63 protein-coding genes are annotated in these 53243 nt (G+C 67.3%); 27 read left to right on the top strand and 36 right to left on the bottom strand.

The features are described 5' to 3' along the window. The coding region (locus NBV68_RS01115; RefSeq protein ID WP_296306529.1) for a flotillin domain-containing protein at positions 1-341 on the top strand (341 nt) is incomplete at its 5' end. Positions 342-378: 37 nt separating this feature from the next. Here NBV68_RS01115 and NBV68_RS01120 read toward each other — a convergent pair. Then, on the bottom strand, positions 379-1257 hold the full coding sequence (locus NBV68_RS01120; protein WP_296306530.1) for a UTP--glucose-1-phosphate uridylyltransferase: 879 nt from the start codon (positions 1255-1257) through the stop codon (positions 379-381). Between the two features lie 155 nt (positions 1258-1412). Between NBV68_RS01120 and murA the strand changes: the two genes are divergently transcribed. Further along, positions 1413-2693: a UDP-N-acetylglucosamine 1-carboxyvinyltransferase gene (gene murA, locus NBV68_RS01125; protein WP_296306532.1), complete on the top strand. Its 1281-nt coding sequence runs from the start codon at positions 1413-1415 to the stop codon at positions 2691-2693. Between the two features lie 106 nt (positions 2694-2799). Here the strand turns inward: murA and NBV68_RS01130 are convergent, their stop codons facing one another. From NBV68_RS01130 to NBV68_RS01145, 4 genes are all read right to left on the bottom strand, one after another. After that, entirely contained in the window at positions 2800-3033 is a 234-nt protein-coding gene (locus NBV68_RS01130; RefSeq protein WP_296306533.1) for a ribbon-helix-helix domain-containing protein, read from the bottom strand. Between the two features lie 79 nt (positions 3034-3112). After that, entirely contained in the window at positions 3113-3625 is a 513-nt protein-coding gene (locus tag NBV68_RS01135; RefSeq protein ID WP_296306534.1) for a hypothetical protein, read from the bottom strand. A 67-nt stretch (positions 3626-3692) separates the two neighbouring features. Further along, complete coding sequence (thiS, locus tag NBV68_RS01140; protein ID WP_296306537.1) at positions 3693-4670, bottom strand: sulfur carrier protein ThiS; 978 nt, start codon at positions 4668-4670, stop codon at positions 3693-3695. Positions 4671-4719: 49 nt separating this feature from the next. Next, complete coding sequence (locus NBV68_RS01145) at positions 4720-5109, bottom strand: MerC domain-containing protein (protein ID WP_296306538.1); 390 nt, start codon at positions 5107-5109, stop codon at positions 4720-4722. A gap of 121 nt (positions 5110-5230) precedes the next feature. Here NBV68_RS01145 and NBV68_RS01150 point away from each other — a divergent pair, with 121 nt between their 5' ends. The 4 genes from NBV68_RS01150 (at position 5231) to rpsI (ending at position 7788) form a co-directional block, all read left to right on the top strand. Continuing rightward, positions 5231-6301 (top strand): COX15/CtaA family protein, encoded by a 1071-nt coding sequence (locus NBV68_RS01150; RefSeq protein ID WP_296306539.1) that lies wholly within the window; start codon positions 5231-5233, stop codon positions 6299-6301. Then, positions 6301-6660: a divalent-cation tolerance protein CutA gene (cutA, locus tag NBV68_RS01155; protein WP_296306540.1), complete on the top strand. Its 360-nt coding sequence runs from the start codon at positions 6301-6303 to the stop codon at positions 6658-6660. The genes NBV68_RS01150 and cutA overlap by 1 nt, the downstream gene beginning before the upstream one ends. A 133-nt stretch (positions 6661-6793) precedes the next feature. Beyond that, the gene (gene rplM / locus NBV68_RS01160) at positions 6794-7273 is read left to right on the top strand and encodes a 50S ribosomal protein L13 (RefSeq protein ID WP_296306541.1); all 480 of its coding nucleotides are present in this window, start codon (positions 6794-6796) and stop codon (positions 7271-7273) included. Further along, positions 7273-7788, top strand: a complete 516-nt coding sequence (gene rpsI / locus NBV68_RS01165) for a 30S ribosomal protein S9 (protein ID WP_296306542.1) — start codon at positions 7273-7275, stop codon at positions 7786-7788. The genes rplM and rpsI overlap by 1 nt, the downstream gene beginning before the upstream one ends. 75 nt (positions 7789-7863) lie before the next feature. Here rpsI and NBV68_RS01170 read toward each other — a convergent pair whose 3' ends face one another. The 4 genes from NBV68_RS01170 to NBV68_RS01185 all read right to left on the bottom strand — a co-directional run bounded on the left by NBV68_RS01170 (position 7864) and on the right by NBV68_RS01185 (position 10281). Then, entirely contained in the window at positions 7864-8061 is a 198-nt protein-coding gene (locus NBV68_RS01170; RefSeq protein WP_296306543.1) for a hypothetical protein, read from the bottom strand. A gap of 207 nt (positions 8062-8268) precedes the next feature. Beyond that, positions 8269-9129 (bottom strand): metallophosphoesterase, encoded by an 861-nt coding sequence (locus NBV68_RS01175; protein ID WP_296306545.1) that lies wholly within the window; start codon positions 9127-9129, stop codon positions 8269-8271. Beyond that, positions 9119-9979: a diacylglycerol kinase family protein gene (locus NBV68_RS01180; protein ID WP_296306546.1), complete on the bottom strand. Its 861-nt coding sequence runs from the start codon at positions 9977-9979 to the stop codon at positions 9119-9121. The genes NBV68_RS01175 and NBV68_RS01180 overlap by 11 nt, the downstream gene beginning before the upstream one ends. A 29-nt stretch (positions 9980-10008) precedes the next feature. Continuing rightward, entirely contained in the window at positions 10009-10281 is a 273-nt protein-coding gene (locus NBV68_RS01185; RefSeq protein ID WP_296306547.1) for a hypothetical protein, read from the bottom strand. Between the two features lie 392 nt (positions 10282-10673). Here NBV68_RS01185 and NBV68_RS01190 point away from each other — a divergent pair, with 392 nt between their 5' ends. Further along, the gene (locus tag NBV68_RS01190; protein WP_296306549.1) at positions 10674-11027 is read left to right on the top strand and encodes a UrcA family protein; all 354 of its coding nucleotides are present in this window, start codon (positions 10674-10676) and stop codon (positions 11025-11027) included. A gap of 156 nt (positions 11028-11183) precedes the next feature. Here the strand turns inward: NBV68_RS01190 and NBV68_RS01195 are convergent, their stop codons facing one another. The 3 genes from NBV68_RS01195 to fumC all read right to left on the bottom strand — a co-directional run bounded on the left by NBV68_RS01195 (position 11184) and on the right by fumC (position 14750). Next, complete coding sequence (locus tag NBV68_RS01195) at positions 11184-11939, bottom strand: LytTR family DNA-binding domain-containing protein (protein ID WP_296306551.1); 756 nt, start codon at positions 11937-11939, stop codon at positions 11184-11186. After that, entirely contained in the window at positions 11932-13209 is a 1278-nt protein-coding gene (locus tag NBV68_RS01200; RefSeq protein WP_296306553.1) for a histidine kinase, read from the bottom strand. The genes NBV68_RS01195 and NBV68_RS01200 overlap by 8 nt, the downstream gene beginning before the upstream one ends. Positions 13210-13343: 134 nt before the next feature. Continuing rightward, positions 13344-14750, bottom strand: a complete 1407-nt coding sequence (gene fumC / locus NBV68_RS01205; protein WP_296306600.1) for a class II fumarate hydratase — start codon at positions 14748-14750, stop codon at positions 13344-13346. A gap of 223 nt (positions 14751-14973) precedes the next feature. Between fumC and NBV68_RS01210 the strand changes: the two genes are divergently transcribed. The 5 genes from NBV68_RS01210 to NBV68_RS01230 are packed head-to-tail and all read left to right on the top strand — an operon-like array spanning position 14974 to position 20291. Continuing rightward, positions 14974-15582, top strand: a complete 609-nt coding sequence (locus NBV68_RS01210) for a protein-L-isoaspartate O-methyltransferase (protein ID WP_296306554.1) — start codon at positions 14974-14976, stop codon at positions 15580-15582. After that, on the top strand, positions 15579-17054 hold the full coding sequence (locus NBV68_RS01215) for a TolC family outer membrane protein (protein ID WP_296306555.1): 1476 nt from the start codon (positions 15579-15581) through the stop codon (positions 17052-17054). The genes NBV68_RS01210 and NBV68_RS01215 overlap by 4 nt, the downstream gene beginning before the upstream one ends. A 48-nt stretch (positions 17055-17102) precedes the next feature. Continuing rightward, entirely contained in the window at positions 17103-17627 is a 525-nt protein-coding gene (locus NBV68_RS01220) for a DUF2497 domain-containing protein (protein ID WP_296306556.1), read from the top strand. Positions 17628-17679: 52 nt separating this feature from the next. Continuing rightward, positions 17680-19884, top strand: coding sequence for a S9 family peptidase (locus NBV68_RS01225; protein WP_296306557.1), 2205 nt, complete (start codon positions 17680-17682; stop codon positions 19882-19884). Continuing rightward, on the top strand, positions 19881-20291 hold the full coding sequence (locus NBV68_RS01230) for a (2Fe-2S) ferredoxin domain-containing protein (protein ID WP_296306559.1): 411 nt from the start codon (positions 19881-19883) through the stop codon (positions 20289-20291). The genes NBV68_RS01225 and NBV68_RS01230 overlap by 4 nt, the downstream gene beginning before the upstream one ends. Here the strand turns inward: NBV68_RS01230 and NBV68_RS01235 are convergent. Next, positions 20288-20599, bottom strand: coding sequence for a hypothetical protein (locus tag NBV68_RS01235; protein ID WP_296306560.1), 312 nt, complete (start codon positions 20597-20599; stop codon positions 20288-20290). The two genes, NBV68_RS01230 and NBV68_RS01235, sit on opposite strands and share 4 nt — an antisense overlap. Before the next feature lie 145 nt (positions 20600-20744). Here NBV68_RS01235 and NBV68_RS01240 point away from each other — a divergent pair, with 145 nt between their 5' ends. Genes NBV68_RS01240 through xth form a run of 3 tightly spaced genes read left to right on the top strand, consistent with a single transcriptional unit; the run spans position 20745 to position 22378 of the window. After that, positions 20745-21176 (top strand): CBS domain-containing protein, encoded by a 432-nt coding sequence (locus NBV68_RS01240; protein ID WP_296306561.1) that lies wholly within the window; start codon positions 20745-20747, stop codon positions 21174-21176. A gap of 39 nt (positions 21177-21215) precedes the next feature. Continuing rightward, the gene (locus NBV68_RS01245; RefSeq protein ID WP_296306562.1) at positions 21216-21548 is read left to right on the top strand and encodes an iron-sulfur cluster assembly accessory protein; all 333 of its coding nucleotides are present in this window, start codon (positions 21216-21218) and stop codon (positions 21546-21548) included. A 35-nt stretch (positions 21549-21583) separates the two neighbouring features. Further along, the gene (gene xth / locus NBV68_RS01250; protein WP_296306563.1) at positions 21584-22378 is read left to right on the top strand and encodes an exodeoxyribonuclease III; all 795 of its coding nucleotides are present in this window, start codon (positions 21584-21586) and stop codon (positions 22376-22378) included. Positions 22379-22545: 167 nt separating this feature from the next. Here the strand turns inward: xth and NBV68_RS01255 are convergent, their stop codons facing one another. From NBV68_RS01255 to NBV68_RS01300, 10 genes are all read right to left on the bottom strand, one after another. Next, positions 22546-23196: a cell wall hydrolase gene (locus NBV68_RS01255; protein ID WP_296306564.1), complete on the bottom strand. Its 651-nt coding sequence runs from the start codon at positions 23194-23196 to the stop codon at positions 22546-22548. A gap of 192 nt (positions 23197-23388) precedes the next feature. Beyond that, positions 23389-23730 (bottom strand): DUF1491 family protein, encoded by a 342-nt coding sequence (locus NBV68_RS01260; RefSeq protein WP_296306566.1) that lies wholly within the window; start codon positions 23728-23730, stop codon positions 23389-23391. Positions 23731-23732: 2 nt separating this feature from the next. After that, entirely contained in the window at positions 23733-24221 is a 489-nt protein-coding gene (locus NBV68_RS01265) for a PaaI family thioesterase (RefSeq protein ID WP_296306568.1), read from the bottom strand. Positions 24222-24237: 16 nt separating this feature from the next. Continuing rightward, positions 24238-24699, bottom strand: coding sequence for a PTS sugar transporter subunit IIA (locus NBV68_RS01270; protein ID WP_296306569.1), 462 nt, complete (start codon positions 24697-24699; stop codon positions 24238-24240). 158 nt (positions 24700-24857) lie between these two features. After that, on the bottom strand, positions 24858-25424 hold the full coding sequence (gene raiA, locus NBV68_RS01275; RefSeq protein WP_296306570.1) for a ribosome-associated translation inhibitor RaiA: 567 nt from the start codon (positions 25422-25424) through the stop codon (positions 24858-24860). A gap of 76 nt (positions 25425-25500) precedes the next feature. Next, positions 25501-26217 (bottom strand): DNA polymerase III subunit epsilon, encoded by a 717-nt coding sequence (dnaQ, locus tag NBV68_RS01280; protein WP_296306601.1) that lies wholly within the window; start codon positions 26215-26217, stop codon positions 25501-25503. A gap of 61 nt (positions 26218-26278) precedes the next feature. Further along, a complete protein-coding gene (gene coaE / locus NBV68_RS01285) occupies positions 26279-26863 on the bottom strand; it encodes a dephospho-CoA kinase (protein ID WP_296306572.1) in 585 nt (194 codons plus the stop codon). After that, positions 26860-27717, bottom strand: coding sequence for a shikimate dehydrogenase (locus NBV68_RS01290; RefSeq protein WP_296306573.1), 858 nt, complete (start codon positions 27715-27717; stop codon positions 26860-26862). Before NBV68_RS01290 ends, coaE begins: the two co-directional genes overlap by 4 nt. Then, the gene (locus NBV68_RS01295) at positions 27714-28301 is read right to left on the bottom strand and encodes a Maf family protein (protein WP_296306574.1); all 588 of its coding nucleotides are present in this window, start codon (positions 28299-28301) and stop codon (positions 27714-27716) included. Before NBV68_RS01295 ends, NBV68_RS01290 begins: the two co-directional genes overlap by 4 nt. Next, complete coding sequence (locus NBV68_RS01300; protein WP_296306575.1) at positions 28298-29143, bottom strand: pyruvate, water dikinase regulatory protein; 846 nt, start codon at positions 29141-29143, stop codon at positions 28298-28300. Before NBV68_RS01300 ends, NBV68_RS01295 begins: the two co-directional genes overlap by 4 nt. A 316-nt stretch (positions 29144-29459) precedes the next feature. Between NBV68_RS01300 and hemE the strand changes: the two genes are divergently transcribed. From hemE to NBV68_RS01320, 4 genes are all read left to right on the top strand, one after another. Further along, entirely contained in the window at positions 29460-30476 is a 1017-nt protein-coding gene (gene hemE / locus NBV68_RS01305; protein WP_296306576.1) for a uroporphyrinogen decarboxylase, read from the top strand. Positions 30477-30480: 4 nt separating this feature from the next. After that, positions 30481-30924 carry a CopD family protein gene (locus tag NBV68_RS01310; protein ID WP_296306577.1) on the top strand — a complete coding sequence of 148 codons (444 nt, stop codon included), beginning with the start codon at positions 30481-30483 and terminating at the stop codon, positions 30922-30924. 203 nt (positions 30925-31127) lie between these two features. Next, positions 31128-32393, top strand: coding sequence for a transcription termination factor Rho (gene rho, locus NBV68_RS01315; protein WP_296306578.1), 1266 nt, complete (start codon positions 31128-31130; stop codon positions 32391-32393). A gap of 45 nt (positions 32394-32438) precedes the next feature. Beyond that, positions 32439-32831 carry a BLUF domain-containing protein gene (locus NBV68_RS01320; protein WP_296306579.1) on the top strand — a complete coding sequence of 131 codons (393 nt, stop codon included), beginning with the start codon at positions 32439-32441 and terminating at the stop codon, positions 32829-32831. Between the two features lie 10 nt (positions 32832-32841). Here the strand turns inward: NBV68_RS01320 and NBV68_RS01325 are convergent, their stop codons facing one another. From NBV68_RS01325 to NBV68_RS01335, 3 genes are read right to left on the bottom strand one after another with little or no spacing between them, the layout of a single operon-like run. Next, on the bottom strand, positions 32842-33246 hold the full coding sequence (locus NBV68_RS01325; protein ID WP_296306580.1) for a nuclear transport factor 2 family protein: 405 nt from the start codon (positions 33244-33246) through the stop codon (positions 32842-32844). 8 nt (positions 33247-33254) lie between these two features. Then, positions 33255-33866 carry a hypothetical protein gene (locus tag NBV68_RS01330; protein WP_296306581.1) on the bottom strand — a complete coding sequence of 204 codons (612 nt, stop codon included), beginning with the start codon at positions 33864-33866 and terminating at the stop codon, positions 33255-33257. Beyond that, entirely contained in the window at positions 33863-34561 is a 699-nt protein-coding gene (locus NBV68_RS01335; RefSeq protein WP_296306582.1) for a dienelactone hydrolase family protein, read from the bottom strand. The genes NBV68_RS01330 and NBV68_RS01335 overlap by 4 nt, the downstream gene beginning before the upstream one ends. A gap of 98 nt (positions 34562-34659) precedes the next feature. Between NBV68_RS01335 and NBV68_RS01340 the strand changes: the two genes are divergently transcribed. From NBV68_RS01340 to NBV68_RS01365, 6 genes are all read left to right on the top strand, one after another. Beyond that, on the top strand, positions 34660-34929 hold the full coding sequence (locus NBV68_RS01340; protein WP_296306583.1) for a DUF6489 family protein: 270 nt from the start codon (positions 34660-34662) through the stop codon (positions 34927-34929). 4 nt (positions 34930-34933) lie between these two features. Next, positions 34934-36220, top strand: a complete 1287-nt coding sequence (gene mnmE / locus NBV68_RS01345; RefSeq protein ID WP_296306584.1) for a tRNA uridine-5-carboxymethylaminomethyl(34) synthesis GTPase MnmE — start codon at positions 34934-34936, stop codon at positions 36218-36220. Positions 36221-36370: 150 nt separating this feature from the next. Then, complete coding sequence (mnmG, locus tag NBV68_RS01350; RefSeq protein WP_296306585.1) at positions 36371-38236, top strand: tRNA uridine-5-carboxymethylaminomethyl(34) synthesis enzyme MnmG; 1866 nt, start codon at positions 36371-36373, stop codon at positions 38234-38236. Beyond that, positions 38233-38859 carry a 16S rRNA (guanine(527)-N(7))-methyltransferase RsmG gene (gene rsmG / locus NBV68_RS01355; RefSeq protein ID WP_296306586.1) on the top strand — a complete coding sequence of 209 codons (627 nt, stop codon included), beginning with the start codon at positions 38233-38235 and terminating at the stop codon, positions 38857-38859. Before mnmG ends, rsmG begins: the two co-directional genes overlap by 4 nt. A 57-nt stretch (positions 38860-38916) precedes the next feature. Further along, positions 38917-39693, top strand: a complete 777-nt coding sequence (locus tag NBV68_RS01360) for an AAA family ATPase (RefSeq protein ID WP_296306587.1) — start codon at positions 38917-38919, stop codon at positions 39691-39693. Further along, complete coding sequence (locus NBV68_RS01365; protein WP_296306588.1) at positions 39690-40664, top strand: ParB/RepB/Spo0J family partition protein; 975 nt, start codon at positions 39690-39692, stop codon at positions 40662-40664. Before NBV68_RS01360 ends, NBV68_RS01365 begins: the two co-directional genes overlap by 4 nt. 122 nt (positions 40665-40786) lie before the next feature. On the opposite strand, the gene NBV68_RS01370 is transcribed toward NBV68_RS01365, so the two are convergent. Further along, positions 40787-41674: a hypothetical protein gene (locus NBV68_RS01370; RefSeq protein ID WP_296306589.1), complete on the bottom strand. Its 888-nt coding sequence runs from the start codon at positions 41672-41674 to the stop codon at positions 40787-40789. 122 nt (positions 41675-41796) lie between these two features. Further along, entirely contained in the window at positions 41797-42297 is a 501-nt protein-coding gene (locus tag NBV68_RS01375; RefSeq protein ID WP_296306590.1) for a GAF domain-containing protein, read from the bottom strand. Between the two features lie 65 nt (positions 42298-42362). Between NBV68_RS01375 and NBV68_RS01380 the strand changes: the two genes are divergently transcribed. After that, positions 42363-43841, top strand: coding sequence for a PQQ-dependent sugar dehydrogenase (locus NBV68_RS01380; protein WP_296306591.1), 1479 nt, complete (start codon positions 42363-42365; stop codon positions 43839-43841). On the opposite strand, the gene NBV68_RS01385 is transcribed toward NBV68_RS01380, so the two are convergent. Next, positions 43838-44650 carry a DUF815 domain-containing protein gene (locus NBV68_RS01385; RefSeq protein WP_296306592.1) on the bottom strand — a complete coding sequence of 271 codons (813 nt, stop codon included), beginning with the start codon at positions 44648-44650 and terminating at the stop codon, positions 43838-43840. The genes NBV68_RS01380 and NBV68_RS01385 overlap by 4 nt on opposite strands. A 1-nt stretch (position 44651) precedes the next feature. Further along, positions 44652-46394 (bottom strand): acyl-CoA dehydrogenase family protein, encoded by a 1743-nt coding sequence (locus tag NBV68_RS01390; RefSeq protein ID WP_296306593.1) that lies wholly within the window; start codon positions 46392-46394, stop codon positions 44652-44654. A gap of 73 nt (positions 46395-46467) precedes the next feature. Here NBV68_RS01390 and NBV68_RS01395 point away from each other — a divergent pair, with 73 nt between their 5' ends. Then, positions 46468-47430 (top strand): L-threonylcarbamoyladenylate synthase, encoded by a 963-nt coding sequence (locus NBV68_RS01395; protein ID WP_296306594.1) that lies wholly within the window; start codon positions 46468-46470, stop codon positions 47428-47430. On the opposite strand, the gene NBV68_RS01400 is transcribed toward NBV68_RS01395, so the two are convergent. The 6 genes from NBV68_RS01400 to NBV68_RS01425 all read right to left on the bottom strand — a co-directional run bounded on the left by NBV68_RS01400 (position 47427) and on the right by NBV68_RS01425 (position 53007). Beyond that, positions 47427-47759 carry a hypothetical protein gene (locus NBV68_RS01400; protein ID WP_296306595.1) on the bottom strand — a complete coding sequence of 111 codons (333 nt, stop codon included), beginning with the start codon at positions 47757-47759 and terminating at the stop codon, positions 47427-47429. The two genes, NBV68_RS01395 and NBV68_RS01400, sit on opposite strands and share 4 nt — an antisense overlap. A 41-nt stretch (positions 47760-47800) precedes the next feature. Further along, on the bottom strand, positions 47801-48613 hold the full coding sequence (locus NBV68_RS01405; RefSeq protein ID WP_296306596.1) for a DUF2807 domain-containing protein: 813 nt from the start codon (positions 48611-48613) through the stop codon (positions 47801-47803). Positions 48614-48754: 141 nt separating this feature from the next. Then, entirely contained in the window at positions 48755-49288 is a 534-nt protein-coding gene (locus NBV68_RS01410; RefSeq protein WP_296306597.1) for a CarD family transcriptional regulator, read from the bottom strand. A gap of 278 nt (positions 49289-49566) precedes the next feature. Continuing rightward, on the bottom strand, positions 49567-49905 hold the full coding sequence (fdxA, locus tag NBV68_RS01415) for a ferredoxin FdxA (RefSeq protein WP_296306598.1): 339 nt from the start codon (positions 49903-49905) through the stop codon (positions 49567-49569). Between the two features lie 10 nt (positions 49906-49915). Beyond that, the gene (locus NBV68_RS01420) at positions 49916-50281 is read right to left on the bottom strand and encodes an RNA-binding S4 domain-containing protein (RefSeq protein WP_296306599.1); all 366 of its coding nucleotides are present in this window, start codon (positions 50279-50281) and stop codon (positions 49916-49918) included. Then, entirely contained in the window at positions 50278-53007 is a 2730-nt protein-coding gene (locus tag NBV68_RS01425) for a helicase-related protein (protein WP_296306602.1), read from the bottom strand. The genes NBV68_RS01420 and NBV68_RS01425 overlap by 4 nt, the downstream gene beginning before the upstream one ends. Positions 53008-53243: the final 236 nt, after the last annotated feature.

Below are 53243 nucleotides of genomic sequence, written 5' to 3' on the forward strand. Positions count from 1 at the left end.
CGATGGAGGCGATCGATTCGATCAAGATCGTGCAGGTCGACGGGCTGACCGGCGGCGGGCGCGCGGCCAATGACGGCGGGAATGGCAGCGGCGGCGGCTCGGGTTCGGGCAATCTCGCCAGCGATGCGGTCGCAGCCGCGCTCGCCTACCGCGCGCAGGCGCCGGTGCTCGACGGGTTGATGAAGGAGCTGGGGCTGGACGGCTCCTCGCTTTCGGGCCTGATCAAGGGCGCGGCGGAGGCGGAAGCGGAAACGCCTGCCCCGGCCAAGCCTGCCCCACGAAAGGCCATCGCCCGCGACAATGACGCAGGGGACGCACCGACCGGCGAGGCGGCGGAATAGCGAAGGTGCGAGGGGCGGCGCTGCTGCCCCTCGCCCGCTACTTCAGTAGATCGAGCGCAATCGCGCGAACCTCGGCGCCCATATCGGGCCGCGACAGGGCGACCGCGAGGGTCGCCTGCACGAACCCGACCTTGCTCCCGCAGTCATAGCGCGCACCGTCGAAGGTCACCGCGTGGAACGGCTGGGTGCCGATCATCTTGGCCATCGCGTCGGTCAACTGGATCTCGCCGCCGGCACCCTTGCCCTGGTTCTCGAGCACCCGCATGACCTCGGGCTGCAAAATATAGCGGCCCGAGACGATCTTATTCGAGGGAGCTTCGGCCACCGGGGGCTTTTCCACCAACCCGCGCACTTCGGTCAGGTTGCCGCGCGCTTCGCCCGGTTCGATCACGCCGTAGCTGGAAACCTGTTCCATCGGCACTTCGAGCACCGAGATGAGGTTGCCGCCGACTTCATTATAGGCCTCGACCATCTGCTTCATGCAGCCGGTGCCGCCCTCGCGCGCGACCATCAGCTCGTCGGGCAGGAAGATCGCGAAGGGCTCGTCGCCGACGATCGCGCGCGCGCACCAGATCGCGTGGCCGAGGCCCAAGGGCACCTGCTGGCGCACCGCGATCACATCGCCCGGCGTCGCGCGGGTGCAATCGAGCACGCTGAGGTCCTTGCCCCGCTCGGTCATGGTCTGCTCAAGCTCGAAGGCGATGTCGAAATGCTCGACGATCCCGGTCTTGCCGCGTCCGGTGACGAAGATCATCTGCTCGATCCCCGCCTCCCGCGCCTCGTCGACCGCGTACTGGATCAGCGGGCGGTCGACCACCGGAAGCAGTTCCTTGGGGACGACCTTGGTCGCGGGCAGGAAGCGGGTGCCGAGACCAGCGACGGGGAAGACGGCTTTACGGATCGGCTTGGGAGACATTTGACACCTTCAGCTATTCAATTCGTGAAACGTCTGCGCCCGTCGCTTGGCTTCGTGCCTTCAGCCACAACGCAGGTCAATGATTGTTAGAATTCGTCACACCCCCCCTCGTGCGGCGAGTTGCACGAAACGCCCTTTTCGCTAAGGCGGAATCCATGGACAAGCTGATTATCAAGGGCGGCAACCGCCTCAAGGGCACGATCCCGATTTCCGGCGCGAAGAATGCGGCGTTGACGCTGATTCCCTGCGCGCTCCTGACCGAGGAGCCGCTGACGCTGCGCAACCTGCCGCGGCTCGCGGATATCGACGGGTTCCAGCACCTGATGAACCAGTTCGGGGTCACCACCGTGATCCAGGGCACGCGGCCCGAGGATTTCGGCCGCGTGATGAGCATGGAGGCGACCCGCATCACCTCCACGGTTGCCCCCTATGATCTGGTGCGCAAGATGCGCGCTTCGATCCTGGTGCTCGGCCCGATGCTGGCGCGCAGCGGCGAGGCGACGGTGTCGATGCCGGGCGGCTGCGCCATCGGCAACCGGCCGATAGACCTGCACCTGAAGGCTTTGGAGGCCTTCGGCGCCAGAATCGAGCTTGCCGCGGGCTATGTGAAGGCGATGCAGCCCGATGGCGGGATGCCGGGCGGGGACTTCGATTTCCCCGTGGTCTCGGTCGGCGCGACCGAGAACGCGCTGATGGCGGCAGTGCTCGCCAACGGCACCAGCCGCCTGTTCAACGCCGCGCGCGAGCCCGAGATCGTCGACCTGTGCAACATGCTCGTCGCCATGGGCGCGGAGATCGAGGGGGTGGGCACCTCCAACCTCACTATCCACGGGGTCAAGCGGCTGCACGGCGCGACTTACCGCGTCATGCCCGACCGGATCGAGGCCGGCTCCTACGCCTGCGCCGCCGCGATCACCGGGGGCGAGGTGCGCTTGGAAGGCGCCAAGGCCGACGACATGATGGCGACGATCCATGCATTGCAGGCGATCGGCATCCACATCGATTGGGACGCCAAGGGGATCAACGTCGCCGCCAACGGCGCGCTGAAGCCGGTCGATCTCACCACCGCACCCTATCCGGGGCTCGCCACCGACATGCAGGCGCAGCTGATGGCGCTGCTCGCCAAGGCAGACGGGACGAGCGTGCTCAAGGAGACGATCTTCGAGAACCGCTTCATGCACGTGCCCGAACTCGCACGCATGGGCGCGAGCATCACCACCGAGGGCCGCACCGCCGTGGTCAAGGGCGTGGACCGCCTGACCGGCGCCGAGGTCATGGCGACCGACCTGCGCGCCTCGATGAGCCTCGTGATCGCGGGCCTTGCGGCCGAGGGCGAGACGACGGTGCGCCGCCTCTACCACCTCGACCGCGGCTACGAGCGGCTCGAGGAAAAGCTTCAGCTCGTCGGCGCGGATATCGAGCGGGTGGACGACTGACGTCAAACCTCGTCATTGCGAGCGAAGCGAAGCAATCCAGAGCCTGAGCGTGCCAAGGGGGGCAGTCCATGGATTGCCGCGGCCTTCGCCCTCGCAATGACGAAATTCAGGTGTTGGTGACCAGCCACACGCGGATCGCGCTCGCCAGCCCGGGCGGGGTCGGCGACTTGATCCTTTCGGCATCGATGCGGGCGACGAGGGCGGCCACGGCCAGCCCCTCGCGCGCGGCGGCGGCCTTGAGCATGTCCCAGAACAGCGGCTCGAGGCTGATCGAGGTCTGGTGGCCCGCGATTGCAAGCGAGCGCTTGACCGGGGGGTGATAGGGGGAGGGAGTCTCCATCCCCCGGCCTTAGCAGTCTTTGTTGTCGCATCGCTATTTGCAGAAAACCGGTTCCCACTTTTCTGCGCGATGCTCCGGATCAGGCCGCTTCGAAGTCGTCCACATATTCGGGGAGGAACACCGGCTCGCGCTCGGACCAGCCCGGCGCGGTGGCGGCGGCTTCGCTCAGGCTCTGGAGCAGCAGCTTGCGGCGCTCCGGCCGGATCGAGGGCAGGGCGCTGGCGGCGCAGAAGGCGGCCGGAAGGTAGGGGCGCACGCTCGCGCCGAGCAGGCGTTCGTAGAGGAAGCGGAATGCCGAGAAACTCGCCAGCCGCTCCTGTTCCAGATCGAAGGAGGCAAGGCGCACCAGCTTGCCGAGGAAGCGCTCGACTTCAAAGGGCGTGCCGTCCTGCGGGATCAGGCCGCGCAGGGACTTCAAATCCTGATAGGCGACATATTGGCGGCGGATCGCGGTGTTCTCCGCCTCGGAGCGGCCCCAGCGCCGGAAGGCGTCGGTGCGGGCAAGGCCGATATCAAGGCTGCGCTTGATGTAGCGCTGCTCTGCGGGTGCGAACCCGGCGAATTCCCGCATCTCGGCAATCGGCATCATCATCGCGCGTCTCCTTCGGACTGGGAGAACGTCGCAGAGCATGGTTAATTTAAGGTTAGGTAGATTTAACCTAAATGAGCCCCGCCAGCGGGCTCGAGGGATCGGCGTACATCCGCCGCGCCATGCGGCCGGCGAGGTAGGCCTCGCGCCCAGCCTCCACGGCGAGCTTCATCGCGCGGGCCATGCGGATCGGGTCTTTCGCCTCGGCGATGGCGGTGTTCATCAGGATGCCGTCGCAGCCCAATTCCATGCCGACCGCCGCGTCGGACGCCGTGCCGACGCCCGCATCGACCAGCACCGGCACCTTGGCGCCCTCAACGATGAGGCGGATCATCACCCGGTTCTGGATACCGAGCCCCGAGCCGATCGGCGCGCCCAGCGGCATGATCGCGACCGCGCCGGCGTCTTCCAATTGCTTCGCAGCAATCGGATCGTCGGCGCAGTAGACCATCGGGAGAAAACCTTCCTTCGCGAGGACCTCGGTCGCCTTCAGCGTCTCGCGCATGTCGGGATAGAGCGTGCGCGCCTCGCCCAGCACCTCGAGCTTGACGAGATCCCACCCCCCCGCCTCGCGCGCCAGCCGCAGCGTGCGCACCGCGTCCTCGCCGGTGAAGCAGCCTGCGGTGTTGGGCAGATAGGTGATCTTCTTGGGGTCGATGAAATCGGTGAGCATCGGCGCCTTGGGATCGGAGACGTTCACGCGCCGCACCGCGACGGTGACGATCTCCGCCCCGGACGCGGCGACAGCCGCGGCGTTCTGCTCGAAGCTCTTGTACTTGCCCGTGCCGACGATCAGGCGGCTGCGGAAGGTGCGGCCCGCGACCGTCCAGCTATCCTCGGCATGATCGCCCCCGCCCACAAAGTGCACGATCTCGAGCACATCGTCCGCATTCAGCGGCGCCTCGGCCAGCGTCGAGCGGGGGACGATGGCGCCATTGCGCTCGACCGCGACCTTTTCGGGCGCAAGGTCAAGCTCGCGCACCAGATCGGCAATTGTCGCGGCGGCGCTGCGGTGCGGAGCGCCGTTGAGGGTAATGCTCTTGGTCATGGCCGGAGACATAGTCCCTCGCAGCCCCCGCGCAACCCGCGCGTTTTGATCAGTCCGGGCTGCGCAGGTTCATCCAATGCGCGGCCGCGACGATGGCGACGCCCGTGAGCGTCAGCAGGAATTCGTTGGTCCCGTGCGGCACCAGCAGCGCGATGCCCATCAGCGCAAGGCCCCCGAGCGCCACGTAGAACGGCCCGCGCCGCCCGTAGCGCAGCATCCCCCGACCGATCGCCAGCGCGGCGACGATCAGCGCCAGCAGCAGACCGATGCGGTGGATGTTCTCGTCGAGCAGGAAGTGCCCGCCAAGGCCCAGCGCCGAAACCACCAGCAGCGTCGCCAGACAGTGCAATACGCAAAGACCCGCAAGCCCGATCCCGAGCTGGTCGAGTCGGCGGCGGAGCGAGGTGCGACTCGCGGAAGAATGGGCATCGGGGGTCATGCTGGGATGGCACATATGTAATGTTGTTACATTGTGCAAGGCGGACTTGCGCTTATCGCACAGCACTTTGCGGCGAACGGGCTTGCGCGCAGGGCCGCGCGGGGACAAAGAACGCGGCGTCATGGCCACCTCTGCCTCCGTGTCCAATCTCTTCCCGGCCGCCGCCGCAACGCGCGCCCGCCCGCTGGCGATTGCCCGCTGGCTGGAGATCGTCGCGCTGCTGGTGGTGACGATCGTCGTCGTCGGCGGGATCACCCGGCTGACCGAGAGCGGGCTGTCGATCACCGAATGGAACGTGGTGAGCGGCATCCTCCCGCCGCTGAGCGAGGCGGCGTGGCAGGCCGAATTCGCCAAATATCGCCTCACCGCGGAATTCCGGATGGAAAGCGGCCCGGCGGGGATGGACCTGGCCGCGTTCAAGTTCATCTTCTTCTGGGAATGGTTCCACCGCCTCCTCGGCCGGGTGATCGGGCTCGCCTTCCTGCTGCCGCTGATCGTGTTTGCGCTGCGCCGCGCGATTCCCGCTGGCTATGGCTGGCGGCTGATGGCGATGTTCGCGCTGATCTGCGGGCAAGGGGCGCTGGGGTGGTACATGGTGTCCTCGGGCGTGGGCGCCACGAACCTGACCGATGTGAGCCACTTCCGCCTCGCCGCGCACCTGCTGACCGCGCTGTTCCTGCTGGCGGGGCTGGTGTGGACCGCGCGCGACCTGCGCCTGCTCGCCCGCGATCCCGCCGCGCGCCCTGCCCCGCTGACCGCCGGGGCGGCGCTGGTGGCAGGCGTGCTGTTCGTGCAGTTGCTGCTCGGCGCCTTCGTGGCCGGACTCAACGCCGGGCACGCGGCGAGCGACTGGCCGCTGATGAACGGGCGGCTGGTGCCCGAGACCGACTGGTCGAACGGGGTGCTGTTCACCCTCGCCAATGATCCCTTCCTCCTGCACTTCATGCACCGCTGGTGGGCGTGGATCGCGGTCGCCGCGCTGGTGTGGCTGGCGCGCGGCGTGAGGAAGACCGACCGCTTTGCCAGCATCGCGGTCAACGCCGCCTTCGGGACGATGGTGCTGCTCGGCATCGCGACGGTGATGAGCGGCGTCTCGCTCTGGATCGCCGCCGCGCACCAGCTGGTCGGGGCGCTGACCGTGGCGGCGACGGTGCGCGCGATGCATTCGCACGGTCTCGCCCGGAGCGCCTGATGGCCGCCGCGCTCGTCTGGTGCCCCTTCCCCGACGCCGACAGCGCCCGCGCCGCCGCCGACGCGCTGCTCGATGACGCGCTGATCGCCTGCGCCAACATCCTCGGGCCCATCGAGAGCCGCTTCGTGTGGGAGGGCGCGCGCGCTACCGGCAGCGAGGTCGCGGTGCTGTTCAAGACCACCGGCGAGCGGCTCGATGACGTGGTTGAACGCCTCAGCGAGCTCCACCCCTACGATACTCCGGCGATCATCGGCTGGCACGCCGACGCCGTCCATCCGGCCACTTTCGCATGGCTTGCAGGGAGCGCCCCGGACAAGCGGTATTATTTTACCGTATCCAAAAACGGCGCTTTTGCTTGACTTCGCGAGGCCCAGGCGACATCTGCGCGCCACTTCGCTCCCCGGGCTGTGGTCGGGGCGAGTGATTCTTGCCGGGCATCAATCCCTTCAGGGACGGTCGGGCAGGAAAAATTTCGAACCAAGGACACATGCCATGAAGGCGCTCACCAAGCAGACCCGGTCGATCAAACCGGCCGAGGTCGAAAAGAACTGGCACATCATCGACGCCGACGGTCTCGTCGTGGGTCGTCTCGCCGCGATCATCGCCAACATCCTGCGCGGCAAGACCAAGCCGACCTACACCCCGCACGTCGATTGCGGCGATCACGTGATCGTCATCAACGTCGAGAAGGTGAAGTTCACCGGCAACAAGATGGGCGACAAGGTCTATTACAAGCACACCGGCCACCCCGGCGGCATCAAGGAAACCACCCCCAACAAGGTGCTGGGCGGCCGTTTCCCCGAGCGCGTGCTCGAAAAGGCTGTCGAGCGCATGATTCCGCGCGGGCCCCTGGGCCGTCAGCAGATGAAGGCGCTGCACCTCTATGCCGGCACCGAGCATCCCCATGACGGCCAGAAGCCGCAGGTGCTCGACGTCGCTTCCATGAACCGCAAGAACAAGGTGGCCGCATAATGTCTGATGAAACCACCACCGTCTCCGATCTGGCCGATCTGAAGGACATCGCCGCCGGCGTGCCCCAGGGCGACGCTGCCGAAATCGCCCGCGTCGCCGCACCGCTGCGCGAGCGCGAGATCGACGCGCTGGGCCGTGCCTATGCCACCGGTCGCCGCAAGGACGCGGTCGCCCGCGTGTGGGTCAAGCCCGGCACCGGCAAGATCACCATCAACGGCCGCGATCAGGAAACGTACTTCGCGCGTCCGACCCTGCGCCTCGTGATCAACCAGCCCTTCGGCGTTACCGACCGCACCGGCCAGTACGACGTCATCGCCACCGTGCGCGGCGGCGGCCTGTCGGGTCAGGCGGGCGCAGTGAAGCACGGCATCGCCCAGGCGCTCACCAAGTACGAGCCCGAGCTGCGCAGCGCCGTGAAGGCCGAAGGCTTCCTCACCCGCGACAGCCGCGTGGTCGAGCGCAAGAAGTACGGCAAGGCCAAGGCCCGCCGCAGCTTCCAGTTCTCGAAGCGCTAAGGCTCTCCTGGAACGGACAAGAAAAGGGCGGCCCCGCAAGGGAGCCGCCCTTTTCATTTGCAAGCGCTGCAGGAGTCAGCGTTGCATCAACGACAGCGCGAAGAACAAACCCGTGCCCGACAGGAACAGCGGCCACGACCAGAACATCCGCACCTCGCCCAGCGAAACCATGTGGATCGCCAGCGGCCCCGCGCTGGTGCCCTGCGATCCGATCACCACCGCAATCACCGCCGAAACGATTGCGCCAAAGATCACCGCCTTGATCATGCCCATCGCCTTTCGCTTGGCGCGCACCCTCGCAGGGGGCGCTGGATGAAAGAGGGTGCAGACACGCGTGGACGACAATCGGGTGCATGCCGTCCCCGCGCGCCTGCACCCCCGCTATCACCAAGAAAGTCTTAACGCGCGCGATAGAGGAAAGGTTAAGCGCGAACCCCGTATGTTTACTAGGCGGCTGGCCGGGCGCTTCGCGCCGCGCGCTCAGTGCACCGGCGGATCGATCGCCGGAACCTGTCCGACCGGCGCGACCGGCTCGCCGGGATTGCGCGGAGGCATGGCGTCGGCGGGGACATCGGTGATCAGCATGTCGGGGGTCGGCACGTGTTCGAGATTGCGGACCGTGACGGTCAGCCTCGCCCCGTCCCACTCCAGCTCATTGAAGCTCGGCGGAGTCGACCGGGTGCGCTGCGAGAGCGTGCCCGCGCCGATCATCCGCACCGGGCCCTCTGGCGTCGGCTCGGCGATATCAAAGGCATCGTGGACGTGCCCCGAAAGCACCCCCAGCACGCCGCGCTTCGCCAGTTCGCCAAGCGCTTTCTCGCCGCCATGGGTGAGCGCAGTGCCGTGGGTTCCGACCTCGCGCAGCGGGTGGTGCACCGCAACCAGCGCGCGCGTGCCAGCCGGCAGCCGGTCGAGCGCGGCAAGGCAGCGCTCCAGCGCCGGCTGCGTCACCCAGCCCTTCGACCAGTTGGTGCGCGGCTGCCAGCGCCGCACCGACTTCAGGGGCACGATCGCGAGCCCGGGCAGATCGATCTCGCGCTCGACCAGCGCCTTCATCCCCTCGAACCGCTTGTACGGGGTGGTGAACCGCTCGAAGAGGTTGAAGTAGGGCATGTCATGGTTGCCGATGGCGATCGTCACCGGCACCTCGAGCGCGGTGATCCAGCGCGTCGCGGCGGCGAATTCGTGATGGCGGGCGCGCATCGTGTGGTCACCGGTGATGATGACCGCATCCGGGCGCCGGACCGCGATTTCCTCGCGCACCCAGGCGAGCGCGCGCTTGTCCTCCAACCCGAAATGGATGTCGGAGAGGTGGAACAGGGTGAGGGGGCTAGATGTCATGCGCGGTCGCTAGCAGATCGACTCCGCATGGCTCCACCGCAAAGGTTGAACCCGAAGGGCATTCGGCCGGTTCGCCATCGATGAGACACGCCAGCGCCCCCCCATCCGCGCTCTCCAGCGTGATCGCCTCGGCCAGCCCGAGCTTGTCGTGCGGCCCCTCGCGGAACCGGTGGCGCAGTGTCGCCCAGGCCTGCGCGGTGTAATCGAGCGCTGCATCGGCGTAATAGCCGAGGATCTGCACCCCGTGCTCGCCGGGGGTGAGCTCGACCAGCGGGTAGCCCCCCTCGCGGCTCGCGCGGCGATCGGCGACGAGGACGCCGGGGGCGCTGGCGGACTCGCGCAGCGCGGCGATGGCCTCTTTGGCGACTTCGGCAATTGCCCCGCTGCGCATCGATTCGCGCACGCGGTTCCAGGATGTGCCGGGGCCGACCAGCAGCCCGGCGAGCGCGACCCCTGCGGCACAGCGCACACAGGCGGGCCGACGGGCCAGCGCGCCGCCGCCGGCGACGATGTCGAGGATCGCCCCCAGATCGGTGGTGCGGTGGAGGCGCAGGGGCAGAAGGTTCATCGTCCCGCCCGGCAGCACCAGCACCTTGCCGCCCCAGCCCGACAGATGGCTCACCAGAGCATTGATCGTGCCGTCTCCGGTATAGACCGCGACCAGCCCCACCCCTGCCGCATCGAGCGCGGCCGGATCGGGCAGGGAATCGTCGGGGAAGGCGATCACCCGTGCAACGTCGAACCCGCGCGTCTCGAGCGCGGCGGTGACGGTTTCGGCGGAGTTGACGTCATTGCTTCCGCTCGCCGGGTTAACGACGAGCCAGCAGGGGGTGCGCGCGGGTTGAGGCATGGGTATCTCTCCTTGTCGCGCGACGCGCTCTAAAGTCGCCCGTTCAGGATGAGCCATGCCGCTCCGGCATTGACTGCGGAGTAGACCGCGTAGGCCCAGGCGAAGCCCGGCCAGCCCTTCACCGACAGCAGCAGCGCGAAGAACAGCACCGCGAACTCGCTGAGCATCGCGGCGCGGCGGCCGAAGGTCTGGCTCGCCGCGGGGAGGCGCGCAAACAGCGGGTGCCCGCGCGCGAAAACGGCGCCGAAGATCGCGAAATTGGCGATTCCCAGCAGGAAGATGATCGCGGTGGCGGACGACATGGTCAGTGCCTGCCCTGCCGGGGTGAAGGCGTTTTCATCGCATCAGGAAGGGGCGGGCCGCTTTTGGCCCACCGCCACGTCAATCGTCGGTCACTAGGCTTCAGCATGGCTCCCTCCTCTTTCCTCGTGCTGGGCCAAAACCGACTCCGTGCAAATGCCTTCACCCCGGAAGGGCAGGCTCTCTGATTATGGGGGCACGCCGGTCGATTGGAAACCGCCATTTGTCGCCCGTTTCGCGCCATTGGTCATGTCGCTGCCGCGCCGGTCGAGCGACTGACCGGGGTTGATCGACATCGCCGTGCGACTCGCACCGGGGGGGCGTATCAAGGGTTCAGCAGGAAGCCTGGCACCCCCCGGATCGGACCCCCGCCCGATCTCAGGCCCCTGTGGAGATGGAGGATAACCCGATGAATACCCTTGCGAAAATGTTCACCCATACGCTTGCCGCAGCCGGCCTTTCGGCGGCGCTCGTCGCCCCGGCCTTCGCCGGCAACCCGTTCGAAGACAATGCCGCGCCCCGCACCGCCGAGGTCCGCGTTTCCGATCTCGACCTCGCCACCGAAGCCGGCCAGCGCAAGCTCGACAGGCGCGTCGAAATCGCGGTCCGTCAGGTCTGCCGCGCAGTCAGCAACAAGACCGGCACGCGGATCATGGATCAGAGCGTCCAGGAGTGCAAAGCCAACGCTCGCGCCGAAGCCAAGCAGAAGGTCGCTGCCCTGATGGATCGCGCCCAACGCGGCGGTTGATCCGATCCGGAGCCCCCGCCCCAGCATTGCCCCGCGCACCCCGGCGCGCGAGCGGCATACGGCCCGAACCCTCACAGTCCCTGGGGTTCGGGCCGTTTTTTCTGGCGGTTTCGCTGAGGCGAAACGCAGACCGAAGGTGGCACGCAAACAAGGACTCTACCTTCCGGCCATCGCCTTGACGCGGGCGAGATAGGTCCGTCCGATCCGCAGCGCCTCGCCGTTGACCAGCTCGGCCGACCACACCCCGAGGCCATCGTGCCGCAGCCCGCGGATATGGTCGCGGCGCAGGATCGTCGAGCGGTGGATGCGGATGAACTGTTCGGGATCGAGCCGCTCTTCCAGCCCCGCGATCGTCTGCAGCAGCAGGTAGGAGCGCGCATTCTCCGCGGCTCCGACATGGAGGCGCACATAGTCGCGCTCGGCGTCGATCTGGTGGACCTCGCTCACCGCGATCCGCAGCAGCTCCGAACGATGCGGCACCCACAGCTCGTCGAGATAGCGCCCCGCCTTCTGGCGGCGCTGGCCGCGGCGGGCGACGGCGCGCTCGATCGCACGCTCTAGCCGGTCGGCCGAGACGGGCTTCAGGACATAGTCGACCGCTTCAAGATCAAAGGCCTCGACCGCGAAATGGTCATGCGCCGTTACAAAGATCACCACCGGTGCCTGCGGCTGCGCGGCGAAGTGGCGCGCCACCCCGAGTCCGTCGAGTTCGGGCATGGTCATGTCGAGCAGCACGAGATCGGGCTCGAGCTTTTCGGCGAGGCGCAGCGCGGCGGCGCCGTCGCTCGCGGTGCCGACCACTCGCACCGCGGGAATCTCGGCGCAGATCACCTGCACGCGTTCGACCGCGAGCGGTTCGTCATCGACAATCAGGGTTCTGAGGGCGGTCTCTTCGGTTTCGGTCTCAGGCATGGCGGTTGCTCTCGCGGTGATTGGTCTCGCGGTTCATGGGCCTCGACAGGGGGATGCGGATTTCGGTGCAATAGCCGCCCGGCACGGGGGTGGAGGAAAAGCCGATGTCCGGGCCGAAGCGCGCCTCCAGCCGGTCGCGGACATTGGCCAGCCCGATGCCGAAGCCGTGGGTGGTGCCCTGCGGCACGCCCGGGCCGTCATCGCCGACGGTGATCACCAGCCGGTCGAATTCCTCGCGCGCGGCCACGGTGATCGTCACCGGGCGCGACACGGGGGAGACCGCATATTTCACCGAATTCTCGACCAGCGGTTGCAGGATCATCCCCGGCACGCGGCATTCCTCGAGATCGGCGGGCAGGTCGAACCGCGTCACCAGCCGGGTCGGAAAGCGCACCGCCTCGATATCGAGATAGAGCTTCTGGAGATCGAACTCGTCGCGCAAGGAGACATCGGCGGTCGGCTCGGTGGCGAGGCTGTGGCGGTAGAAGCGGCTGATCGTCTGGATCATCCGTTCGGCGCTGTCGGCCTTGCCGGTCATCACCAGCGCGGAAAGCGAATTCAGCGTGTTGAACAGGAAATGCGGGTTCACCTGATAACGAAGGCTGCGCAATTCGGCGGCCTTGGCGGCGGAGCGGAACTGCTCCTCACGGGCTTGCGCGCTGCGCGCCTGCACCCCCGCGAGCAGCGCGAAATAGGTCGAGGCCCAGGCCAGCAGCAGGAAATAGCGGCCCAGCGCGACATCGAGGAGTTTGCGCCAGAAATCGGAATAGCTTTCGGCAGGCGCAATCATCACCGCCTGCGAATCGACCACGTCGCCGTCTGCCGCCGGCGGCTGCCCGGCCGGGCTGACGCGGCGCACGGGGACGTCGACCAACAGGTTACCGCTTTCGTCGCGGCGCAGGTTGATGTTGTATTTCTTGGCGTAGAGCTGCTCCTGCGCCAGCTCCATGTCCTTGAAGATCCACTGGTTGACCTGCCCGATGGCGAGCGCGATCGGAAAGGCCAGCGCGATCGCGGCGGAGATCTTGAGCCACAGCGCGCGCGAATCGAACAGCCGCAGCAGCAGCCACAGCACGATCGTCAGCGCGATGCCGAGCGCGGTGATCACCAGCCGTCGCCAGCCCAGTTCGAGCTGCAGGCTGAGATCGAGCACCAGGCTCGAACGGAAAGTGGTGAGCGCGAAATAGGTCGCCCACAGGACGACCATCGAGAACAGCACCGTGCGGAACGACACGGTGGCAGCGGGCTCGGCGGGGGCGGTATCGCTCAACGGGTTTGTTGCCATTATGCCGACCAGCGATACCGCGCCCGCCCGTGTATGGCTACCGGGCAGGGCGCATGTCGTCGGGCGGAGACTCGCCTTGGTCGAATGATGAACAGCCGTTCAGGATCGATCAACAGCACTTAATCCCTGGGCTTGATCATGTCCGAGGGCACGACCCAGGCCGCAAACTGCTCTTCGGTAAGCAGCCCGAGCGCCAGCGCCGACTCCTTCAGCGTCGTCCCTTCGGCATGGGCCTTCTTGGCGATCTTGGCCGCGTTGTCGTAGCCGATGTGCGGATTGAGCGCGGTCACCAGCATCAGGCTCTCGTTGAGCAGCTGGGTGATGCGGGTGGTGTTGGCCTCGATGCCCACGACGCAATTGTCGGTGAAGGCGTGGGCGGCATCGCCGATCAGTTTCATCGATTGCAGCACGTTGTAGATGATCACCGGCTTGAAGACGTTGAGCTCCAGATGCCCGTGCGATCCGGCGACCGTCACGGTCATGTGGTTGCCCATCACCTGCGCGCAGACCAGCGTCATCGCCTCGCACTGGGTCGGGTTGACCTTGCCCGGCATGATCGAGGACCCCGGCTCGTTGGCGGGGAGGCTGAGTTCGCCGAGACCCGAACGCGGGCCCGAGCCCAGCAGGCGGATGTCGTTGGCGATCTTCATCAGGCTGACCGCGAGCACGTTCAGCGCGCCCGAGATCTCCACCATCGCATCATGCGCGGCGAGGGCCTCGAACTTGTTGGGGGCGGTGACGAAGGCGTGGCCAGTCTCGGCAGCGACTTCGGCGGCAAAGGCGGTGTCGAAGCCGACCTTGGCGTTGATCCCGGTGCCCACCGCCGTACCGCCCTGCGCCAGCTCGAGCACGCGCGGCAGCGCCGCCTCGACCCGGGCGATGCCGTATTCGACCTGCTTGGCGTAGCCCGAGAACTCCTGCCCCAGCGTCATCGGAGTCGCGTCCTGCAGGTGTGTGCGGCCGATCTTGACGATGTCGGCGAATTCCTGCGCCTTGGCGTCGAGCGCGCCGTGGAGCTTTGTCAGCGCCGGAATCAGGTGATCCATCGCCTCGACCGCGGCGGCGATGTGCATCGCGGTCGGGAAGGTGTCGTTCGACGACTGGCCCATGTTGCAGTGGTCGTTGGGGTGGACCGGGGTCTTGCCGCCCTTCTGGCCGGTGAGGATCTCGTTCGCGCGGCTCGCGATCACCTCGTTGGCGTTCATGTTCGACTGGGTGCCGGAGCCGGTCTGCCACACCACCAGCGGGAACTGGTCGGCGAGCGTCCCGTCGATCACCTCGCGCGCGGCCTGAACGATCGCCTCGCCGATCCCTGCATCGAGCACGCCCAGCTTCATGTTCGCGCGCGCCGCCGAAAGCTTCTGCACGCCCAGCGCGCGAACGAGGGCGGGGGGCATGGTCTCGCCGCCGATCGGGAAATTGACGATCGAGCGCTGCGTCTGCGCGCCCCAGTGCATCTTGGCCGGAACCGCCACTTCGCCCAGCGAATCGGTCTCGATCCGCACGTCACCGCCGTTTGTCGCCATGTCACTCATCGAAGCCATCCCTCACTAAGTCGAATTGCGCCCCACTGGGTTTCGCGCTCCCCTAAGCACCAGCGCGCGGTTTGGTCAAAGGCGTAAAACGCGAGGTCTTGGCAGCCGTGCATGACAGGCAAAAGCCTTGGAAGCGCGCGGCGGCACGTTTAAGGAGAGGGTTGACCAGCTGTATTGCAGCACTAATACAGTAACCCGAGAAACGATGAGCACCATGACCACGACACAGAACCCGGTTGGCCCGGCCGACACGAAAACCGCCCGACGCGCGATGATCGACAGCCAGCTGCGCACCAGCGGGGTGAACGAGGAATATGTGCTCGCCCGGATGCTCGCCGTCCCGCGCGAGGATTTCCTGCCCGCTCAGAAGGCCGCGCAGGCCTATACCGACCGGGCGGTAATGCTGGGTGAGGGCGGGCATCTCGCCGCCCCGCTGTTCTACGGCAAGCTGCTGCTCGAAGCCGCGCCCACCCCCGAAGCGCGCGTGCTGGTGGTGAGCGGCGGCACCGGATACCTCGCCGCGCTGATCGCCCCGCTGGCAGGCACCGTCACCGAAGTGACCGCCGCCGAAGCCGCAGGCCTGCAAGGCGCGGGCGAATATGACCTCATCGTCATCGACGGCGCGATCGAGCAGCTGCCCGAGGGGCTCGCCGCCGCGCTGGCGGATAACGGCCGGATCGTCACTGGCCTCGTGCTGCGGCAGGTCACCCGCCTCGCCAGCGGCCGCCGGGTCGCCGGCAGCGTGACCCTTCAGCCGCTCGAGGATCTCGGCATCCCCGTTCTGCCCGCTTTCGCCGCGCCCAAGCGCTGGACCTTCGCGTGACGCGCCGCACGGTCGCACTGCGCCTCGCAGGGGCAGCGAGCCTGCTGGCGCTTGCCGCCGCCGGCACCGCCGCGCATGCCGACGACCTTCGCGAAGCGCTCGCGGCTGCCTACAACACCAACCCCACGCTCGAAGCCGCGCGGGACAACCAGCGCGCTACCGACGAGACCGTGACGATTGCCCGCGCATCGGGTCTACCCTCGGCGGACATCACCGCCACCCACATCGAGTTCCTTCGCCAGTCGGCCAACTCCTTCACCGCGCCGGAGCGCAATCTCGGGGTGACGGCGGCCGTGCTGGTGCCGGTCTATTCGGGCGGCGCGGTGCGCAACAGCATCGCCGCGGCCAAGGAACGGGTCGAGGCGGGACAGGCCGATCTGCGCAACACCGAAAGCACGCTCTTCGCGCAGGTCGTCGCCGCCTATATGGACGTGCTGCGGACCGAGGCGCTGGTGGCACTGGCCACCAATAACGTCGCGGTGCTGCGCACCAATCTCGATGCGACCAGCGACCGCTTCCAGATCGGCGATCTTACCATCACCGACGTCGCCCAGTCGCGCTCGCGCCTCGCGGTCGCCGAGGGCGATCTGCAGAGCGCCGAAGCGAACCTCATCGCCGCGCGCGAGACCTATGTGCGGCTCGTCGGCCAGGCACCGGGCGAGCTCGAGGCGCCACCGCCGCTTTCCGGGCTGCCCGACACTGTCGGCGCGGCGATCGTCAGCGCGCTGGAGAACAATCCCAACCTCGAGGCCGCCAAGCTGCGCGCCGAAGCGGCAGGTTTCGACACCAAGGTCGCCGGGGCCGGGCGGCTCCCCACGGTCGGACTGTTTGTCAACGGCCAGTACAGCGATTTCTACGGTACCCTGGGCGGGCCGATCGCCGCCGAGTTCGCGCAGAGCGAAAAGACCGCCAATGCCGGCGTGCGCATCACGATCCCGTTGTTCCAGGGCGGCCTGCCCGCCGCGCGCCAGCGCCAGGCCGGTGCGCGCGAGAGCGCCGCGCTCGAGGACGTGATCGCCGCCGAACGCCAGATCATCGCCGAGACCCGCTCGACCTATTCGAACTGGCAGGCCGCCAACGCGATCATCCGCAGCGCGCAAGCCGCGGTCGAGGCCGCAGAACTCAGCCTTGAAGGCGTGCGCGCGGAAAACTCGATCGGAAACCGTCAGATCCTCGACGTGCTCAACGCCGAGCAGGAACTGGTCAGCGCCCGCGCCCAGTTGGTGACCGCGAGGCGCAACGCCTATGTCGCCGGATTCAATCTGCTCGCGCTGATGGGCAAGGCCGAAGCGCGCGATTTGAACCTCGATACCGGCGGGCCGCTTTACGATCCGCAGGTCAACGCTGACCGGGTCAGCAGCAAACTGAACGATTGGGACCGCGACCCGGAACCTGCTGCGAAATCGACCAGAACCGTTGACATTCCCCCCGCCACGGCGACAATCGGCCCGCAATTGCTTCCCGGCGAATAAATCCGGTCTCGATTCGGGACAGGGCGGGCGGCTGACACGGGGCAGGGCATGGCTCAGGAAAACGAAGCATCGGTCGAGGAAATCCTCGAATCGATCAAGAAAGTGATCGCCCGCGACAACCGCGTCGGCGCGCTCGAGGCGCGGCGGCGGCGGATGCTCGTTTCGGAAGACGATTCGGCCCAGCCCGCCCCGCTCGCCCGCACCCACAAGGTGCGCGATGCCGAGGAAGTGCTCGATCTCGCCGAAATGGAGATGTCCTCCCACGAGCATGGCCAAGGCCCTGCCCAGAGCCCTGCCCAGAGCCCTGCCATGCCGATGGCAACGCCGGAGGAAACCCCGCTGATCGCCGATCAGGTGCGTGATGCGATGCAGGAAAACCTCGCCGCGCTCGCCATGCTGGCCGAGCCGCCCGCTCGCCCGCAGATCGTGCGTTCGGGCGAGACCTCGCTCGAAGGCCTGACCCGCGAGCTGCTGCGCCCGATGCTGGCCGAATGGCTCGAGGCGAACCTTCCCGCAATGGTCGAAGGCCTGGTGCAGGCGGAAATCGCCCGGATCGTCGGCAAGCGCCGCTGAGGGTAACCGCGGGGCTAGCGCAGGGGGCGCGGGAGGTCTAACGCCTCCGGCCATGCGTCACTTCACAGCTTTCGGCGCGCTGGTCGCCGCTTTCGCCCTTTCGGCCCCGCTCGCCGCCGAGGACCTGTCCACCCGCGCGCGAGCCGCTTCGGTGGTCCCCGGCGTCGCCGCTCCGTCGATGACCGCCGAGGATCTCGTCACCCTCCCGCGCCTCGGCGCCCCGGCGGTCAACCGCGATGGCACGCTGGCGGTGTACAGCGTCACCGTTACCGACCCGGCGAGCCTGAAACGCTCGCCGACGCATTACCTGATCGATCTCGCCAAGCCCGGCGCCCCGCCGGTCGCGCTGGATCTGGGGCTCAAGGCTTCGGACCTCGCCTTCGGCTCCGACGGTGCGCTCTATTTCCTGAGCAGCGAGATCGACGAGAAAAACGTGATCTACATTGATCGCGCGCCGCCCACCCTGAGCCGCGTGTGGCGCGTAACGCTGGCGAAGGATGGCACCGCAAGCACACCGCAACTCGTCACCCCCACGACCGAACGCGACATCGCAGGCTTCAAGCTTGCGCCTGATGGCAGCCGAATCGCGGTGTGGGGCGAGGTGCCGCGCGACTGCCCGACCTTCGGCTGCACGGATGCCGCCACGCCCTACCTCCCCGGCCCCGGCACCGGGCGGCTCTATGACGCCAAGGACGGCTTCGTGCGCCACTGGGACCGCTGGGCGACCCCGGGCCTCCACAACCGCATATTCGTCTTCCCGCTGACCGGCGGCGTCGCGCAGGGCGAGGGCCAGCCGGTCGACGGCAAGGACCCCGCCTCCGGCATCACCGCCGACACGCCCACCATGCCCTTCGGCGGCGCGGAGGAACTGGCCTTCGCTGCTGATGGCAAGGCGCTCTACTTCACCGCGCGCCTCTCGGACGCGAATGAGCCCGCCTCGACCAATCTCGACATCTATGCCGCGGACCTCACAGGGGCCGCGCCCAAGCTGCTGACGGCGGCCAACACGGCCACCGACACCACCCCCGTTCCCTCGCCCGATGGCCGCTGGCTGGCCTGGCTCGCCATGGAGCGCCCGACCTACGAGGCGGACAAGCTGGCGGTGCAGCTCATGGATCTGAAGTCCGGGCAGGTACGCAACCTGACCCGCGACACCGACCTCAGCTTCGGCAGCCTCGCATGGAGCGCCGACAGCAAGAGCCTGATCGCCACCGCGCAGAAGGTGCTCGACACCCCCGCCTTCCGCATCGACATCGCCAGCGGCAAGGTCACCGAATTGAACCTGATGGCCGGGAACGAGGCGCATATCGCCAATCTCGTGCCGCTGCCCAAGGGGGGCGCGCTGTTCACCCGGGATTCGCTCGGCGCGCCCGCAGAACTCTATCTGTCGGACGGCATGGGGCAGGCCCGCCCGCTCACCGATGTCGCCACCACCCGCATGGGCGCCATGGCCAGCATCGTCACCCGCCGCTTCAGCTTCACCGGCGCGAACGGCGATACGGTGTGGGGCCAGCTCACCCGCCTCGCCGACCAGACCGGACCGATCCCCGCGATCCTCTACATCCACGGCGGCCCGCAGGGGAGCTTCAACGACAGCTGGTCGAACCGCTGGAACCCGCGCGTCCTCGCCAGCCAGGGCTATGCCGTCATCTCGGTCGATTTCCACGGGAGCACCGGGTACGGGCAGGCCTTCACCGACGCGATCAACCATAACTGGGGCGGGTGGCCGCTCGAGGACCTGCAGAAGGGCTTTGCCGCCGGCATCGCGCTCGACCAGCAGATCGACGGGGAGCGAGCCTGCGCGATGGGCGCAAGCTACGGCGGCTACATGGTCAACTGGATCGCCGGCAATTGGCCCGATCGTTTCAAGTGCATCGTCCAGCACGACGGCATCTTCGACAACCGCTCGATGTATTATTCGACCGAGGAATTGTGGTTCCCGCGCTGGGACCACGGCGGCACTTACGCAGAGGCGACGGACGAATACGAGAAGTGGAACCCCGCCAACCACGTCGACAAGTGGAAGACTCCGATGCTGGTCATCACCGGGCAGCAGGATTTCCGCGTGCCCTACAGCCAGGGGCTTATGAGCTTCACCGCCCTGCAGGAACGCGGCATCCCCGCCCAGCTGCTGGTCTTCCCCGACGAGAACCACTGGGTGCTGGGCGCGAAGAACTCGCTGCAATGGCACCAGACGGTCTTCGGCTGGCTCGACCGCTGGCTGAATCGCGAGGCGTCAGGGAAGGACAGCAAGTGAGCCGCAAGGAACTCGAATCCGCGCGGCATTCGCTCGCCAAGCATTTCGGCGATCCCGAGCAAGGCACCGCGATCACGCGCCACATCATGCTGTGCGCGCTGTCGGAGAAGCAGAAATGCTGCTCGCGCGAGGCGGGGGATGAGGCGTGGGGCTTCCTCAAGTCGCGATTGAAGGAGCTCGGGCTGGTCGGGCCGGTGCGCAATGACGACAGCAAGCGGGGCAAGGGCGGCGGGGTGCAGCGCACCAAGGCCGATTGCCTGCAGATCTGCGCCGCGGGCCCGGTCGCCGTCGTGTGGCCGGACGGCGTGTGGTACCACTCGTGCAGCCCCGAGGTGCTCGAGCGGATCATCAAGGAGCATCTGATGGAGGGCCGCCCGGTGGAGGATTACCGGCTCAATCCGGCCTAGTCCTCCTTCGGGCTCCAGAGCTCGTCCTTGCTCGGCATGTGGTTGTCGACCGATTCGTCGTGGCCGGTGCCGTTGGACAGGAACACCAGCCCCATCAATCCTCCGCCGAGCAGCATCGTGAGGCTGATCCCCAGCGCCACCGCGATGTAGAAATGCACCGAAATCATGCCGTTATAGGCAAACAGCAAGCCCATCGCCAATGCGACCGTCAGCACGGTCGCGGCGAGCAGCCATTTCATGATCTGACGGTAGCGCGCCCAGGCGTGGGCGGCGTTCACAGGATCGTCGAGCGGGGACTTGCGGGTCATCTCCCCGACATGGCCTGCCCCCTCAAGCATTGCAACGCGTGAAAGCTGCAAGGTTCCGCGCATGGGGCGCAACGCGGTGCAACGGCAGATTCGCTTTTTTGCCTCGCCCATGGCACCTTCATGTCCTGAGAGAGAGGGAGTCGTCATGAACATCGCCCGCATCATCGCCCATCGCGGACCCGCCGACATCATCGCCTGCGATTGCACCACCCCGGTTGCCGAGGTGGTGCAGACACTCGCCAGCAAGCGCATCGGCGCGCTGCCGGTGCTGCGCGAGGGGCGCGTGGTCGGGATCGTGTCCGAGCGCGACGTGATCTACCGCCTCGCCGACCGGGGGAAGGAATGCCTCGATGTCGCGGTCGAGGAGATCATGACCTCGCCCGCGGTCACGGTCGAACCCGGCACCACCATCGACGAGGCGCTGGGGATGATGACCCGCCGTCGCTTCCGCCACTTCCCGGTGGTCGAGGACGGGCAGCTCATCGCCTTCATCTCGATCGGCGACCTCGTGAAGCACAAGATGGACGAGGTGCAGCACGAGGCCGAGGCGCTCCGGAACTACATCACCGCGGCGTGACCGCTTGAGAACCGCGTCGAGGCCACCTAGATTGGAACCATGAGCCCCGAGCCCCTGATCCTCACCCCGTCCGCCGCCAAGCGGGTCGCTTTCCTTGCGTCGAAGCAGGCGCGCCCGGCGATCCTGCGTCTGGCGGTCGAGGGCGGGGGGTGTTCGGGCTTCCAGTACAAGTTCGATCTTGCTGATGGGCCCGATGCTGACGACTCGGTGTCCGAGACCGACGGGGTGAAGCTGGTGGTTGACCCGATGAGCCTCGATCTGATCGCGGGCAGCACCGTGGACTTCGTCGAATCGCTGGGCGGCGCGGCCTTCAAGGTCGAGAACCCGCAGGCCGCCGCTGGCTGCGGGTGCGGGGCGAGCTTCGGGATTTAGGTTGATCTCTCCCCGCGTCGTTGCGAGGAAGCCCCATGAAAATCGCCACCTTCAACATCAACGGTATCAAGGCGCGCGGCCCGCGCCTGATTGAATGGCTCGAGGAAACCCGCCCTGCGGTCGCCTGCCTGCAGGAGATCAAGACGCAGGACGAGGGCTTTCCGGCCGGCGACTTTTCAGCGATCGGCTATTCCGCGATCTGGCACGGACAAAAGAGTTTCAATGGTGTGGCGATTCTCGTGGACACGCGGGCGGGCTATACGCTGACCGAAGTGCAGCGCGGGCTGGGCATCCCCGGCCCCAACGAGGGCGACGAGGAGCAGGCGCGTTATCTCGAGGCCGACGTCAACGGCGTCCGCATCGCCTGCCTCTACCTCCCCAACGGCAACCCGCATCCGGGGCCGAAATTCACCTACAAGCTCGCCTGGATGGCAAAACTGCGTGAACGCATGGCGCAGATCTGGGCCGAGGAAGTGCCCGCGGTGGTGCTCGGCGATTTCAACGTCATCCCGCATGATGACGACACCTGGTCGGTGAAGGCGATGCAGGACGACGCGCTGATGCAGCCCGAGAGCCGCGCGGCCTATGCGCGCCTGCTCGCGGATGGCTGGACCGACGCGATCCGCACCCACAACCCGCGCGGCGGGGTGTGGACCTATTGGGACTATCAGGCGGGCGCCTGGCAGCGCGATCACGGCTTCCGGATCGACCACATCCTGCTCTCGCCCGAATGCGCCGACCGGATGGAAAGCTGCAGCGTCGACAAAGCCTATCGCGGCCGTGAGAAGGCCAGCGACCACACGCCAGTTTGGGTCAGGCTTTCAGCCTGATCCTCGCCGCTGTTTCGCGCTGCGCGCGAGCGGCTGCGGGCGGGCGGTCGCCCTTGCGGTCCTGCGGACCGACCGATTCCTTACCCAAGGCGAAGTGAACGGCCCAAAGGGCCGCAAGCCCGAACGGGCGCCCGCAGCGACGCGCCCGAAGGGCGTGTGAGCGAGGATCACCTGTAGAAGATATGCGTGTCGATCTGGGCGAGGCGCGTCTTGCTCCGGGTCCAGCCGGGCTTGACGTAGCGCGCATGGAAGAACACCGCGCGGCCCGCTGCGGATTCCCACAGGCCCTTGTCGGCGATGTGGGCGACCGCGACGGCGCGATCCCATGCGGCCGAGGCCTCGCGGATCGCCGGCATCCGGCGACCACGCATGAAGGAAAACTGGCCGGGCTGGGCGACGACGCCGCAATAGGAGCGCGGGAAGCGCCCGTCCTCGGTGCGGTTGATGATCACCTGCGCGACCGCAAGCTGCCCTGCGAGCGGCTCGCCGCGCGCCTCGAAATAGACGGCGCCGGCAAGGCAGCGCATCTCTTCGGACATCGGCGCAGAGGTGTCGATCATGCCGACCAGCTCGTGCAGTGAACCTGCTTCGGTCGGCGTGGGAGTCGCGGGCGCGGGCGCGGGCAGGGGCTGCACCACGGCTTCGGCGACATATTCGATTGTCTGGGGAACCAGCTCGGGCGCTTCGACCGGGGCGGGAGCGGCGAGTTGTTCGCTTGCGGCTTGCGCCAGAGCGGCGGCATCGTGGCCACCTGGGAACATAGTGGTTGCGAAAGCGAGACCCGCAATCGCAGCAATCGTGGCAGTCTTGCGACTCATGGTATCTACTAATTCGGCGGTGAGCGCGCACAGGCGCAGGCGGGAACCGTGACCCAGACCGTTACCGATCGGGGAGGTTCGAAGAAGCCTGCCGGCCGCTCCCCGTCTGCGTGCCGGAGGGTGGGGCCGAATTGCCGCCCTGCCAGCCTGCGCTCAGGAAGTCGGGCGCCACTAGCCCGCCTCCCGTTAACGTCAACTCAATTCGGCGATACGGGCGACGAACCGTTCCCGATCCGCGATATCCACCTCGATTAGCCACATATCACTGTCCTGACGCCGCCTTCGTGCCAGATATTCGGCAAATTCCTGATTATTATCAATGCCTTCTCGTTTCACCGCAAGAAATTTGCGCGATCCGTCCAGCTGCGGCATCCTTTCGAAAAGAATGCCGTCCCTTCCGCGACACAGGGTTACGATGAGGATCGTGCCGGCGTCCCGCTCACCCTTGGCCAGCACGGTCGCGAATCCCCCCTCGCTCTCCGCAAGGCGCATGATCGCGCCCGCTTCGAGGTGGGCGGGGAGTCGGCCCTCCACCTCTAAAGCCCCGAGGGGCCGCCCGCTGCGTAGCCCGGCAGGCTGGAGAGGGCCATGCGGCTCTTCATGAAGGTGCCGGTGCCGCGGCCGATCTCGTCGCCCTCTTCGTCGACCAGCCGCGCCTCGGCGACGAACACGCGGCGGCGGCCGCTGACCCAGCGGCCCTCGGCGGTGACAGTGCCGGCGCGCACCGGCTTGGAAAAGAACAGGTTGAAGCCGGTGGTGAGCAGGAAGCGGTCGGTCACCAGCGAATTGGCGGCATAGAAGGCCGCATCGTCGAGCATCTTGAAATAGATCGTCCCGTGCGCCGCGCCGGCAGCGTGGTAATCCTCGGGCGTGACGGTGAAGGTCAACTGCGCGCGGCCCTCGCCCGGAATGTGGAGGCGGCTCGCGAACTTGGCGTTGACCGGGGCCGAGGCATAGAGACGTTCCAGCGCGCGGTAATGCTGCTCGGCACCGCTCGCAGGCAGGGGTTCTTCACGCGCTGGCATCGGGTTCGGCGTTGGATCAGGCCGCGTCGCGCATGAACTGGTTGGTCAGCAGCGCATAGACCGCCTCGGTATCAGGCGCGTCGGCGAGCATCTGGAGCGTCGTCTCGTCGCGCGTCAGGCGCGAGATCGCGGCCAGCGCATGGAGGTGGGTGGCCCCAGCGTTCTCGGGCGACACGAGGCCGCACACCAGCGTAACCGGGCGCGCATCCACGGCGGCGAAATCGATCGGGGCTTCCAGACGGATCAGCGCGAGGCTGGGGCGGCGGATATCCTTCGAGCGGCAATGCGGTATCGCCACCCCGCGCCCGAAGCCGGTGCTCCCCAGCGCCTCGCGTGCCTCGAGGTTCTCGAGCACCTCGTTCTCGTCAAGACCATAGGCCGCCGCGAGCAGCCGGGCGGTGCGGGCAAGGATCTTCGGCTTGGTGTCGAGCTTGGCGAAAGCGATCGCCTGGGGGGAAAGAGCGAGGTTGACGTCCATGGTACGAATGATCCCGAAAACTGTGCGCCTTCACTGGCGAAGGTCCGGTCCGTTCAAGCCCGAACGGGGGATTGACCGACCGGGGCGGTGCCCCCTCCTGCGACCGCCTGGACCTTCGAAAGCGGGCCTTGCCGTAAGGTCAAGGCGGGCAACCGGCCCTATCTCGGCTCGACCCAACCGATCGAGCCATCGGCGCGTCTGTAGACCATATTATGCCGTCCGGTGCCAGCATTTTTGAAGAACAGCGCGCCGGTGTTCCTGAGGTCCATCATCATCACCGCATCCGCGACGCTGGCGGTGGGAATGTCGACACGGGTTTCGGCGATCACCAGCGGCGCATCGGCGATGACTTCCTCCTCCTCGTCCTCCTCGACCATGAAGATGGTATAGGCCGCCTCTTCCTCGCCGCGCGCGTGATCGGCCTGTTCGTGGCGGTCGGTGAGGCGGCGCTTGTAGCGCCTGAGCTGCTTCTCGATCTTGCCCGCCGCATCATCGAAGGCGACATGCACGTCATGCGCGGAGCCTTGCGCCTTGAGGATCAGGCCCTGCATCACATGGGTGACGATATCGCAGGTGAAGGCCCCCGCGGGGGCCTTGCCGAAGGTCACCTGGCTCGAGATCGCGCGGTCGAAATACTTGTCGACGATCGCGCCGAGCCGGTCCGAGGCGTGCGTCTGAAGCGCGCTGCCGGTGTCCATCTGGTGGCCTGAAATCCGAATGTCCATGAAGCGTAGTCCTCCGTCCAAGAGTGAGGATCCCAGTGGGATGGCGGGTCGGGTAATACCCGCGGCGCGTCAGGTCTCAACTAACCCAGATCGCGCTCTTGATCTCCGCGACAAACGCGCGGTGCCGTTCCAGCTCCTCCGGGCTGGCCATATGCGGGCGGGGTTCGCGCCGGGGCTTTTCCGCGGAGGGACGATGCCAGGGCGCATTGGTGGTGAGTTCGGTGAGGGTGGCGACTTCGGCCACCGGGCCCGGCGCGGAATCGATCAGGCCGAGCCCGATCTGCCGCCCGCCGGTCAGCTCGACATAGACCTGCGCTAGAAGTTCGGCGTCGAGCAGCGCGCCGTGCTTGACGCGGTGGCTCCGGTCGATCCCGTAGCGGGTGCACAGCGCATCGAGGCTGAGCTTGGCTCCGGGGTGCTTCTTCCTTGCGATGGCGACCGTGTCGACCATGCGGTCCATGCTGATCGGCGCGCGGCCGATCAGTTCGAGCTCATTGTTGAGGAAGCCGAAATCGAACCCGGCATTGTGCGCCACCAGCGGGGCATCGCCGAGGAATTCAAGCAGTTCCTCCGCCAGTTCGGCAAACCGCGGCTTGGTGGCGAGGAAGGCGGCGCTGAGGCCGTGAACCCGCTCGGCCTCGGGCGGCATGTCGCGATCGGGGTTGAACCAGGCGTGGAAGGTGCGCCCCGTCTCGACCCGGCCGACCATCTCGACGCAGCCGATTTCCACCATGCGGTCCCCGGTCTTGGGATCGAGCCCGGTGGTTTCGGTGTCGAAGATGATTTCGCGGATATTGAGCGACATTTGGGGGACTATCCTCCCATCTTCGGGGACTTGCAAGCGGCCTTTGTCGTCAAAGTGCAGCAATCAGCGCAGCGACCTGAGCGCGGGTTTCCTCGAGGGAGGTGCCGGTGTCGATGATGTGATCGGCGCGCGCACGTTTCTCGGTATCGTGCAGCTGAAGGCCGAAAATGTGCGCGAATTTCTCGGGTGTCATCCCCGGGCGGGCAAGCACGCGGGCGCGCTGGATTTCCTCCGGGGCGGAGACGACGACCACGAGGTCGACCGAAGAGTGGCCGCCGCGCTCGAACAGCAGCGGGATGTCGAAGACGACCGCGGGCTTGTCGCCGTGGGCTTCAAGGAAGGCCGCGCGCTTGGCCGCCACGGCGGGGTGGACGATCGCCTCGAGCCGCGCGAGCGCGGCCTTGTCGGCGAAGACCTGATGTCCGAGCCGGTCGCGATCGACGCCAGCCTCGCCGGTCGAACCGGGGAAGGCGGCTTCGATGGGCGCGATGAGTTCGCCGCCTGCCCCCTGCATCGCGCGCACCTCCGCATCGGCGTCGAACACCGGAATGCCCGCCTCGGCGAACATCGCGGCGACGGTCGACTTGCCCATGCCGATGCTGCCGGTGAGGCCGATGATTTTTTGTTGTTTCATGAGGTCAGCAGCGTTCGCAATTCGGCATCGTGTTGGCGGGGCGGGGCCTCGCCGAAGAATTTCTCGAACGCTGCAGCCGCCTGTCCGATCAGCATCGACAGCCCGTCGATGGTGCGGTGTCCGCTGGCGCGCGCGGTTTGGAGCAGGGGGGTCTCCAGCGGCGCGGTGACGATGTCGTAGGCGATGGCGCCGGGCGGCGTGTGGCTCCAGTCGAAGACGAGCGGGGGCTGGCCGGTCATGCCGAGGAGGCTCGCGTTGATCACCAGATCGAGGCAGCCTTCACGGCCATCAAAGGGGAAATCGGTGGGATCGGCGAAGTGGGCAAGGTCGATGGCGTGGTGCTCGCCCCCAGGCGCAAGCTCGTCGAGCAAGGCGCGCGCCTTGACCGGATCGCGCCCCGCCACGACCAGCGTGAAGCCGTGCCCCGCCAGCGCGGCGATGATCGCCCGCGCCGCCCCGCCGGTGCCGATGATGCGGGCCATGCGGAAATAGTGGGTCTGCGCGAGATCCTTCGCCAACGGCTCGAGGAACCCGGCGGCATCCGTGTTGGTTCCGGCCAGCGCGCTGTCACCCGACGGCAGAATCGTGTTCACCGCGCCGATGGCGTCGGCGGGCGGGTCGATCCGGCCCAGCAGCGGAATGACCGCCTGCTTGTGCGGCATCGTGACATTGCACCCGCGCCAGTCGAGGTCTTCGCGGCGGGCCAAGAGGTAGTCCGCCAGCTCGTCAGACCGCACATGGCAGGCGCGATATTCGGCGTCGATCCCGAGCTTCTCGAGCCAGAAATTGTGGATTGCCGGCGACTTGGACTGTGCAATGGGATCGCCGATCACTTCCGCATAAGGACGGGTCATGTCAGCAGCACCCCTTCCTCGCGCAAGGCCTCCAGCAAAGGCAGCAGCGGCATCCCGAGGACGGTGAACTGGTCGCCCTCTATCTCGGAGAACAGCTGCACCCCCGGCCCCTCGATCCGGAAGGCGCCGACGGTGTGGCCGATCGCGGGCCACTCCATATCGAGATAGGCGGCGATGAAGTCCTCCGAGAGGTCGCGCACATGGAGGCGTGCGAGGCTGGCGTGCGACCATTGGCACCCGCCGTCTTTCACCAGCGCGGCGGCGGAGTGCAGCTCCATCACCTTGCCGGAGAAGAACCGCAGATGCTCCCCCGCTTCCTCACGGTTCCCCGGCTTGTCGAAGCGGCGATTGGCGCAGACCACCAGTGAGTCCGACCCCAGCACCAGCGCCCCCGGATGGAGCGCCGCCACGGCTGCGGCCTTGGCCACCGCCAAAGCCTCGGCCACCTCGGCGGGCGCGGCGCCCGCGAGGCCCGCTTCGACCGCACGTTCGTCGATATCGGAGGGGATGCTGTCATAGGCGACCCCCGCAGCATCGAGCATCGCCCGGCGCGAGGCCGATTTGCTGGCGAGAATCAACGTCATATCGGCTTCCCCGTCCCGCCCTCGCTCGCCGGCTTGCGGTCGCGCTCCTGCACGAGCCGGATGATCGCCGCCGCGGTCTCCTCGATCGAGCGGCGGGTAACGTCGATCACCGGCCAGCCATTGTCGCCGAACATCCGCCGCGCGAACTGCAGCTCGGCCTTGACCTTGTCATTGTCGACATAAGCCGTCTCGGTCGCCTCGTTGAGCGAGAGCAGCCGGTTGCGGCGGATCTGGATCAACCGCTCTGGCGAGGTCGTCAGCCCCACCACCAGCGGGTGCCGCAGCCGGTAGAGCGTTTGCGGAGGCGGGCTCTCCACCACCAGCGGGATATTCGCCACCTTGTAGCCGCGGTTGGCGAGATAGATGCTCGTCGGGGTCTTCGAGGAGCGCGACACGCCGACCAGGACGATATCGGCCTGCTCCCACTCCTCGTGCGCAAGGCCATCGTCATGCGCGATAGTGTACTGGATCGCGTCGACGCGCTTGAAATAGCTCTCGTCCATCATGTGCTGGCGGCCCGGGCGGCCATGCGCCTCCTGCCCGAGCTGCGCCTCGAGCGCCGCCGTGACCTGATCGAGCACCGGCACGGCGGGCAGGCCAAGGTGGCGGCAATGCTCTTCGAGGCGCTTCCTCGTCTCCGGGTTCACCAGCGTGTAGAGCACCAGCCCGGGATGCGCGGCGAGATCGGGGACGATGCGGTCCATGTGCTGGAGCGAGCGGACCATCGGCCAGAAATGGCGGTTCACGGCAGGGTTGTCGAACTGGGCAAGCGCCGCCTTGGCGATCATTTCCAGCGTCTCCCCGGTCGAATCCGAAACGAGGTGGAGATTGAGTCGGTTCATGCCATCGGGGCCCTGTGGACAGATCGCCGCATAAACCACGGGAGGCGCGGGCGGACAAGCTGGGGACGGATTTTCATGCCCGCTAACGGCCATTCGCCAAGCCTATTTGCGCACACGGGACAAGTTTTGTCGACAGGCTGGGAAGAGTGGGGATAAAGCTGGCTTGACGTCCAATCCGTGCGGATTCGATGGGGGCAGGGACTAGGGGCTTAAGCGGGGGGTAACCGGGCAAGAACCGGTAATTCCCGCTTTCCACAGGGCCAACATACTCCATCATCCTCTTTATAAATTGAATTGAATTGTTCTAAGGAGCCCTATGCCCGGTCCGCTTCTCGATACGCTCAAAGGTGTCCGCCAGGACGTCGCTCCCGTCTGGCTCATGCGTCAGGCCGGGCGCTATCTGCCTGAATACCGGGAACTTCGGGCTGACAAGGGCGGGTTCCTCGAGCTGGTTTACGACAGCGAGGCGGCGGCCGAGATCACGGTGCAGCCGATCCGGCGCTTCGGTTTCGACGGTGCGATCCTGTTCTCCGATATCCTTATCGTGCCGCACGCGATGGGGCAGGGGCTGACCTTTGCCGCGGGCGAGGGGCCGCACCTTGCGCCGACGCTGCTCGAGGTGGAGCTGGACAGTTTCACCCCTGCCTTCGAGCGGTTCGAGCCGGTTTACGAGACCGTGCGCCTCACCCGCCAGCAGATCGGCCCCGCAGTGACCATGCTCGGCTTTGCGGGGAGCCCCTGGACGGTAGCGACCTACATGATCGCGGGCGAAGGCTCCAAGGATCAGGGCCCCGCGCGCCTCCTCGCCTATCGCGATCCGGCGCGGATGCAGGCGATCGTCGATGCCATCGTCGAGGTCTCAGTCACCTACCTGCGCGGCCAGATCGATGCCGGCGCCGAGGCAGTGCAGCTGTTCGACAGCTGGGCGGGCAGCCTTGCTCCCGACCAATTCGAGAAGTGGGTGATCGCCCCGAATGCGGCGATCACCGCGAAGCTCAAGGAATCGCACCCCGATACTCCGGTAATCGGCTTCCCCAAGGGCGCGGGTGCCAAGCTCCCCGCCTATGCCCGCGAGACCGGAGTGGACGCGGTTGGCCTCGACGAGACGCTCGATCCGGTCTGGGCGCACCAGAGCCTGCCTGAGGGCATGCCGGTGCAGGGCAATTTCGATCCGCTCCTGCTCGAGGCTGGTGGGCCTGCCGTAGCGGCGCGCGTCAAGACCATCATCGCCGCCTTCGAGGACCGCCCGCACATTTTCAACCTCGGCCACGGGATCGGGCAGTTCACGCCGATCGCGCATGTCGAGGAATTGCTCGCGGCGCTGAGGGGCTAGGCGAATGCAGGAACTGCTCTCCTCGATCTACCTGTTCCTCAAGTCGGGGCATGTGATCTTCATGGTGTTCTGGCTGGCGGGGCTGTTCATGCTGCCGCGCCAGTGCATCTACATGCTCGACCACGCCCCGGGATCGCCGGGCGAGGCCAAGTGGGCCGAGCGGATGGGCAAGCTGCGCACAATCATCCTCACGCCCGCGATGATTATCGTTTGGGTGCTGGGGCTTTCCATGGCCTATGCTCACGGCCATTTCAGCTCGGGTTGGCTCCACGCCAAGCTCACGCTGGTGCTGGTGCTGACCGGCTATCACGGCTGGCTGGTCGGCCAGACCAAGAAAATGGCGCGCGGGGAGCGGCCCTTGAGCGAAAAAACCCTGCGGATGATCGGTGAGGTGCCCGGCATCCTGCTGATCTTCGTCGTGCTGCTGGTTTATTTCCAACCCTTCTAACGCGGCGCCCGCCTTTCGCATTCGGCGATTGACCTCGGGCCCGCGCGCCCCTATTTCCCGACCACCTTTCCGGTACCGGAGCGCCAATCCGCTCCCGCAAGGTCTGCTTTCTCCAAGCCCAGCCCCGTCCACCAAAGGGGCACCGCCTGCCAAGGGCGGCACTGACCCACCGGCCACTTCAAGACTTTCGGAACACCACAAAAATGCATTTGAAAGACCTCAAGCGAAAGACCCCGGCCGAACTGGTCGCGATGGCGGAGGAACTGGGCGTCGAGGGCGCCTCGACCATGCGGCGGCAGGATCTGCTGTTCTCGATCCTGCGCGAGCTCGCCGAGGACGAGGAATACGAAGAGAAGATCATGGGGATTGGCACCATCGAGGTGCTGCAGGACGGCTTCGGCTTCCTGCGCTCGCCCGAGGCGAACTACCTCGCCGGCCCCGACGATATCTACGTCTCGCCCAACCAGGTCCGCCGCTGGGGCCTGCGCACCGGCGACACGGTGGAAGGCGAGATCCGCGCGCCGCGTGATGGCGAGCGCTATTTCGCGCTCACCAGCCTCGCCAAGGTCAATTTCGACGATCCCGACGCGGTTCGCCTGCGCACCAATTTTGACAACCTGACGCCGCTCTATCCCGACCAGAAGCTGAGCCTCGACACGCTCGACCCGACGGTCAAGGACAAGAGCGCGCGGGTGATCGACATCATCGCCCCGCAGGGCAAGGGCCAGCGCGCGCTGATCGTCGCCCCGCCGCGCACCGGCAAGACCGTGCTGCTCCAGAACATCGCCAAGGCGATCACCGATAACCACCCCGAGGTGTTCCTGATCGTCTTGCTGGTCGACGAGCGCCCCGAGGAAGTCACCGACATGCAGCGCAGCGTGAAGGGCGAGGTGATCTCCTCGACCTTCGATGAACCGGCTAATCGCCACGTGCAGGTCGCTGAAATGGTGATCGAGAAGGCCAAGCGTCTGGTCGAGCACAAGAAGGACGTGGTGATCCTGCTGGATTCGATCACCCGCCTGGGCCGCGCTTACAACACCGTGGTGCCGTCTTCGGGCAAGGTGCTGACCGGCGGTGTCGACGCCAATGCATTGCAGCGTCCCAAGCGCTTCTTCGGCGCGGCGCGCAATATCGAGGAAGGCGGCAGCCTCTCGATCATCGCCACCGCGCTGATCGATACCGGCAGCCGCATGGACGAAGTCATCTTCGAAGAGTTCAAGGGCACCGGCAACTCGGAAATCGTGCTCGACCGCAAGGTTTCCGACAAGCGCATCTTCCCGGCGCTGGATGTCGGCAAGTCCGGCACCCGCAAGGAAGAGCTGCTGGTCGCCAAGGACAATCTGTCGAAGATGTGGGTGCTGCGCCGCATCCTCATGCAGATGGGCACCGTAGACGCGATGGAATTCCTGCTCGACAAGATGAAGGATTCCAAAACCAACGAAGATTTCTTCGCAACGATGAACCAGTAAGCAACGGGCCGGAGGGTCGGGCCGCAGACGGACGGACGGGAATACGTGCTCAGCCAGTATCTCTACATCAGCACCGCGCCGACCCTGCCGCGCGAGGAGGTCGATGCCATCCTCGCAGCCAGCGCGCGTAACAATCCGGCGCGCGGCATCACCGGCCTGCTGCTGTTCAACGGCCGCAACTTCCTGCAATTGCTCGAGGGAGATGAGGGTGAGGTCGCCGCGCTGATGGAGACCATCACCGCTGACCCGCGCCACGCGGGCGTCTCGGTGCTCGACCGCCGCGGAATCGAAGCGCGCGCTTGCCCCGACTGGGCGATGAAGCGCGTGATGATCGCCGAGAGCATCGAGTCCCGCCGCGAGATGCTCGAGCGCGATCTGCCCGCGGGGCTCGACCCCGAGGTGCGCAAGATGATCGTCAACTTCGCGGTGCTGAACTAAGGCGGCCCGGTCAGGCCTTGGCTGCCGCCAGCTGCGCGCCCATCATCTCCCAGACCTTGTTGATCGCCTTCAAGGGCCGCACCATCACCTTGAAATCGCTGATCTTTCCATCCGCACTGAAGCGGATGATGTCGACCCCGTTGATGGCGATCTCGTCCAGCTCGGTGACGAATTCGAGCATCATCTCGTCTCCGTCCACCAGTTCACGGACATAGTGGAACGCATCGTTCCCCAGCACCTGAGCCGCCGCGACCAGATAGGCCATGACGATTGCCTTGCCAGCCTGCGGCGTGTGCACCACCGGGGAATGGAACACCGCGTCATCGGCGAGCAGATCGGCGAGCAGCGCGGGATTGCTGCCGTGCTCCATATAGGCGTGCCAGTTGGCGAGCCCGGCGTGTGCGTTCCCCATCATTTCCTCCCTCATTTTGCTCCCGGCCATCCCAACAGGTCGTCCCCGCTTGGGGATCTTTCGAGCCGCAGCGGCGCGCTGCGCTTCTTCTTGCGCTGCCTGTCGACTTCGTCATAGGCGACATCGCTGTCGTCGCCCCGCAGCTTCAGCCTGTGGCTGGTGAGATCGCCGGTCAACAGGTTCCAGCTCGCCTCCCGCCCGTCATGCGCGAAGGTGCGGCTGTAGAGCGTCGCGTCGAGCCCGATCAGCCGCATCGCGCCGAGCTTGCCGTCCCAGCGGAAGCGGTGGGTGGAGGCCACCGCAGTGGTGCCGCCGGTCAGCTCCTTGAGCAGCAGGACATCGCCCTTCACCTCAAGCACCGCATCACCGAGCGGGCCGGGATCGAGCGGGAGCACCTGGGGCGGGTTCTCGCCGGAATCGGTCTCGCTGCGATAGCTCGTCACCACGCGCAATTCGCGCCTCCCGCCGTCGCCAACGACCATGGCGGAGTCGTCCAGACCATCGCCATTGAGGTCGGCCGTGACGGCCACCTCGATATGCATGGTGCTCACCGCATGGACCGTCGCCTGTGCGGCTACCGGCGCGGCGATCAGGCCGAGGCCGAGGAGGGTGGTGCGCCTCACCCCAGAGCGTCCGCGAAGAACGCCGCCGTGCGCCCGTCGGCGAGGTTGGCGGCCTCCTCGTGGCGGCGCTTGCCGTGTTCGGTGGCGAAGCCGTGGTCGAGGCCTTCGTAATCGTGCAGCGTCACCTTGGGGTGATCGCCAAGCCCCTCATGCATTGCCGCCTGTGTTTCACGTGGAACAAAGCCGTCATTGGTGGGGATGTGCAGCATCAGCGGGTGGGCGATCGCGTGCTTCTCGTGGAGCAAGCCGTCGATGCCGACGCCGTAATAGCCGACGCTCGCGTCGATATCGGTGCGCGCTGCGGTCATGTAGGCGAGCCGCCCACCGAGGCAGTAGCCGACGCAGCCGACCTTCGCGATGCCGAGGGTGCGGCGAATGTGGTGGATGGTCGCCTCGATGTCGCGGATGCCGGCGTCCTGGTCGAACTCGCCGAACAGGCCGAGGGCGCGCTGGAATTCGGGCTCCACGTCCGGGTCGAGCTCGATGCCCGGCTCGATCCGCCAGAACAGATCGGGCGCCACGGCGAGGTAGCCCTCGGCCGCCAGCTTGTCGCACTTCTGGCGGATGCCGGGGTTCACCCCGAAGATCTCCTGGATGACGATGATCGCAGCCCGCGGTTCGCCCGAGGGCTTGGCCACATAGGCGCTGAAGCTCGCGTCACCTGAAAGGGTGGGGATGGTTTCGTTGAAGCGCATGGGGGTCTCTCCTTCGGGGGTGGCTCACGGTCTATCTCTTGCCTTGTCAGCGTGCCAAGCCCAAATGAAACAGGGATGACGAGAGGAGGGCTAGCCCCATGAAGATCACCATCGAAATCGACTGCACCCCCGAAGAGGCGCGCAGCTTCATGGGCCTGCCCGATGTGAGCGCGGCCAACAATGTCTATGTCGAGAACCTCACCAAGGCGATGCAGGGCGTCTCGAGCCCCGATCAGCTCCAGCAATATGCCAGCGCGCTGGCGCCGATGGGGCAGATGGGGATGAAGCTGTTCCAGAATTTCGTGGAGAGCGGGATGAAGGCGGCCGCGGGCGGGGTTCCGGGAGCGTCGAAGAAGTCCTCCGACTAAGGCTGTGAGTTCTGCCGAGACGATCTTCGCGCTCTCGAGCGGTGCGCCGCCGGCGGGCGTGGGCGTGATCCGCGTTTCCGGCCCGGCGGCGCGGGCGGCTTTGCTGGCGCTGGCAGGCCGTGTGCCTGAGCCGCGCCGCGCGTCGCTGGCGCGGCTGCGTGATGCTCAGGGGGCATTGCTCGACGAGGCGTTGGTGCTGTGGTTCGCGGGGCCGGCGACCGCCACCGGAGAGGATCTCGCTGAATTCCACTGTCACGGGGGCCGTGCGGTGGTTGCGGCGGTAGAGGGGGCGCTCGCTTCGCTTCGCGGGATAAGGCGTGCCGAACCGGGGGAGTTCACCCGCCGCGCCTTCGCCAATGGTCGGATCGATTTGGCCGAGGCCGAGGGGCTCGCCGATCTGCTCTCTGCCGAGACCGAATTGCAGCGCGCCGCCGCGCTCGCCAATGCTGGCGGGGCGCTGTCGCGGGAGGTTGAGGGATGGCGCGAGCGGGTGCTTTCGCTGTCCGCCGAGGTGGAGGGCGTGCTCGACTTCTCGGACGAGGAAGACTCCGCTGATCTCCCCGAATGTTTTACGTGGAACATTGGCGCGCTGGCCGAGGAACTGGCCGAGTGGCTGACCCGCCCACGCTCGGAGCGGCTGGGGGAGGGGTTCCGGGTGGTGCTCGCCGGGCCGCCCAACGCCGGCAAGTCCACTTTGTTCAACGCGCTGGTGGAGAGCGAGGCGGCGATCACTTCGCCCATCGCCGGCACGACGCGCGACGTGATCGAGCGGGCGGTGGCGATCAGCGGCGTGCCTTTCACTTTCGTCGATACCGCCGGACTAAGGGAGGGCGAGGCCGCCGACTCCATCGAGGCGATCGGCATCGACCGCGCCCGGAGCGCGCTGGCCCGCGCCGACGCTGTCTTGTGGCTGGGGGCCGAGGGCGAGGGGCCGGAAGGCGCCTGGGAGATCGCCGCGCAGTCAGACCGCGAGGGATACGGCGAGAAGCCGGGCGCCCGCTTCACGCTCTCGGCCATGACGGGCGAGGGGGTCGCGGCGCTCAAGACCGCGCTGGTCGAAGCCGCGCGCGCGGCGCTCCCCAAACCGGGTGAGGCCGCGCTCAATGCCCGCCAGCACGCTCGCCTCGCCGAAGCAGCCGAAGCCCTGCAATCGGCGCAGGGCCTCGCCGATCCGCTGTTGGTCGCCGAGGAACTTCGCCGCGTCCGCCTCGCCTTCGATCGTTTGGTCGGGCGGGCAACCACCGAGGACATGCTCGACACGCTGTTTGGGCGGTTCTGCATCGGGAAGTAGGGCGCGCCGCTCGGCGAAAATGTTTCACGTGAAACATTGGCGGAGATTCCCGGCCCGAATGTTTCACGTGAAACATTTTGGCTGAGGTGAAAGCACGCGGGGGGTGAAACATCTTTGACGATTGCGCCCCCGCGCCCTATCTGCCCGCCCATGCAATCCTTCGACGTCCTCGTCATCGGCGGCGGTCACGCCGGGGTGGAGGCTGCCTGCGCGGCGGCGCGAATGGGCGCGCGCACGGCGCTGGTGAGCTTCGACCTCGCCGCCATCGGTGCGATGAGCTGCAATCCGGCGATCGGAGGCCTCGGCAAGGGACACCTCGTGCGCGAGGTCGACGCGCTTGACGGCGTGCTGGGCCGCGCGGCGGATGCTGGCGCAATCCACTACCGGATGCTCAACCGCTCCAAGGGTAGCGCCGTCTGGGGCCCGCGCGTGCAGGCCGACCGGGTGCGCTTCAAGGCGGCGGTGCAGGCGATGGTGCGCGCGCAGGCCAACCTGACGCTGGTACAGGGCGAGGCTGCCGCGCTGGTGCTGAAGGGCGGGGTGGTCGCGGGGCTGGAGCTGGCCGACGGCACAATGTTTCACGTGAAACATTTGGTGCTGTGCACCGGCACCTTCCTCGGCGGCATCCTGTTCCGCGGTGAGGAACGCTACGAGGGCGGGCGGATTGGCGAGAACGCCGCGCACCGCCTCGCGCAGCAGTTGCGCGGAGCTGACCTCCCCATGGCGCGCCTCAAGACCGGCACCCCGCCGCGTCTGGATGGCCGCACCATCGATTGGGCGGTGCTCGAGGAGCAGCCCTCCGATGGCGAGGCCTGGACCATGTCGCCGCTCACGCCCCGGCGGATCAACCCGCAGGTGTTCTGCGCGATCACCCGCACCACCCAGGCCGGCCACGACGCGATCCGCGCCAATCTCCACCGATCGCCGCTTTTCTCGGGGGCGATTGCTGCGGCGGGACCGCGCTATTGCCCGTCGATCGAGGACAAGATCCACCGCTTCGGCGACCGGGAAGGGCATCAGGTGTTCCTCGAGCCCGAGGGGTTGGATACGCACATGGTCTATCCCAACGGCATCAGCACCTCGCTCCCGGTCGATGTGCAGGAGGAGGTGGTGCGCACCATGCCGGGCTGCGAGCGTGCGGTGATCGTGCAACCGGGCTATGCGGTGGAGTATGACCACATCGACCCGCGCGCGCTGACCCCCGACTTGCAGCTCCGGGCGATCCCCGGTCTCTATTGCGCAGGCCAGATCAACGGGACGACCGGCTACGAGGAGGCCGCCGCGCAGGGGCTGGTAGCAGGGCTCGAGGCGGCTGCGGCGGTGCTCGGCAAGCAAGCGCCCCGGTTCGACCGCGCCAATTCCTATATCGCGGTAATGGTCGACGACCTGACCTTGCAGGGCGTCTCCGAGCCTTACCGGATGCTCACCGCCCGCGCCGAATACCGGCTGCGGCTGCGCGCCAACAATGCCGCGACGCGGCTGACCGGGCTCGGGATCGAAGCGGGGTGCATCGGCGAGGAGCGCCGCGCCTGGTGGGAACGCCGTGAAGCGACGCGCGAAATGTTTCACGTGAAACATTCGCAGAGGGTGCATGCGCGTGAACTCGCCGATCTCGGGCTGGCAGTGCGGCGCGATCAGGGCGAGAAGACTCTCGCCGAATGGTTGCGCTATGACGGGGTGACACCCGAGGCTCTTGCGCCATGGCTCGGCGAGATCACCGCCCTCGACCCGCTGCTCGCCGAGGAGATGGCGGAGGATGCGGCCTATGCGCCCTACCTCGCCCGGCAGGACGCCGAGCTGCGCGATCTGCGCGCGAGCGAGGCCCTGCCGCTGCCCTCGGACTTCCCCTATGCCGAGGTGCCCGGCCTCTCCAACGAGATGGTCGAGCGCCTGAGCAAGGCCGCGCCAGGGACGCTGGCGGCTGCCGGGCGCGTGCCCGGGGTGACACCGGCGGCGCTTTCCGCATTGTTGGTGCATGCGCGTCGCCGCCTCGTATCGGGGTCGTTCGCAGCGTGATCACCAGTGAAACCGAGGCGCGGGCCTATGTTGCCGAGCTGACCGACGCGGCGGGGATGGCGCGGCTCGAGGCCTTCGCCGCGCTGGTGCTCGAGGAGAACCAGCGCCAGAACCTCATCGCCAAGGCGACCGAACCGCATCTGTGGCAGAGGCACATCGCAGACTCCGCGCAGCTCATCGAAAATGTTTCACGTGAAACATTGGGGCCGAATGCGGGCGGGCCCTGGCTCGATCTCGGCAGCGGCCCCGGCTTTCCCGGCCTCGTGATCGCCGCGCTCTGCCCCAACATGCCCGTGGTGCTGGTCGAATCCCGCGCGCGGCGGGTGGAGTTCCTCGAGCGCGCCATCGCAGTGCTCGACCTCGCCAAATGCCGCGTTGAGGGGCAGCGGCTCGAGCGCGTCGCGCCGTTCCCGGCCCGCGCCATTTCGGCACGCGCCTTCGCGCCTTTCCCCAGACTTCTCGACCTATCCGCACCCTTCTCCACAAGGGCCACGCGCTACGTGTTGCCCAAGGGACGTTCGGCGGCGCAGGAATTGGCGGCGCTCAAGCCTTCGATTCGGGCAATGTTTCACGTGAAACATTCCTTGACCGATCCCGAGGCGGGGATCATCGTGAAGGCGTGAGGCGCGAACCCTGTGCGGATTCATCATGAATCGGCGCGCGTAAGGACAGGAAACACCATGCTGACCATCGCGATTGCCAATCAGAAGGGCGGAGTGGGCAAGACCACGACCGCGATCAACATCGCCACCGCCATGGCGGCGACCGGATGGCGCACTCTGCTGATCGACCTCGATCCGCAGGGCAACGCCTCGACCGGCCTCGGAGTCGACGCTGCCGACCGCGGTATTTCGAGCTATGACCTGCTGGTCGACGAGGTTGCGCTGGCCTCGGCGATCGTGCCGACCGCGATCCCGCGCCTCGACATCATCCCGGCGACGGTCGATCTGTCGGGGGCCGAGGTCGAGCTGGTTGCGGTCGAGGGCCGCACGCACCGGCTCCACCGCGCGCTCGCCGGCTATACCGGGCACGACATCTGCTTCATCGACTGCCCGCCCTCGCTGGGCCTGCTGACGCTCAACGCACTGTGCGCCGCCAACACCCTGCTGGTGCCGCTGCAATGCGAGTTCTTCGCCCTGGAGGGGCTGAGCCAGCTGCTCCAGACGGTCGATCAGGTGCAGCAGCGCTTCAACCCCGAGCTGGGCATCATCGGCGTCGCGCTCACCATGTATGACCGGCGCAACCGGCTGACCGATCAGGTCTCGGATGACGTGCGCGATTGCCTCGGCAAGCTGGTGTTCGAAACGGTGATCCCGCGCAACGTCCGCCTGTCTGAGGCGCCGAGCCACGGGCTCCCTGCGCTGATCTATGACCAGCATTGCATCGGCAGCCGCGCCTATATGGCGCTGGCGCGCGAGCTGATCGGGCGCTTTCCCGCAGAAAGACAAGCGGCATGACCGACAATATTGATCAAGCATCTGAAATTCTTGCAATTTCGCGGGCAGGAACGGATAAGCCCCGGCGCCTCGGCAAGGGGCTTGGCGCGCTGCTCGGCGAAACCCGCCGCGAAGAGCCGCTGGTGCGCCGCGAGGAGATCGCCACCGCCTCCTCCGAGGTTCCGCCGCCGGACGTCTCGCCGCTCAGGATGCTGCCCCTGGCGAGCATCAAGCCGCTGCCCGGCAACCCGCGCAAATATTTCGACGAGACCGCGCTCGAGGAGCTGGCGGCGTCGATCGCCACCCGCGGGGTGATCCAGCCGATCATCGTTCGCCCCCATCCGGCAGGCGACGGCTACCAGCTGGTCGCGGGCGAGCGGCGCTGGCGCGCGGCGCAGAAGGCGCGGCTGCACGAGATCCCGGCGCTGGTGCGCGCTCTGTCAGACCGCGAGGTCATGGCGCTTGCGCTGATCGAGAACCTGCAGCGCGAGGACCTCAATCCGGTCGAGGAAGCGCGCGCCTATCATCGCCTCGCCGAGGAAGAGGGGATGATCCAGGTCGACATCGCCAAGATGGTCGAAAAGTCGCGCAGCCATGTCGCCAACATGATGCGGCTGGTGACGCTGCCCGACCAGGTGCTCGACCTCATTCAGGAGGGCAAGCTCACCATGGGCCACGCCCGCGCGCTGATCGGGCGCGACGATGCGCGCGAGCTGGCTGCGATCGCGGTCGCCGAAGGGCTGTCGGTGCGCGATATCGAGACGCTCACCAAGAAGCCGGCCAAGCGCCCCGAGGCGCCCTCCGAACCGGCCTATCTCAGCACCGAGAGCGCCGATATCGTCGCGGTGCAACAGCATCTCGAGGAGTTTCTCGGCCTGACGGTCAAGATCAAGCCCGAGAGCGATCCGCGCAAGGGCACGATCACGATCCGCTACACCACGCTCGACCAGCTCGACCTGCTGTGCCAGCGGCTGACCGGCGGAGAGATTTAAAGACTCGCGCCTGGACATGAAAAAGCCCCGCAAGGTCGCCTGGCCTTGCGGGGCTTTTCTGTTGCGCCCCGGCGAGGGGGCGTTTCTGCTTTCAGCAGAGCTTCGCTTCCACGTGAAAAAACTCAGCGCTGGCGGATCAGCTTGCCCGGGCGCGGGGCGGGATCGGTAATCACGCGCGTACGGCCTTCGATGTAGGTCTCTTCGCGCACCGTCTCGCGCACCACGACCTGCTGCTGCACCTCGGTGCGCACAGGCACCAGCACCACCTGCGGCGGCGGGGCATAGGCGTAGCCGTAGGAATAGGCCTGCGGGTAGCCATAGCCATAGGCCGGATAGGCGATCTCGCGGCTCGCGATTCGCGCACCCGGCGCGCCATAGGCCGACAGGTAGCTGTCGAGCGCGGCTTCGCAGTCGTAGAGGTTCTTCTTCCTGTCGCCGTCGAACAGGCTGCCGATCAAGCCGCCGATCAGCCCGCCGCCGCCCACGCCGAGCACCGTGCCGAGCACGCGGTCACCCGCGCCGGCGATCTCGTAACCGGCAATCCCGCCCCCGATCGCGCCGAGCAGCCCGCCGATGATGAGGCCGGTGCGGTCGCGGCTCTGCCCGCGGGTGCGGCGCCGGCATTCGTCGATCCACTGCTGGCGCTCGAACACGGCCGGAGCGGCGGCGGCATAGCCGTAGCCTTGCGGCGCATAGCCCTGGCCGGGGAAGTGTTGCGGCGCATAGTATTGCGGGGCGGGGGCGGGGCGCACCACGCCGGGGGCATTGATGTAGCGGGTGCGGGTGATGGTCTCGACTCCGCCCTCGATCGTCACCGTCTCGGTCGGGCGGATCGCCGTAACAGGGGCCGGGGTCGGTGCGCTGCGCATGTCGGCGGGCAGCTCGCGCAGCTCGTTCTGGCCCATCGGGGCGAGCGGCGGGAGGTCGCTGTAGTCCTGCGCCTGCGCGGCAGCGGGCAGCGCAACCAGCGCGAGCGCGGCGAGCGGAAGGGTCGAAAAAGTCTTGGACATGGGCGAATCTCCCTGAGTCAGCCAGGTCAGCTGATGGTTAGCAAAAGACTAACACTGTCAGGCCTGTGCGCCCAAGCCGGGTGTGGCTCCTGTCCCGTTTCGGGAAAGATCGGGGGCCCCTGTCAGATTCGGGCCGAGAGCAGCGCGGCGAGCGCCTCGATCCCCTTGGCATCGGCCTCGGTGAAACGGGCGGGGGTGGGGCTGTCGAGGTCGATCACCGCGATCACTGTCCCGTCACGCAGCACCGGCACCACCAGCTCGCTCGCACTGGCGGCGTCGCAGGCGATGTGGCCGGGGAAGGCGTGGACGTCGGCGACAAGTTGCGTAGCGCGACTTTCCGCCGCGGCGCCGCACACGCCGCTGCCGAAGGGGATGCGGATGCAGGCCGGGCGGCCGACGAAGGGCCCGAGCACCAGCTCCTCGGCGCCCCCGCTCTTGGCAGACGCGACCCGGTAGAACCCGGCCCAGTTGAGATCTGGCAGGAACTCCCACAAGAGCGCCGCGACATTGGCCATGTTGGCGACCGCGTCCGGCTCGCCCTCGGTCAGCGCCCCGGCGGCCGCGAGCAGTTCGCGGTGGAGTTCGTCCGCGGAGAGCGGGGTGTCGGGCTTGAAATCGTACATCGGGAGCGGGGTCTTTCGTCGCTTGTCAGTTGCCGCAAGGCCCGTGCGGCCTTATTCCGTGCCACATGACATTCTTCCGCAAAATCGCAATCGCTCTCGCAGTCTTCCTCGTCGTCACCGGGGGCGGGCTGTGGTTCGTCACCCGCGGCGACACCGCCGATCTTAGCGTCGACGAGGTCGCGGGCAAGGACCCGGTGCTGCAGGAGGCGGATGCCCAGACCTTCCCCACAGTCCAGGTCGCAGAGCCCGTGGGCTGGGCCGCGGGCGAGGCCCCGACCCCCGCCGAGGGGCTCGAAGTCGCGCGCTTTGCCGAGGGGCTCGTGCATCCGCGCACGCTTTACACCCTGCCCAATGGCGACGTGCTGGTTAGCCTGACCCGCGCGCCACAGGTGAAGAACGAGGGCGGCGGGATCATGGACGCGATCAAGGGTTGGATCGCCGACAGCCTGCTGACCAAGGCGGGCGCGACCGGCCTGTCCCCCAACCAGATCGTCCTGCTGCGCGACGCGGACGGTAACGGCACGGCGGAAACCCGCAAGGTGATCGCGCAGGATGACCTCGATTCGCCTTCGGGCCTCGCCTGGGCGGACGGCACGCTCTACATCGCCAACCACAATGCCGTGCTCGCCTTCCCCTATGCGCTGGGGGCGGATGCGGTGAGCGGCAAGGGCACCAAGATCATGGACCTCGCGCCGGGCGGAGGGCACTGGATGCGCAACCTCAAGCTCTCGCCCGATGGCAAGCAGCTCTATGTCGCGGTCGGCTCGGTCAGCAATGTCGGCGAGAGCGGCATGAAGGTGGAGGAAGGCCGCGCGCTGATCTGGGAGTATGACTTTGCGAGCCGGCGCCAGCGCCAGTTCGCAGCCGGCCTGCGCAACCCCAACGGGCTCGATTTCTCGCCGTGGAGCGGCGAGCTGTGGACCACGGTGAACGAGCGCGACATGCTCGGCAGCGATCTGGTGCCCGATTACCTCACCAACGTGCCGGTGGGCGCGCAATATGGCTGGCCCTGGGTCTATTTTCGCACCAACCGCGACCGCCGGGTCGACGCGCCGATGCCGCGCTTCCTGATGGAATATGTGCGCAAGCCCGAATATGCGCTGGGGCCTCACGTTGCGGCGCTGGGCATGGTGTTCTCGCAAGAGGGCGACCGGATGGGGCAGGCCTTCGCCGGCGGGGCCTTCATCGCACGGCACGGCTCGTGGAACCGCAAGCCGCCCTCGGGCTATGACGTGGTGTTCGTTGACTTCGACGATCGCGGCAATCCGGTCGGCAAGCCCAAGCCGGTGCTGACCGGCTTCCTCAAGGACGATGGCACCACCCGCGGCCGTCCGACCTGGGTGACGTGGGGGAGCGATGGTTCGCTGCTGGTGTCGGACGATACCGCCGGGATCATCTGGCGCGTCCGCTCGCCGAGCGCGGCTCCGGCACCCGCGATCGCGCGGCTGGTCGGCAAGCCGCTCCCCCCGCAGGAGCTGACAGATCCGCGCGCCAAGTTCGAGGCGGATTACCTACGCCAGCAGGCTGGGCAGAAGGTCAACTAGAGCCTGATTCCCGCCCGCCCCGCCAGCTCGGTCGCGAATTGCAGCGCGGTGCGGCCTGACCGATTGCCGCGCTGGATGGCGAAGGCCATCGCCTCCTCGGCATCGAAGGCGAGGCCGAGCGGGGCGGTGTAGCCCTCGAGAATCGCGAGATAGGTGTCCTTGTCCGCCGGGTGGAAGCCCAGCGTCAGCCCGAAGCGGTCAGCGAGCGCCAGCGCATCGTCGCGCTCGTCGCGTTCATGGAGCGCCGCCGAGGTATCCTCACGCTCGATAATGCTGCGGCGGTTGGCGGTGACCAAGAGCCGGATATGCGCGGGGCGCGGGGCGATGCCGCCTTCGAGCAGGCTGCGCAGTGCGAGCATCTCCGCCCGCGCCTCGGCGCCGAAGCCGAGATCGTCGATGAACAGCAGGAAGGCGCGCTTCACCTCCGCCAGCTCAGCGATCAGCGCGGGGAAGGTCGGGAGTGTGCCCGGGGCAAGCTGGACAAGCGCGAGATTCTGCGTCTCCCGCTGCACATCGGCGACGCAGGCGCGCACCAGTGCCGATTTGCCCATCCCCCGCGCGCCCCACAGCAGCGCGTCATGCGCCGCCGCCCCGCTCGCCAGACGGGCGCACAGCCCGCGCAGTGCTGCTTTCTGGGCGTCGATCCCGTGAAGGGCGTCGAGCGGCAAGGCTTCGAGCACCGGCACCGCGCGCGCCTGCTTGCCCTCCCAAACATAGGCGGGATGCGCGATCCAGTCGGTCGGCGGCGGCGGTGGGGGCGCGAGGCGTTCGAGCGCGGCGGCGATCCGCTCCAGCGCGCCTTCGGTCATCTCAGGCGACCAACGCGTCGGCGGTCAGCGCGTAGAGCAGCTCCGCCCCCGCCACTGCGCCTGCCTTGAGGCCCGCGGCTTCGGGCACGATCCGGTCGAGGAAGAAGCGCACCGTCACCGGCTTGGTCGCCGCCAGCTCCGGAGCCGCGCCCGCCGCGACCGCCTGCGCCTGCTTCATCAGCTGCCACCCTGCGACGCAGACTGCGGCCATGGTGCAGAACGGGACGCTGCCTGCGAGGCGGTCATCGAGGCTCGCATCGTCGCGCATCCACTGGGCGACATTGGCGCAGTCGCGGGCGAGCGCGGCGAGGGCATATTCCTCCGCGGCCTCGCGTGCGATCTCTTCGAACAGCGCGACCAGCGCCTCGCCCCCGTCCAGCCCCAGCTTGCGGGTCACAAGGTCCGCCGCCTGAATGCCATTGGTGCCTTCATAAATCGGCGCGATGCGCGAATCGCGCCAGTGCTGGGCGGCGCCGGTTTCCTCAACGAAGCCCATGCCGCCGTGGATCTGGATGCCGAGGCCCGAGACCTCGACGCCCACATCCGTGCCCCACGCCTTGAGCATCGGCACGATGATCTCGCCCCGGGTCCGCGCCGCCTCGTCGCCGAGATTGCCGCGATCGACCTGCCCGGCGCAGTAATAAAGCAGCGCGCGCACGCCTTCGGTGAGGGCCTTCATCCGGCAAATCATGCGGCGCACGTCGGGGTGCTCGATGATCGCCACCGGGGTCTTGTCGGGCGAGCCTGCGCGCGCCGACTGCACCCGGTCCCGCGCATAGGCGAGCGCCTGCTGGGTCGCGCGCTCGGCGATCTGCGCGCCCTGGTTGCCGACGTTGATCCGAGCGTTGTTCATCATCGTGAACATCGCGGCGAGCCCCTTGTTGGGCGCGCCGACCAGCTCGCCGATGCATTCGCCATTGTCGCCATAGGACATGACGCAGGTCGGCGAGGCGTTGATGCCGAGCTTGTGTTCGAGGCTGACGCAGCGCAGGTCGTTCCTCGGGCCGAGGCTGCCGTCGGCATTCACATGATACTTGGGCACCACGAAGAGCGAGATGCCGCGCGATCCCTCGGGCGCGCCGGGGAGGCGGGCGAGGACGAGGTGGATGATGTTCTTCGCCAGATCATGCTCGCCCCAAGTGATGTAGATCTTCTGGCCGGTGATCCGGTACTTGCCCGCATGCTCGCCCGTCTCGATCGGTTCCGCGGTCGAGCGCAGCGCGCCGACATCGCTTCCCGCGGCGGGCTCGGTGAGGTTCATCGTGCCCGACCACTCGCCGCTCACCAGCTTGGGCAGATACATCGCCTGCTGGGCGGGCGAGCCGTGGTGCTCCAGCGCCTCGATCGCGCCGACGCTCAGCATCGGCAGCAGGGTGAAGGCCATGTTTGCCGCGCCGAGATTCTCCAGCACGTTGCAGGCCAGCGTGAAGGGCAGGCCCTGACCGCCATGCGCGGCCGGGCTCGCGATGGCGTTCCAGCCCTGCTCGACATAGGCGTGATAGGCGGCCTCGAAGCCCTCGGGCAGGCGGACAACGCCGTTCTCGAGCTTCGCGCCCTCCAGATCGCCCTTGCGGTTGAGTGGCGCGAATTCTCCGGCCGCGAACTGGCCGACGCCGGCGACGATGGCTTCGACGAGGTCGGGCTCGGCGTGGGCGAAGCGTTCGGTGGTCGCCAGCTCGTCGATCCCGGCATTGACGCGGATGGCGAGCAGCTGGTCGGCGGTCGGCGGGGTGAAGGGGGTCACTTGGGGGGCATCCTTGCGGGTCTTGGGGGGCTGCGCTCGTGGCAGGGCGGGCAAACGAATATAGCGCCGGGGCATGAGCGGCAAGAACGTTACGGAAGTGCGGCTGGCGGACGCCGAGGGGATCGTGGCGGCGGCGCGAATCCTCGAATCGGGCGGGCTGGTGGCGGTGCCGACCGAGACGGTCTACGGCCTCGCCGCGCGCGCGGACAGCGCCGAGGCGGTGGCGCGGATCTATGCCGCGAAGGGCCGACCTGATTTCAATCCGCTGATCGTGCATGTGCGCGGGGTGGAGCAAGCGCGGGAACTGGCGCTCTTACCGCACAAGGCCGATGTCCTTGCCGATCTGGTGTGGCCCGCCTCTCTGACCCTTGTGGTCCCACGCAGGCCGGAGGCAAAACTCGCGCCTGCGGTGACCGCCGGCCTGCCTACGGTCGCCCTGCGCAGCCCGGACCATCCGGTGATGCATGCCCTGCTTTCCGCCTGCGCCTTTCCGCTCGCCGCCCCATCGGCCAACCGCAGCGGTTTCGTCAGCCCGACCACCGCGGCCCATGTCCTTGCGACGCTCGACGGGCGCATTGACATGGTTCTCGACGACGGGCGGCCCTGTTCGGAAGGGTTGGAGTCGACGATTGTTGCCATTCGGCCAGACGGCAGCTGGGAGGAATTGCGCCCCGGCCCGGTCAATCTGGACGCCTTGCACCAACACTATTGGGACGAACCTTACCCGCGCGCGGCAAAAGCCGAGGCGCACACAATCGAAGCGCCCGGCCAGCTCGCCAGCCACTACGCCCCGGGCAAGCCGGTCCGCCTGAACGCCACGTGGGCGGAGCCAGACGAGTTCCTGATCGGTTTCGGGCCGGTCGATGGCGATTGCACGCTATCGGCAGGCGGGGTTCTCGGCGAAGCGGCGGCGCGGCTCTATGCCTGCCTGCACGAGGGTGCTCGCGCTCCGCAGCCGCGCATCGCAGTTGCCCCGGTGCCCGAGGAAGGTGTCGGCCGAGCGATCAACGACCGGCTGCGGCGGGCGGCGGCTTAATCCTCTTCTGGCTCCACCGGAATCCCCGGGGCCAGCGCCTTCATCTCGGCGCGGATCGCCTGCGCCTTTTCACACGCTTCATCGTCCCCATCAGCGCAGCGTTCGGATTGCTTGGTGAAGGCCCGGTCGAGCTCGCCCATGCGCTCCTCGCGCTTGCGGATTTCGCGGCCGCGCTTCTCGTCTGCTTCGGACTGGCTGGTGGTGGCGAGGTCGACGCCCTTGCTCACCACGCGCACCGGCGCGGTGACCACGCCGACCGCGGCCTTGGCGAGGCAGCCCTGAAGCGCGAGGGCGGCGCAGCTGACAGCGATGAGTCGGAGCGGGGACATGGCTCGCACAGTCTCACTCACCGGTTACGATCTGGCAAATCCTATTCCGCGGGCTTCGACGGTGCGGCGGGTGCAGCCGGTGCGGCGGGGGGTGCCGGGATCGCGCCGCTCGCGCCGCCCCCAGCCGCTCCGGGGTTGCAGGTCAGCGTGCCCGAGCCGAAGGCGTTGACGGTGCACTTGGCGCTGCCCGACACCTTGATGTCGCCAGCGCCGCCGATGGTCGCCTCGACCGTCCCGTCCGAGGCGAAGGCGACGTCGCCGGTGCCGCCGATCGTGACTTCTGCCTGGTCGGCCTTGAGCGTGGGCATCAACACCTCGCCTGCTCCGCCGATCAGCACGGTGAGCTCCTTCGCCGTGCCCGCGCCGCGCACCGTGCCGCTGCCGCCGATATTGATCCCGAGCCGCTCGCTGGCGATTGTCCCGAACTCGACGAGGCCGCTGCCGCCGATGTTGATGTCGGCCTGTTTGGCGAGGCCCTGCGCCTTGACCGTGCCGCTGCCACCGATGATCACCTCGGTAGGCGCGGGCATGGTGATGCGGATCGTGGCGTTGCTGTTGCCGTTCCAGCCGTCCTCGCGGGTGATGCCGATCACTTCGCTGTCGCGCACGAAGCGCAAGCTTTCGGTGTTTTGCCCCTCGACCTTGATCGCGAAGGTTTCGCCCTCGGTCAGGATCACGGTGTCGCCCGAGGCGAGGAAGACCTTGGCGGGCGGGGCGCCGGCGATTTCGATCTCGGAGAGGGGCACGCCCTTCTGGCCGTTGATCTCGGCATCGGCACCGTCGCAGGCGGGCAGCGCCACGGCGAGCGCGAGGATGGCGGCGGGGGCCATGCGGCGGCGGAAGGCGTGGGTCATGGCGATGTCTCTCCCTTTGGCGTATTGCTGATGTAATACACCATCGGGCGGGGTGCAAGGGGGAGGGCCAACGCCAACGCCCAAGCGAAAAGGGCCGCCCCTAAGGACGGCCCTTTCCTGTTCACTCGCAGCGCGGGAAGCTTACGCTTCTTCGGCGGTGTCGTAATACTGCGGCGCGTGTTCGCGCAGCACGTCGAGGATCTTGCCGAGCGCGGTGGGCTCGTCGGTCTCTTCCATCGCCGCCAGTTCGCGGGCGAGGCGCGAGGACGCCGCTTCGAAGATCTGGCGTTCCGAGTAGGACTGCTCGGGCTGGTCTTCGGGGCGGAACAGGTCGCGGGTCACTTCGGCGATCGACACGAGGTCGCCCGAGTTGATCTTGGCTTCATATTCCTGCGCGCGGCGCGACCACATGGTGCGCTTGACCTTGGGCTTGCCCTTGAGGGTTTCCATCGCCTGCCTGAGCGTCTTGTCCGACGAAAGCTTGCGCATCCCGATCGCTTCGACCTTATTGGTCGGCACACGGAGCGTCATGCGCTCCTTCTCGAACCGCAGCACGTAGAGTTCGAGCTGCATCCCGGCGATCTCTTCCTTCTGGAGTTCGATCACACGGCCTACGCCGTGCTTCGGGTAGACAACATAATCGCCGACGGTGAATGCGTTCGCGGTGCTCGCCATGCACGTTCCTTTCAATCGGCCGACATTCGCAACAGGGAGAGAGACGACTGACCCGGCGGCGCGACCCAACCCCTCACGGGGCGAGCGCCGGGTGCGAATCATCCGGTTGGGGGTTGCTGGTGTCGGGCCTTCCTGGTTTCTGGACGCCTGCGCGGACCCGGGTCCGGCGCGGTCACGACATTATATAGCACGCCTGCAACAAAATTGCGAGTCGGCGTTTTTATGAACCCTCCACGCGTCCCTCGCCGCAACGCGCGGGCCGCTGGGAAGGGGCTGCATCAGTCCCCGTCGCCGGGCGCGTCGGTGAAGTACCTCTCGAACTTGTCCTTTTCGCCCTTGTGCGCGTCGGCATCCTCGGGCGGGGCCTTCTGGCTGGTGATGTTGGGCCACACGGCCGAGAATTTGGTGTTGAGTTCGAGCCACTTTTCGAGCCCGTCCTCAGTGTCGGGGAGAATCGCCTCGGCCGGGCATTCCGGCTCGCACACGCCGCAGTCGATGCACTCGCTGGGGTTGATCACCAGCATGTTCTCGCCCTCGTAGAAACAGTCGACCGGGCACACTTCCACGCAGTCGGTGTACTTGCACTTGATGCAGTCTTCGGTGACGACGTAAGTCATTGCGGCTCTTTCACGAGAAGTCTTCGGGAACGTCCGGCGGGGGATCCGCCGTCGGAGGCGACGCTGCTATGGTCATTTGCCCTTTACGGTCAAGCCCGTCAGAATCAACCTCACGATAATGCGATGCCGCCTGTGCGGGCGAGCCGCGGCGGTCGGGCAGGGCGGTCAGTTCGATCACCCGCACGCCGCCGCCCGTTGCAAGGGTCAGCACATCCCCGATACGGGCCTGTTCCGCACCGCGCAGCACATGCTTTCTGTTGCGGCGCAAAGCGTGAGTATCGATCAGCGTCTGGGCGGCGGAGCGGGTGCGGGCAAAGCGCAGGTAGACGAGCAGCCGGTCGATCCGGATCGAGCCTCCCGCACCTTCGCCGCTCATCCCTTGAGCAGGTCCGCCAGCTTGTCGAAGGCCCCCCCGGCGCGGGCCGGGCCGGTGTCGGGCTTGGGCAGGGGCGGACGGTTGCCCTGCGGCCGCTTGCCACCCGGCTTGCCGCGCGGTTTGCCCTCGGCAGGCCGCGCGTCGTCGGACTCCGGCTTGCGCTGCCGGGGGCGCTCGGCGGTGCCCCGCGCATCGCGCCGGGCGTCGCGTTCCTCGGGGCGGCGCGGGCGCCAGTACCAGCGGTCGGGGGCGGGAGCGCCCTGCGCGCCTTCGGGCAGCGCGCGGGCACGATCGCAGCGGAACCCCGCGCTGCCGAGCAGGCGGCGGGCGTTCTCGGCCTCGAGGCCCACTGAGACAGCAAGCGCGAGGTCGAGCCGGAACGGTCGATTGCGCTCCTTGGGATGGGCGGCAACGACCTTGCCGCGCGCATCAAAGGCCGCGCGAAAAATCTTTTCGGCGAGGTCGACCCGGATCGCCTGGCTACCGGCATAGCGGTAGCCTGCGGGCAAGCGACCCTTGGGCCAGCTCCCCTCGGCCAGCACCGGCTGCATCGCCTCCTGCACCGCGCGGGTGTCGAGCCCCAGCGCGTGCAGCAGGCGGCGCGGGGCGGGCTTCAGCAGCGGCGCATCGAAGATGTCGAGCGCGCCGAAGGTGATGCCGAGCTTGCGCAGGTAGGGGCGCATCTCCTTGGGGAGGTTTTCCAGCCCCGCCTCCTCGCGGCTGATCACCCCGCGCGCCTCGATCAGGGTGATGACCAGCGCGCGGGCCTGTGATCCGGCGGCGGGATCGCGCGCCGCCTCGGCGAGCTTGCGCAAGGGGGCGAGGGGTTCGAGCTGCTGTTCCAGCCACGCGGCAAGCCCCGCCTCGAGCTTCGCCTTGGCCGTATCAGGCAGCAGCGCGACATCGCGGGTGAGGGTCAGGCGCGGCGTGCCGAAATTGCCCGAGCCGGGGTGGCCGGGGAAAGCGATCGCGGCGAGCGCGCGGCCCTGCCACTTCACCGCGCCGCCGCTGATCTCCAGCTCGGCGATGCCTTCCGAAAGCAGCCACTCCGCGCGGCGTTCCAGCAATGCCGGCAGCGCTTTCTCGCCTGCCGCAAGCAGCATCCGCCGGTCAGCCACGCCTGCCGAGGGATCGACATGGAAGCGGAAGCCCTCGAGCCGGCCGATGCTCTCGCCCTCCACCGTCAGTTGGCCATCGGGTTCGAGCGTGACGGGCAGCGCACTGGCATCCTGCCCCAGCGATTTCATCAAGAGAGTCGTCCTTCGGTTCACGAAACGCTCGGTCAGCCGCGCGTGCAGCGCATCCGAGAGCTTCGCCTCGACCGCGCGCGCCCGCGCAGCCATTTCGTCGCGCGCCAGCACCCAATCGGGGCGCTGGCAGATGTAGGCCCAGCTGCGAATCGCAGCGATGCGGCCCTGGAGCGTGTCGATGTCGCCCTGCATCCGGTCAAGCTCGGCGATGCGCGCGGCGACGAAATCCGCGCCGAGATAGCCGCCGCGCAGGTCGTCCCACAGCCGGGCGACGAAGCGGGCGTGCTGTTCTACCCCGAGATTGCGGAAATCGGGGAGCGTGCAGGCCTCCCAGAAGCGCCGGACCGACCCGGCCCCGCGCACCGTCTCGGCGATGGAGTCGCCCGCGAGGCGGCGCAGCACCGCCATGTCGATGGCTTCGGGCGCGGCCTTGAGCACGGGATTATCGGGCCGCGCTTCCAGATCGGCGATCAGCGCGCCCAGCGAATCGAAGCGCGGATCGGCCTCGCGCCAGAATAGGTGGGTGAGGGGCGCGAATTTGTGCTCCTCGATCGCGTAGACTTCCTCGTCTGTGAACTGGAGCGGCTCGCCGTCCCCCTTGCCGGTGCCTGACAGCGTGCCGAACGTCCCGTCGCGCTGGTGCCGCCCGGCGCGCCCGGCGATCTGCGCCATCTCCGAAGGGGTGAGGCGGCGCTTGCGGCGGCCGTCATACTTGCTCAAGCTGGCAAAGGCGACGTGGTCGAGATCGAGGTTCAATCCCATCCCGATAGCGTCGGTGGCGACGATATAGTCGACCTCGCCCGCCTGGAACATCGCGACCTGCTTGTTGCGGGTTTCGGGCGACAGGGCTCCCATCACTACCGCCGCGCCGCCGCGGAACCGCCGTAAGGCCTCGGCCATCGCGTAGACTTGTTCCACGCTGAAGGCGACCACGGCCGAGCGCTTGGGCAGGCGCGAGAGCTTGCAGACGCCCGCGTGGCTGAGGGTGGAGAAGCGCGGGCGGCTGGTGATGTCCGCCTTGGGGATCAGCGCCTTGATCATCGGTTCGAGGGTCGCGCTGCCGAGGATCATCGTCTCCTCGCGCCCGCGCATGTGCATCAGGCGATCGGTGAAGATGTGCCCGCGTTCCGGGTCCGCGCCCAATTGCGCCTCGTCCAGGGCGACGAAGGCGTGCTGACCGGCGGTGCGCGGCATGGCTTCGGCGGTGCAGAGGAAATAGCGCGCGTCAGGCGGCTCGATCCGCTCCTCACCGGTGATCAGCGCGACCTGCTTGTCGCCCTTGATGGCGCGCACCCGGTCATAGACCTCGCGCGCCAGCAGGCGCAGCGGGAAGCCCATCATGCCACTGGAGTGCCCGCACATCCGCTCGATCGCCAAGTGCGTCTTGCCGGTGTTGGTCGGCCCGAGCACGGCGCGCACATGTGCGTCCTCGGCGGGACGGGGGGTGAGGGACTGGGGCACGACGCCTGCGGTCATCGCAGGCTTGCCGCAGGGGGGCAAGGCCATGGGCGAGGCCCGCAGGGCAATAGGCACAACACCTTATCGCACGCGCGCCCCGACTGGTCGCTGGTTAACGGCAGTTTTACTATGTTGCGGCTAGAAAATGCGACAAGGCTCCGCTTGAGGGTGGCGCAAGGCTCGTTCGCCAAGGGCACCGCTTCGGGGCATGATGTTGGATCACGCGCGCAAACTGACCGAACCGGAAGAGGGCC

The organism is Erythrobacter sp. (assembly GCF_023653175.1).
Classification (GTDB): domain Bacteria; phylum Pseudomonadota; class Alphaproteobacteria; order Sphingomonadales; family Sphingomonadaceae; genus Erythrobacter.

Bases quoted from the DNA above. Each gene is read 5' to 3' on its own strand.
- NBV68_RS01145 (WP_296306538.1), bottom strand. From the start codon at position 5,109: ATGACCCCCGATGCCCATTCTTCCGCGAGTCGCACCTCGCTCCGCCGC.
- NBV68_RS01255 (WP_296306564.1), bottom strand. From the start codon at position 23,196: ATGAGTCGCAAGACTGCCACGATTGCTGCGATTGCGGGTCTCGCTTTC.
- NBV68_RS01410 (WP_296306597.1), bottom strand. From the start codon at position 49,288: ATGGCGAGCACCGCGAACGCATTCACCGTCGGCGATTATGTTGTCTAC.
- rpsI (WP_296306542.1), top strand. From the start codon at position 7,273: ATGTCTGATGAAACCACCACCGTCTCCGATCTGGCCGATCTGAAGGAC.
- NBV68_RS01375 (WP_296306590.1), bottom strand. From the start codon at position 42,297: ATGTACGATTTCAAGCCCGACACCCCGCTCTCCGCGGACGAACTCCAC.
- rplM (WP_296306541.1), top strand. From the start codon at position 6,794: ATGAAGGCGCTCACCAAGCAGACCCGGTCGATCAAACCGGCCGAGGTC.
- NBV68_RS01400 (WP_296306595.1), bottom strand. From the start codon at position 47,759: ATGTCCCCGCTCCGACTCATCGCTGTCAGCTGCGCCGCCCTCGCGCTT.
- thiS (WP_296306537.1), bottom strand. From the start codon at position 4,670: ATGACCAAGAGCATTACCCTCAACGGCGCTCCGCACCGCAGCGCCGCC.
- NBV68_RS01150 (WP_296306539.1), top strand. From the start codon at position 5,231: ATGGCCACCTCTGCCTCCGTGTCCAATCTCTTCCCGGCCGCCGCCGCA.
- NBV68_RS01360 (WP_296306587.1), top strand. From the start codon at position 38,917: ATGCTGACCATCGCGATTGCCAATCAGAAGGGCGGAGTGGGCAAGACC.
- NBV68_RS01175 (WP_296306545.1), bottom strand. From the start codon at position 9,129: ATGACATCTAGCCCCCTCACCCTGTTCCACCTCTCCGACATCCATTTC.
- NBV68_RS01425 (WP_296306602.1), bottom strand. From the start codon at position 53,007: ATGACCGCAGGCGTCGTGCCCCAGTCCCTCACCCCCCGTCCCGCCGAG.
- NBV68_RS01290 (WP_296306573.1), bottom strand. From the start codon at position 27,717: ATGACCCGTCCTTATGCGGAAGTGATCGGCGATCCCATTGCACAGTCC.
- raiA (WP_296306570.1), bottom strand. From the start codon at position 25,424: ATGGACATTCGGATTTCAGGCCACCAGATGGACACCGGCAGCGCGCTT.
- NBV68_RS01265 (WP_296306568.1), bottom strand. From the start codon at position 24,221: ATGCCAGCGCGTGAAGAACCCCTGCCTGCGAGCGGTGCCGAGCAGCAT.
- NBV68_RS01220 (WP_296306556.1), top strand. From the start codon at position 17,103: ATGGCTCAGGAAAACGAAGCATCGGTCGAGGAAATCCTCGAATCGATC.
- NBV68_RS01170 (WP_296306543.1), bottom strand. From the start codon at position 8,061: ATGGGCATGATCAAGGCGGTGATCTTTGGCGCAATCGTTTCGGCGGTG.
- murA (WP_296306532.1), top strand. From the start codon at position 1,413: ATGGACAAGCTGATTATCAAGGGCGGCAACCGCCTCAAGGGCACGATC.
- NBV68_RS01295 (WP_296306574.1), bottom strand. From the start codon at position 28,301: ATGACGTTGATTCTCGCCAGCAAATCGGCCTCGCGCCGGGCGATGCTC.
- NBV68_RS01180 (WP_296306546.1), bottom strand. From the start codon at position 9,979: ATGCCTCAACCCGCGCGCACCCCCTGCTGGCTCGTCGTTAACCCGGCG.
- NBV68_RS01190 (WP_296306549.1), top strand. From the start codon at position 10,674: ATGGAGGATAACCCGATGAATACCCTTGCGAAAATGTTCACCCATACG.
- NBV68_RS01245 (WP_296306562.1), top strand. From the start codon at position 21,216: ATGAGCCCCGAGCCCCTGATCCTCACCCCGTCCGCCGCCAAGCGGGTC.
- NBV68_RS01380 (WP_296306591.1), top strand. From the start codon at position 42,363: ATGACATTCTTCCGCAAAATCGCAATCGCTCTCGCAGTCTTCCTCGTC.
- NBV68_RS01240 (WP_296306561.1), top strand. From the start codon at position 20,745: ATGAACATCGCCCGCATCATCGCCCATCGCGGACCCGCCGACATCATC.
- NBV68_RS01385 (WP_296306592.1), bottom strand. From the start codon at position 44,650: ATGACCGAAGGCGCGCTGGAGCGGATCGCCGCCGCGCTCGAACGCCTC.
- NBV68_RS01365 (WP_296306588.1), top strand. From the start codon at position 39,690: ATGACCGACAATATTGATCAAGCATCTGAAATTCTTGCAATTTCGCGG.
- hemE (WP_296306576.1), top strand. From the start codon at position 29,460: ATGCCCGGTCCGCTTCTCGATACGCTCAAAGGTGTCCGCCAGGACGTC.
- xth (WP_296306563.1), top strand. From the start codon at position 21,584: ATGAAAATCGCCACCTTCAACATCAACGGTATCAAGGCGCGCGGCCCG.
- NBV68_RS01235 (WP_296306560.1), bottom strand. From the start codon at position 20,599: ATGACCCGCAAGTCCCCGCTCGACGATCCTGTGAACGCCGCCCACGCC.
- NBV68_RS01335 (WP_296306582.1), bottom strand. From the start codon at position 34,561: ATGCGCTTCAACGAAACCATCCCCACCCTTTCAGGTGACGCGAGCTTC.
- NBV68_RS01325 (WP_296306580.1), bottom strand. From the start codon at position 33,246: ATGATGGGGAACGCACACGCCGGGCTCGCCAACTGGCACGCCTATATG.
- NBV68_RS01120 (WP_296306530.1), bottom strand. From the start codon at position 1,257: ATGTCTCCCAAGCCGATCCGTAAAGCCGTCTTCCCCGTCGCTGGTCTC.
- cutA (WP_296306540.1), top strand. From the start codon at position 6,301: ATGGCCGCCGCGCTCGTCTGGTGCCCCTTCCCCGACGCCGACAGCGCC.
- NBV68_RS01185 (WP_296306547.1), bottom strand. From the start codon at position 10,281: ATGTCGTCCGCCACCGCGATCATCTTCCTGCTGGGAATCGCCAATTTC.
- NBV68_RS01395 (WP_296306594.1), top strand. From the start codon at position 46,468: ATGAGCGGCAAGAACGTTACGGAAGTGCGGCTGGCGGACGCCGAGGGG.
- NBV68_RS01270 (WP_296306569.1), bottom strand. From the start codon at position 24,699: ATGGACGTCAACCTCGCTCTTTCCCCCCAGGCGATCGCTTTCGCCAAG.
- rho (WP_296306578.1), top strand. From the start codon at position 31,128: ATGCATTTGAAAGACCTCAAGCGAAAGACCCCGGCCGAACTGGTCGCG.
- fumC (WP_296306600.1), bottom strand. From the start codon at position 14,750: ATGGCGACAAACGGCGGTGACGTGCGGATCGAGACCGATTCGCTGGGC.
- NBV68_RS01310 (WP_296306577.1), top strand. From the start codon at position 30,481: ATGCAGGAACTGCTCTCCTCGATCTACCTGTTCCTCAAGTCGGGGCAT.
- mnmG (WP_296306585.1), top strand. From the start codon at position 36,371: ATGCAATCCTTCGACGTCCTCGTCATCGGCGGCGGTCACGCCGGGGTG.
- NBV68_RS01420 (WP_296306599.1), bottom strand. From the start codon at position 50,281: ATGAGCGGCGAAGGTGCGGGAGGCTCGATCCGGATCGACCGGCTGCTC.
- NBV68_RS01130 (WP_296306533.1), bottom strand. From the start codon at position 3,033: ATGGAGACTCCCTCCCCCTATCACCCCCCGGTCAAGCGCTCGCTTGCA.
- NBV68_RS01225 (WP_296306557.1), top strand. From the start codon at position 17,680: ATGCGTCACTTCACAGCTTTCGGCGCGCTGGTCGCCGCTTTCGCCCTT.
- NBV68_RS01300 (WP_296306575.1), bottom strand. From the start codon at position 29,143: ATGAACCGACTCAATCTCCACCTCGTTTCGGATTCGACCGGGGAGACG.
- NBV68_RS01135 (WP_296306534.1), bottom strand. From the start codon at position 3,625: ATGATGATGCCGATTGCCGAGATGCGGGAATTCGCCGGGTTCGCACCC.
- NBV68_RS01370 (WP_296306589.1), bottom strand. From the start codon at position 41,674: ATGTCCAAGACTTTTTCGACCCTTCCGCTCGCCGCGCTCGCGCTGGTT.
- NBV68_RS01195 (WP_296306551.1), bottom strand. From the start codon at position 11,939: ATGCCTGAGACCGAAACCGAAGAGACCGCCCTCAGAACCCTGATTGTC.
- fdxA (WP_296306598.1), bottom strand. From the start codon at position 49,905: ATGACTTACGTCGTCACCGAAGACTGCATCAAGTGCAAGTACACCGAC.
- coaE (WP_296306572.1), bottom strand. From the start codon at position 26,863: ATGAAACAACAAAAAATCATCGGCCTCACCGGCAGCATCGGCATGGGC.
- NBV68_RS01210 (WP_296306554.1), top strand. From the start codon at position 14,974: ATGACCACGACACAGAACCCGGTTGGCCCGGCCGACACGAAAACCGCC.
- NBV68_RS01340 (WP_296306583.1), top strand. From the start codon at position 34,660: ATGAAGATCACCATCGAAATCGACTGCACCCCCGAAGAGGCGCGCAGC.
- NBV68_RS01405 (WP_296306596.1), bottom strand. From the start codon at position 48,613: ATGACCCACGCCTTCCGCCGCCGCATGGCCCCCGCCGCCATCCTCGCG.